Origin of the sequence: Nonomuraea solani, from assembly GCF_900108335.1 — a bacterium.
GTDB classification, from domain to species: Bacteria; Actinomycetota; Actinomycetes; order Streptosporangiales; family Streptosporangiaceae; genus Nonomuraea; species Nonomuraea solani.
Genome location: NZ_FNVT01000030.1, coordinates 55,540 through 111,271 on the forward strand (window position 1 = coordinate 55,540; position 55,732 = coordinate 111,271).

The following is a 55,732-nucleotide window of genomic DNA, read 5'->3' on the forward strand; positions in this document are numbered from 1 at the left end:
CGCTACCCTGACCGTGACCTCGCAGAAAGGCACCGCATGCCCGGCCCTCGCCTCATCCTGCTCTGCGGCCTGCCCGGCTCGGGCAAGACCACCCTGGCCCGCCGCCTGGCTACCGACCTTCCGGCCGTCCGGCTCTGCCCCGACGAGTGGCTGACGAACCTGGGCATCCACCTGTACGACGAGAAGGCGAGAGACCTGCTGGAGCGGCAGCTCTGGCGGCACGCCCAGGACCTGCTGCGGCTGGGGCAGACGGTGATCCTGGAGTATGGCTTCTGGGCACGGTCGGAGCGGGACGAACTGCGCCTGGCGGCCCGCGCACTGGGGGCGGCCGTCGAGCTGCGTTACCTGGAGGCGCCGGTGGAGGAGCTGTGGCGCCGCCTGCGAGACCGCAACGGAACCCCGGGCACCGCCCCGATCAGCCGGGACTCACTGGAACGCTGGGTGCCGCTCTTCGAGGCTCCCGACGAGGCCGAACTGGCCCTCTATGATCCTGCGTGAAAAGGGGTGGAGCTATGGGGATTCGAACCCCAGACCTCCTCCATGCCATGGAGGCGCGCTACCAACTGCGCCATAGCCCCTTGCGATCACCAAGTGTATCGGAGTCCGGGAGGAGTCGTGTCACACCGAGACGCCGTGATACGTCTTATCGAATATGCCCGCCTTTGAGGATTATCGAAGCCTGCTGATCGGCGTCGCCTACCGGATTCTCGGTAGTGTCGCCGACGCCGAGGACGTCGTCCAGGAGGCCTGGCTGCGCTGGTCGGGGGTGGACGAGACGACCGTCGCCGACACCAAGGCCTACCTGATCAGGGTGACCTCGCGGCTGGCCATCGACCGGCTGCGGTGGGCCAGGTCGCGGCGGGAGTCCTACGTGGGGCCGTGGCTGCCGGAGCCGATCGGCACCGAGCCCGACGTGGCCGAGCATGCCGAGCTGGCCGATTCGGTGGAGCTGGCGCTGCTCGTGGTGCTGGAGACGCTGTCGCCGCTCGAGCGGGCCGTGTTCGTGCTGCGAGAGGCTTTCGACCTGCCGTTCGCCGAGATCGGGGAGATCATCGGGCGGGCCGAGCCGGCCACTCGCCAACTGGCGCGGCGGGCTCGCGACCATGTGCGGGACAAGCGGCCCCGGTTCGAGGTGGACAGGGACGAGCGGCGGCGGGTCACCGAGCGGTTCATGAACGCGTCCGCCGGTGGTGACCTCGACGGGCTGATCTCGTTGTTCGCCGACCAGGTGACGATGGTCAGCGACGGCGGCGGCAAGGCCAGGGCGGCGCTGCGGGTCATCACGGGCTCCGAGAACGTGGGCCGCTACCTGCTGTCCATCAACACGCCGGTGAACATCGCCCGTTTCATGGCCTCGATCGGGATGGCGGACATCCCGGACCTGGCGTTCGAGATGACGGTGATGAACAACGCTCCGGCCATCGTCGTCTCGGCCGGTGGGCGGGTGATCACCGTCATCTCGCTGCTGGTGGCCGACGGGAAGATCGAGACGATCTATCTCCTCGCCAATCCGGAGAAGATCGGCCACCTTCGGCCGGGGTCCGCCGCCTGAGGTGCCGTCACGCGGGAATGCGGGCCTCTCGGACCAGTTGCCGCAGGTCGACGCCGGAGTCGTACAAAATTCTGGCGGCGCCGTTGGCGTGGTCGGCGAGCAGGCCCCACAGCAGGCGCTCACCCGTGACGGGCCCTGGGCGCCACTGGGCGACCTCGATCACCTTTCTGGTGTGCATGGCCAGCGGGATCTGCCCCAGCGGCCCGTAGAGGGTGACGCGCAGCGGGCGCACGCGGGAGCGGCGCAGGGTCCACAGGGCGGGTTCGTCGGCGCCGGCGCGGGTGCGGCGGTGCACTTCGTCGAGGTCGATGCCCAGCGTGGCGAGCAGCGGGCGGGGGTCGGGCGCGGCCACGCGCTCGCGCACGTCGTCGGCGGAGGCGGTGAACGACGCCAGCGCGAACGGCCGGACCTCCGCCAGCGCCAGCAGCATCAGATCCGGGTCCAGCGTGGGCCGGCCCGCGTCGAGCGCGTGGATCCCCGCCTTGACCACCGCCCGGCGGGCGTCCTCCGTGAACCTGGCGAACATCACCTGCTACCTCCCCGTCCTGCGAGCGTGCTTGCGATGGGCCGACTGACGCCTGACCCCCAGCGCGTCGGCCACCTGCTCCCACGACCAGCCCTGGGCGCGGGCGTTGGAGACGTGCATCGCCTCCAGCTCCTCCAGCAGGGCCCTGAGCGCGGCCACCGCCGCCAGCCCCACTCCCGGATCGCGGTCGGCGGCCGCCTCGGCCAGCTCCGTGACTTCCATGGTGTCAGCATGTGCTGACAAGCATCCGCTTGTCAACATCTGCTGACACTCAAGCGCATGGTGAGGGTGGCGTGGTCCTGGGAGAGCGTGACCTCAACCCGCCCCAGCTCACCCGTACGACTCACGTGGGTGCCGCCGCACGGGATCGAGGACTCGCCCTCGGGCAGCGAGCAGTGCCATGTGCGGCGGGCCGTCAGCCCGGGTCCCGGTACGTCCAGGCGGACCGGCGCGTCGGCGGCCACCCACGCCTCCAGCCGGTCGTTCACCTGCCGCGCCACCTTCGCCAGGTCCAGGTCCTCGGCAGAGAAGCCCTTCTTGCGCAGCGACTTGCCCAGCCGGTAGACGTCCACGCTCCCGTCCGGGACGATCCGGGACGAGGCGATCGCCGCCTGGTCGAAGTCCGGATGCCCGAGCGCGTCGAGCCGGGTCTCCTTGCGCCACCGGTCGGCCAGGGCGGCGTTGAGGGCGAGCGCGGCCAGGTGGCAGGCGGTGTGACCGGCCGAGAGCGCCGCGCGGAAGGCCGGGTCCACCTCCAGGTCCACCTCGGTCCCCACCGGCAGCGGCGTCTCGGTGACGTGCACCACCAGCCACGACCAGTCCTCGGACCCACGCCTGACCGGAATGTCCGCGCCGATGAAGACCTCACCGGCGTTCGACTGGGCCCCTGTAACGCAGTCGACGACCGGCAGGCCCCCGATCGTGCCCCGGTCGGCGGGCTGGTCGGGCCAGGTGTGGTCGAGGGGATGGAACGGCGTCTCGGCGACGACGAGACCGTGCCGGTCCCCCACCGGCACGGTCCCGGCGATCGTGGAGCGGCCGCTCGTCCGGCCGCCGGGGAAGGTGACGAGGGTGGAGTTCATCCGGTCATCCTCCCAGGCGCTCATCCTCCACATAGCGGTTGCGGCCGGCGTACAGGCCGGTGACGAGCTGCGCGACGAGGACCACGAAGATCAGCGCGTACGGCAGCGCCCACCCCCCGGTCGCCTGGTGCAGCACGCCCACGAGCAGCGGACCGGCCCCGGCGATGAGGTAGCCGGCGCTCTGCCCGAAGGCCGACAGCGCGGCCGTGGTCTCCGGCGTGCGGGTGCGCAGCGCCAGCATCGTCAGCGCCAGCGGGAACGACCCCATCCCGACGGCCACGAGCACCACCCACACCATCGCCGTCGAGGCCGGAGCGAGCCACAGCCCGAGGAACCCGGCCGCGTAGAACGAGACGAGCCCGACCACCATCGGACGCTGGTCCCGGAAGCGGGAGGCGAGGACCGGCACGATGATCGAGACGGGGATGCTCAGCGCGGTGAACACGCCGAGCATCAGCCCGGCCTGCGAGGTGGTGTAACCGCTGTCGGTGAGGATCGTGGCGAGCCAGCCGAACATGATGTACGCGATCATCGACTGCGTGCCGAAGTAGATCGCGATCATCCAGGCCAACCGGCTGCGCACCATCTGCCGGATGCCCGCGTCCCGGCCGCCCGTGTACCGCTCCGGCTCACTGCGCAACAGCGCAAGCCACGGAATGACGGCGACGGCGGCCAGGGCCGCCCACACACCGAGCGCGATGTGCCAGTCCCCCGACGCACGCTCGATCGGCACGGTCGCGGCGGCGGCCAGCATGGTGCCCGCCGCCAGGGCCGTGGTGTAGACGGTGGTCATGAGCCCGGTACGAGCCGGGAAGTGACGCTTGATCAGCGTCGGGATGAGCACGTTGCCGACGGCGCCGCCGGACAGCGCGACCGCGCTGCTCAGCAGGAACACCGGGGCTGAGTCGACCAGCGACCTGACCAGCAGCCCCACGCCCAGCGTGACGAGGGCGAGCAGCAGCAGGCGGTGCTCGCCGAGCCGCCTGGCCAGGGTCGGCGTGACCGCGCCTACACTGGCGAAGGCCAGCACGGGCAGCGTGGTGAGCAGCCCCGTGCCCACGCTCGTCATGCCGAGCGCGCCGGAAAGCTGGTCGAGCAGCGGGCCCACGCTGGTGACGGCGGTGCGCAGGTTGAGTGCGGCGAGGACGATCCCCAGCACGAGGAGCCAGGCGAGGGGGGCGGTTCTGCCTCTGGACTCTTGGACGAGCACGCTCATGGCGGGGGAGGTCCTCCACTCATCAAATCATGGGACGAATCACCACCTTAACAGGACCGAAATGTCCATTTATTCCCACCCATGACAAGACCCCCGGAACTAGGCTCCGGGGGTCTTCCGTGAGGTCACAGGACCGGACGAGGCCCCTCAGGGGGCTCGTTGCGCGGCGGGACAGGACCGGGAGGCGGGAGCGTTCCACCGGGCGGAAAGACGTCGCCGCCCACGGTGCCGGGCGGGACGCGGTCGTCGGCGTCGCCGAGCAGCGAACCGCTCTCGTGCTCGCGCTGATGCTTGCCGGGCACGTCGCCGCGCCAGCCGCCGGTCTCGCCGCCGCGCGCCTCGATGAACTGCTTGAAGTGCTTGAGGTCACTGATCACGCGCATGCGGACGAGCTGCAGCCAGTCTCCGGCGGTCTCGAGGAAGCCCTCGGGGTCGTACTCCATCTGGAGCGTGACCCGCGTGGTGTCGTCGTCGATCCGGTGGAAGGTCACCACGCCGGCGTGGTGCGGCCGGTCGGTGGAGCGCCAGGCGACCCGCTCGTCCGGGTGCTGCTCGGTGATCTCGGCGTCGAACTCCCGCTTCACGCCGGCGATCTCCGCCACCCACTGCGTACGCGTGTCGCCGATCTGCTTGACCGATTCGACGCCTTCCATGAACTCGGGAAAGCTCTCGAACTGCGTCCATTGGTTGTAGGCGACCCTGACAGGGACGTTGACGTCTTCTGAGTGTTCGATCGTGCTCATGGGGTCAGTCCCTGCCCCCGCACGGCGCGGGTTAACGCCTGCGCCACAGCCAGTAGAGGCCCACGAGGGGCAGCACGAGCGGAATGAACAGGTAGCCCCTGCCGTACGCCGACCACACCGTCTCGTCGGGGAAGGCGGCCGGGTCGAGCAGGCTCGCCGTGCCGATGACCAGCACTCCGGCCAGCTCGATGCCCAGCGCGACCAGCGCGAGCCCGCGCGCGCCGCGCCAGAGCGCGACGGTGAGCAGGATGTAGACCAGCGCCGCGAACGCCGACAGCGAGTAGGCCACCGGCGCCTCGCCGAACCTGGTGGCGATCTGCACGCCCGCCCGCGCCCCGGCGGCCAGGGCGAAGAGCCCGTAGAGCGCGATCAGGGCGCGCCCGGGCCCCGCGCTGAGTGAGGTGGTCACGCCACGCCCTGCCAGATCTGCAGCAGCCTGGCGTTCATCACCGCGATCGCGAACCCGGCCACGACCAGGATCGCCGGGCCCCACCTGCTCCGTTCGGCCAGCGCCAGGAACACCCCGGCGGGCGGGATCAGCGCCTCGCCTATGACGTAGCCGAACAGCGTGACCTTGTCCTCGGGCCCCGCGCCGCCCGCCACCGCCGCGATCACGAAGCCGGCCTGCACCAGCACGGCCGCTTCGAGCAGCGCGAAGCCGACCAGCAGCACCATGCCCATCGGCCGGTCGCGGATCGCGACGACGAGGCTCATCAGCATGAGCAGCAGCGCGCCGGAGATGACGATCGCAGAAACGACGGTGTTCATCAGGGGGCAAGGTTATCGCCCGGCGGGGCCGCCCCCGTCGCCGGGCAGGCCGCCCGCGATGCCGTCCAGCACCCAGGTGAGGCCGCGCTCGAAGTTGTCGTCGGCCCCCTGGAGACCCTGCTCGATCATCGGCGCCAGCCGGGGGAACTCGCCGCCGTCGATCAGCTCCCTGATGTACGGCTCCGCCACCGCCGTCCGCTCGGCCTCGTTGATCCCCCGCTCGCGCGGCGCCCCCCGCTCCATCGCCTCCCTGATCACGAACCCGGTCATGTAGTCGTTGAACGTGGCCAGGAACCGCCAGGCCGTCAGCGCGTCGACCCCGAGCCCGTCGAACGCGGCCAGCTTCTGCTCCACGTGCCGCAGCCCGTTCGGCCCCACGGCCACCCGCTGCGAGATCAGCTCGACCCGCCACGGATGCCGGCGCACGACCTCGCGCTCGCGCCCGGCCAGCAGCAGCAGCGCCGCGCGCCAGTCGGCCGGCAGCGGCTCCTCGACCAGCACCTCGGCGGAGATCTCGTCGAGCATCAGCGCCAGCAGGTCCTCCTTGCGCTCGATGTAGGAGTACAGCGTCATCGCCCGCGCGCCCAGCTCGGCGGCCACGCGCCGGATGGAGACCGCGGCCAGCCCTTCGGCGTCGGCCAGCGCGACGGCGGCGGTCACGATCGCCTCCCTGGTCAGCACGGGGCGGCGGGGCGGCGAGGGTCTCGACCAAAGGGAGCTCACCGGGACAGCGTACGGAAGTGCTACGGTGTACGATATGCGATACAGCGTACGAAATCCACTCTGGACCACAGGCCTGGTCGTTCTCCTGGGCGTCGTCATGACGATGCTCGACACCACGATCGTCAACGTCGCGCTCGGCACCCTGGCCCGCGACTTCCACACGACGCCCGCCACCGCGCAGGGGGCGGTCACCGGTTACCTGCTGGCCCTGTCGATGACCGTCCCGGTCACCGGCTGGGCGGTGGGCAGGTTCGGCGCCAGGAACGTCTGGCTCGTCGCACTCGTGCTGTTCGCCGCGGGCTCCGCGCTCAGCGCCGCCGCCTGGTCGGTGGGGAGCCTGGTCGCCTTCCGCGCCGTGCAGGGACTGGGCGGGGGTCTGCTCCTGCCGGTCGGCCAGATGATGCTGGCGCAGGTGGCGGGCAAGGAGCGCATGGGCCGGGCGATGGCGCTGATCTCGGTTCCCGCGATGCTGGTGCCCGTGCTCGGGCCGCCGCTCGGCGGGGTGATCGTGGAGGGTCCGGGCTGGCGGTGGCTGTTCCTGGTCAACGTGCCGGTCTGCGTGGTGGCGCTGGTGGCCGCGTACGTGCTGCTGCCCCGCGAGGCGGGCGCCGGCCCGCGGCGGCTCGACCTGGTCGGGCTGGCGCTGCTCTCCCCCGGGCTGGCCGCCGTGGTCTACGGGCTGTCGGAGGCGGGCGACGGGACGCCGCATCCGGTGCTGTGGGCCGGGGTCGTGCTGGTGGCGGCGTTCGTGGTGCGGGCGTTGCGGACCCCGGATGCGCTGCTGGACCTGCGGCTGTTCGGCGACCGCACGTTCGCCGCGGCGGTGGCCGCGCTGGTGTGCTACTCGGCCGCGATGTTCGGCTTCACCGTGCTCGTGCCCCTCTACAGCCAGTTGGCCGAGGGCGGGAGCGCGCTGGACGCCGGGCTGCTGCTGGCCCCGATGGGGATCGGCGCGGCGATCACGATGCCGATCGCGGGCAGGCTCACCGACAGCCGGGGGCCGCGCGGGGTGGGCGCGGCGGGCGTGCTGCTCGCCGTGGCCGGGATGGCGGCGTTCGTGCTGTTCCACGGAGGTCTGGTGCCGATGTTCGTGCTCGGGCTCGGCCACGGGCTGGTGTCGGCGTCGGTGATGGCGGCCGCGTTCAGGACGCTGGAGCGGGCCGTGATCCCGGCGGCGACCACGCTGAGCACGATCGCGGTCCGGCTGGCCGCGCCGTTCGGCGTCGCGCTGCTGGCGGTGCTGCTGCAGGCGCTCACCACGGCGGGCGTGCAGCGGCCGTTCACGTACGCGTTCTGGGCCGCGGCCGCGCTGACCGCGGTCTCGCTGGTGCCGATCGCGCTCATAGGATCGAAGACGTGGAGAAGATCCTCGTCAGCGCCTGCCTGATGGGCCGCAAGGTGCGCTACGACGGCGGCGCGAAGACCAGCTCCGACACCCTGCTCGCCGGCTGGCGGGAGGAGGGGCGGCTGGTGACGTTCTGCCCCGAGGTGGCGGGCGGGCTGCCGGTCCCCCGCCCCGCCGCCGAGATCGAGGGCGGCGCGGGCGGGGCCGCCGTGCTGTCCGGCGCGGCCCGCGTGCTGGCCACGGACGGGTCCGACGTGACGGCCGAGTTCCTGGCGGGCGCGCGGGCGGCGCTCGACGCGGCGCGCGCGCACGGCGTCCGGCTGGCCGTGCTCAAGGAGGGCAGCCCCTCGTGCGGCGTGCTGGCCGTCTACGACGGCAGCTTCGCGGGCCACCGCACGCCTGGTCAGGGGGTCACGACGGCGCTGCTGGAGCGCCACGGGATCCGGGTTTTCAGCGAGGACCAGGTCACGGAGGCCGCCGGCTACCTGCGGACCCTGGAGACGTAGAAGGCGCCGCCCAGCCCGGCGGCGAGCGCGGTCGCCATGACGGCGTGATACCAGGTGAGCAGCACGTTGGGCTCGGAAGGGGCGAACGTCAGCGCCAGGATCCCGAGCAGCACCCCGCCCAGCGCGGCGGCGTGGCTGTAGATCAGCCCGTCCCAGGCCCAGTCACGTCCGGCGAGCGCGCCGTACGCGCCGGAGGCCATGACCACCACGCACAACGTCTCCACGATCGCGGCCGGGACGATCACGGGCTGGCTCACCGGCCCGACCGTGATCCCGGCGTGCAGCAGCGCGAACACGAAGAAGATCAGCGCGTAGAGCAGCGAGAGCCGGCCCAGGGCCCTGCGGAGTGCGTCCATGCCCTCACGGTCCCATCGCGCGGCGGCCACGGAATCGTCCCTAGGGAGACGGCCGGGCTACACCGTCCGCAGTAGGCAGCAGCAACCTCACCAGCCGGATCACCTCGTCGATCGTCGCCTTGGCGTCCTGGCCGGACTCGCAGGCGGCCACCTCGCGGCCCGCCTCGCCCATCATCGTGGTGAGCAGCACCACCAGCACGTGGCTCTCCCGCGTGTCCGCCAGGCCGAGCAGGCGCTTGTTGCCGCCGATCCAGTCCCATCCGCGCTGCCTGCGCAGCGTGGTGAACTCGGCGGGCCCGTCGTTCTCCAGGAACAGCCTGGCCACCTCGCGCTGCTCCCACGAGCCCTCAAGATAGGCGCGGGCGCCGGCCAGGAACCGTTCGCCGGTGCCCTCGGTGGCCTTGGCCGCCCTGGAGGTGCGCTCCTCCTGGCCGCGCATGAACTGCTCCCACAGCGCCAGGAACAGGCCCGGCTTGCCGCCGAAGTGGTGGTAAAGGCTGCCGACGCTGATCCCGGACGTCTCCACGATGTCGGCGACCGTGGCCTCGCCGTACCCCCTGGCGAGGAAGACGTCGCGGGCCGCGCGCAGCAGCGTGTCCCGCGTGCCGCTCGAACGGCTCCAGCGCCGGCTCTTCATCAGTACTCCCAGGTGTCGGTGCGCCGCTCGTGGCTGATGCAGAACACCCCTGTGCCGTGCTCACCCTTGGCCAGGTCCACCCGGATCCATCCCTCGGCGCGGGCGACCTTGGCGGTGTAGCCGCTGACCGGGCTGGCCGACACCAGGCGGCAGCCTTCGGCGCCGAGCGTGAACACCACCTCGCCGCCTTTGACCGTGACGACCTTCAGCGGTTTCGCGGGCTTTGGGGAAGCGACAGGCTTTTTCGTCGTACGGCGAGGGGTCGCCGACGATTCGGCTCGCGCGGGAATCGTCCGCGCGAGAAACGGCTCGACGTTCACATCGTCCACGAACTCGTTACGCAGCACGCCACGCACGCCGAACCACGAGACCGACACGGCGACCACGGTGGCCCCGCACCAGATCGCGGTATATCTCACGGCTCGGCGCATGACAGGCATTATGTACGGCCCCGGTACGGTTGGTGCGCATGGCGATGGTTCTCGTAGTCGAAGACGACGAATTCGTCAGATCGGCGATCATTCACGAGCTCGGCCGGCGGTCTTCGGGCTGAGCAACCCCGCCCCGGCCCCCACGCCCACCGGCACGCCGTCCGCGACCCCGAAGCCCACGCCCACACAGGAGCCTGGTGGCGCCGTCCTCGTCAACGCCGGCGTCGGGGTGTCCCCGGTCAGCGCCCGGCTGGGCGCGCAGGTGAAGGTGACGGCGATGTGCGGCGGCTCGCGGGTGCGCGACATCGCCTCCAGCGCGTTCACGCCGACGCGGAACCGGCCCGGCACGCCCGCGGCCACGTGGTCGCCGAGCCTGAAGACGGCCAGGGCCGGGACGTTCCCCGTGACGGTGCGCTGCGAGAACGGCGGCACCGCGCGGACCGCGCTCACCGTCGGCTGATCGGGAAATCCAGTTTGCCCGTTTCCGGGAAACCATCCGGCGCTCTTCGGAGTCGTACAGATGGGGCGCGTCGCAACATGGGGGATTCGTGGTGAGCGATTTCGCCAAGACGCGTAAGGGGGCCCGATTTCCATCGGAAACGGGGAAGGATTCATCCACATGCCGGTCGATCTGAACAACGCACAACCCTTGGCCTGGGATTCGGCCACGCTCGACGCGGACACCAAGGCGATGCTCGACAATCTTCAGCCGAACATTCTGCGCGCTCACGTACGTGAGCACCTGTCCGTGCTGTTCGTCCGGTTCAACGACGCGCTGGAGGGGCGGGCCTACCTCCGGCACATCGCGACCACCACGATGAAGTCGGCCAGAAAGCACCTGGAGGAGGTGCGCGACTTCGCGACCGGCCGCCGCCGCGGCACGCCGTACGTGGGCATCGGCATCAGCAAGGCGGGTTACCGCGACCTAGGCCACTCGGTCGAGGACGTGCGCAAGTTCGGCGACCCGGTCTTCCGCGACGGCATGAAGCGGCGGATCGAGCAGGTCGCCGACCCCAAGGTGGAGGAGTGGGAGCGCGTCTACCAGCGCGAGATCCACGCCGTCATCCTGATCGGGGACGCCGACCCCGGCCCGGTCGGACGACTGCGCGCGGAGATCCTCGGCGCGCTGCCCGAGAGCGCCAGGCTGCTCGGCGAGGAGAGCGGGCAGGGCATGCGCAACCCGGCGGGCGACGGCATCGAGCACTTCGGCTACGTGGACGGCCGCAGCCAGCCGCTGTTCCTGAAGGACGAAGTGGACAAGGAGCCGAAGAAGCACTGGGACCCGGCGTTCCCGCTGGGCAACGTCCTGGTGCCCGACCCGTTCGCGCCGAACCCCGTCCGCCATCACGGGAGCTACCTGGTGTTCAGGAAGCTGGAGCAGAACGTACGGGCGTTCAAGGAGATCGAGCGCGACCTGGCCGACGACCTCGGACTGGCCGGCGCCGACCGCGAGCGGGCGGGCGCCATGCTCGTCGGCCGCTTCAAGGACGGCACCCCGGTGACGAGCAGGCGCAAGGCGAGCGGCGGGCCGGTGTCCAACGACTTCACCTTCGACGGGGACGACGGGTCCAAGTGCCCGTTCAGCGGGCACGTCAGGAAGACGAACCCGCGCTCGTTCGGGCGCAACGTGCTGATGGCCAGGCGCGGGCAGACCTACGGCGAGCGCACCGATGAGCCGTGGGACGACTCGCCGCCGGAGGACCGGCCGAGCGGGGAGGTCGGGCTGCTGTTCATGGCGTTCAACGGCAGCCTGCTCGACCAGTTCGAGTTCACGCAGCAGAGCTGGGCGAACAACGCCGACTTCGAGAACCCGGCGACCGGGCACGACCCGGTCATCGGGCAGGGTGCGCGCGACATCAAGGTGACGTTCCCGAAGGCGTGGGGCAAGCCTGAGATGTCCGTCCCGCAGGGGCAGGTGGCCCAGACGGTCACGATGAAGGGCGGCGAATACTTCTTCGCCCCGTCCCTGGCCTACCTGCGCAACCTCTGAGCGCCTGTCCCGGGGCCGGCGCGCCCGGCCCCGGGGCTTCTCCCTCAGCAGAAGGATGTACATCGGGTTCAGCCCGCCGGAGGAGGTGGGCACCCGCTCACGCCCGACATCATCGGTACATGACCATCGGACTGCTGCTCACCCTCGCCGCCCTGGCGATCGTCGACAGCACCAGCTTCGGCACCCTCGGCATCCCCGTCTACCTGCTGCTGTCCTCGGACCGGTCGCGGACGTCGCGGTTGCTGATCTACCTGGCCACCGTGGCGGGCTTCTACTTCCTGGTGGGCGTGGCGCTCATGCTGGGGCTGTCGACGGTGATGGAGCAGTTCGGTGACGCGCTGCGCAGCCGGCCCGCCTACATGGTGCAACTGGCCCTGGGCGTGGGGCTGTTCCTGCTGAGCTGGCGGTTCGATCCGAAGTGGCGGGCCAAGCGGGGCCTGCCGGAGCGCCGGTTCGAGCCGCGCGTGGGCGGGCCCCGGGTGATGGTGCTGCTCGGGCTGACCGCCGGGGCGCTGGAAGTGGCGACGATGGTGCCCTATCTGGCCGCGATCGGCATCATGACCACCTCCGGGCTGGCCATCGGGCGGTGGCTGCCGCTGCTGGCGGCGTACGTGCTGGTCATGATCCTGCCGCCGCTCGCCCTCATGGCGCTGCGCGGCGTGGCGGGTGACTGGCTGGAGCCCAAGCTGGAGCGGTTCCGTGCCTGGCTGGCCAAGCATTCGGCGTCGGCGGTGAGCTGGGCGATCGCGATCGTCGGGTTCCTGATCGCCCGCGACGCGGCCGTCTATCTGTTCTTCACCTGACCGCGACGCAGGGTGATCAGACGAGGGCTCTAAGATCGGATCTCCGGGGGGAGATCTTCGATGTTGCGGGCGTTCCTGAGGACCGAGGCCGGCAGCACCACCGTGCTGCTCGGGGCCACCGTGCTGGCCCTGCTGTGGGCGAATTCGCCGTGGGCCGGCACCTACGAGGCGTTCTGGCACACGCCGATGGGGCTGTCGTTCGGGGACGCCGCGTTCTCGCTGGACCTGCGCCACTGGGTCAACGACGGGCTCATGACCGTCTTCTTCTTCCTCATCGGGCTCGAAGTCTCCTACGAGGTCCGGCTCGGCCAGCTCAGGGACCGGCGGCTGATCGCCGTGCCGGCCGTCGCGGCGCTCGGCGGGATGCTCATACCGGCCGGGCTCTACCTGCTGCTCAACTTCGGCGGCCCGGGGGCGGTCGGGTGGGGCGTGCCGATCGCCACCGACACCGCCTTCGTGCTGGGCGTGCTGGCCGTGGTGGGGGCCCGCTGCCCCGATCCGCTGCGGGCGTTCCTGCTGACGCTGGCCATCGTGGACGACGTGCTGGCCATCATGATCATCGCGATCTTCTACACCGCCAGCATCTCGGTGCCCGCGCTCGTCACCGCCGCCGCGCTGCTGGCCGCCATCGTGCTGCTGCGGTGGCTGAAGATCTGGCGGGCGCCCGCGTACATCCTGCTGGGGTTCGGGCTCTGGGTGGCCACGCTGGAGAGCGGCATCCATCCGACGCTCGTCGGCATCGCGCTCGGGATCCTCGTCTTCGTGTACGCGCCCACCGACCAGAAACTGCTGCTGGCCGGGGAGGCGGTGCAGGAGTTCACCAGCGAGCCCAGCGCCCAGGCCGCCAGGGAGGCCACGCGGCGCGTGCAGCGGGCCGTCTCCGTCAACGAGCGGCTGCAGCTCCGGCTGCACCCGTGGAGCAGCTACGTGATCGTGCCGATCTTCGCGCTGGCCAACGCCGGGGTGCGGCTCGACGGCGAGACCCTGCGGGCCGCCGCCACCTCTCCCGTCGCGTGGGGCGTGGCGCTGGGCCTGGTGCTGGGCAAGTTCGTCGGCATCTCGCTGGGCACGTGGCTGCCGCTGCGGTTCGGCTGGGGGATCCTGCCGGGCAACCTGGTGTGGGGCCAGTTGCTGGGCGGGGCCGCCGTGTCGGGGATCGGGTTCACGGTGGCGCTGTTCATCGTGGAGCTGGCCTTCGAGGACCCCGGCCTGCACGATTCCGCGAAGATCGGCATCCTGGCAGGGTCGCTGCTGTCGGCGTTGCTGGGCTGGATCATCTTCCGGATGGCCTGGGACCGGGGCGGGGTGTGCGCGCCGCCCGACGCCGAGCCGTCCGAAGACCTGCCCACGCTCCTCACCTCGCCGGTCGGGCCGGATGACCACGTGCGGGGTCCCGCGGACGCCCGGGTGACCATCGTCGAATACGGCGACTTCGAGTGCCCCTACTGCGGGCGGCTGCACCCGATCCTGGAGGAACTGCGCAGGAAGAACCCCGACGTGCGGCACGTGTTCCGGCACATGCCGCTGCGCACCCTGCACCCGCGGGCCGTGGCCGCCGCGATCGTCTCCGAGGCCGCCGCCGATCAGGGGCGGTTCTGGGAGATGCACGACATCCTCTACGACAACCAGCGCTTCCTCACCGACGCCGACCTGGAGCACTACGCCGCCGAGCTGGACGTCCGGTCCTGGTCGGAGGTGCCGCGCCACGTCGCCAGAATCGGGCGCGACGAGGAGTCCGGCCAGGCGAGCGGCGTGCGCGGCACCCCCACCCTCTTCCTGAACGGCGTGCGCTACGAGGGCGGCCTGGATCTCGATTCGATCAGCAGGGCGGTGGCAGAACTCCGCCAGTCGTCATAGCGTCATCAAGTCTCGCTCCCTAATTCCTGGAGTTGTCTCCTCTATGGCTTTTTCCGTCCTCATCAACGTCGTGGTCATGATCGTGCTGGGCGGCCTGCTCGCGGTCGGCGCCGGCCTGATGTTCATGCGCCGGCAGGAGCACGGCCGCGGGGCCGTACTGGGCGCGACCGGCTGTGTCGTGCTCCTGCTGGGCGTGATCATCAGCGGGGTGTTCAGCATCGCCCTGCCGTCACTGGTCTCGTCGTTCGGCGACGGGTACACCGTCCTCATCGTCGCGTACAACCTGATCAGCCTGCTCTTCCAGGTCGTCGGTACGGGCTTGCTGATCTTCGGCGTGATCGCCCGGCGCAACCCGCCGCAGGAGGCCCAGCAGGCCCAGGGTGCCTGGAACCAGCCCCAGCAGCCCGGCTGGAACCAGCCCCAGGGCGACTGGAACCAGCCGCAGCCGCCGCAGCAGCCTCCCGCTCAGCAGCCTGGCTGGCAGCAGCCGGGGCAGCCGCCGTTCAACCAGGGCTAACGCCCGCTGAGATGGTCGGCCCAGGTGATCGCGCCCGCGGGCCTGGCCTTGGTGGTGAGATGGCCGGCTCGGAAGGCGCGGCCGAGCGCGCCGGGCACCCGCAGGCGTAGGAGGGGCCTGCGCAGCCCGCGCGCCCGTAGCCAGCTTTCGGCGAGCTCGGCCATCGTCAGCACCTGCGGCCCCCCGAACTCCTCGACGCCGTCGTCAGGACCGCTCTCGCCGAGTGTCCCGCCGCTCGGGCCGCGTTCCGTCAGTGCCACCAGGTGGGCGGCCAGGTCGCGCACGTCCACGGGCTGCGCCGGGATCCCCGGGTCGGCGATCAGCACACCGAACCGGGCCATACTCCCGAGCGTCTGGTCGACGAACTCGTGGAACTGGGTGGCCCGCACGATCGTCCACGGCACGCCACCCTCCCGGACGAGGCGCTCGGCGTGGACCTTGGTCCGGAAATATCCCCATGCCACCCGGTCCACGCCCACGATCGAGACGTAGACGAAGTGCCGAACCACTGCCTCGCGAGCCGCCGCCAGCAGCGCCGACGTCCCGTCCAGCTCGACCGCGCGCGTGTAACGCCCCTTGTAGGGAGCCGTGGCCAGGTGCACGACCACCTCGGCCCCACGCACGGCCTCGGCCGGCCCCTGCCCGGTGGTGAGGTCGGCCACCAGCCATCGCACGCCATCGCCGGAAGCGCGCGCCGTACGGCTGGTGGCCCGCACGTCGTGGCCCGCCTCGGCCAGTTGTTCCAGCAGCACGCGGCCCAGCCGCCCGCTGCCGCCTGTCACAAGTACCGATGTCATAGGAGCTGGACGGCTGGGCAGGGGGAAGTGTGACAATGTTGACGTATATCGAAACTCCGCAGCATGCCTGAGGGGATCATGAATCGCGACCAGCCGGAACCGGACCCCAACCAGACGATCAGGCATCGCTACCCGCACTCCCAGCCGATGCCCTCGCAGGGCCCGCCGGAGTCGCCGTACACGCAGCGGCTCCCGTACACGCCGGACATGCTGCCCGACGTGCCCCTCTACGAGGCGAAGCCGGCGCGGTCCGGCTGGTGGTGGGTGATCGTGGCCGGTGGGCTGGTGCTGCTCATCGCGGCCATCGCCGTGGTGGCCATCCTGTTCGTACGCGGCGGCGGCGCCGCCACCGGGTCGCGGGCGCTGCAGGCGGAGACCGTCACACTCGGGTGAAGTCCATCGTCCAGTTCGTCTCCCAGGTCCGCCCGTCGTCGTCGGAGAACGCCTGCTCCCAGCGGCAGGCGTTCTCGTCGATGACCGTCCAGACGAACCGGCAGCGCACCGGCCCGCCCTCGTGGCTCTCCTCGCCGTAGAACTCGCCCCGGTCGCCCTCGAACGAGCCCACCATCGGGCGGGTGTCGAGCTCGCCCGTCCGGCTGCTGGCCCAGTAGATGGACCACTGCCGGGTCTCCGGGTTGAACACGCGCACGGTGAGGCCGTGGGATCCCTTGGTCGGGAACTCGATCTCGTCAAAACTGGCCGCGCCGCCGAAGTGCCGGGTGGCGATCGAGTGGCCGGGGAACTCGTCCCATTCGTCGCTGCCGGCGAGGGGCTTGACGAGGCGGCGGTTGCGGACGTTCCAGTGGCCGGCGAAGAAGTCGAAGTCGTTCATGGGGAGGACGGTAGGCCCGGGCCACTGACAGGTAGTGTCAGTGTTCATGCGCGCTTCCCGGCTCGTCTCGATCCTGCTGCTGCTGCAGACGCGCGGCCGGATGACCGCGCAGGAGCTGGCCGACCGGCTGGAGGTCTCGGTACGCACCATCTACCGCGACGTCGAGTCCCTCCACTCCGCCGGCATCCCGCTCTACGGCGACGCGGGGCCGAAGGGCGGCTACCAGTTGCTCGACGGCTATCGCACCCGGCTGACCGGGCTGACCGCCGACGAGGCCGAGTCCCTGTTCCTGGCGGGGCTGCCCGGTCCGGCGGCCGAGCTGGGCCTGGGCGCGGTGGTGACGGCGGCGCAGCTCAAGCTGATGGCCGCGCTGCCGGTCGAGTTGCGCGACCGCGCGGGGCGGATCCAGGAGCGGTTCCATCTCGACGCGCCCACCTGGTATCGGGATCAGGAGCCGGTGACGTATCTGCCGGCCGTGGCGGACGCGGTCTGGAACGAGCGGCGGATCCAGGTCCGCTATCGCCGGTGGAAGGCGCCGCAGGAGGTGGAGCGGCGGCTGGAGCCGTACGGGCTGGTGGTCAAGGCCGGTCGGTGGTATCTGGTGGCGCGGTCGGAGGGGGACGTGCGGACCTACCGGGTGTCGCAGATCCTCGACCTGCATCCGCTGCCCGAGCGGTTCACCCGGGCGGAGGGGTTCGATCTGACCGCCTACTGGGCGGGCTATCTGGCCGAGTTCGAGGCCAGGCTGCGGTGGGGCGAGGCGGTGGCGCGGGTGTCGCCGGAGGGGCTGCGGCGGCTGACCGATCTCATGACGCCCGGGGCGGTGAAGGCGGCCCACGAGAGCGCGCAGCCGCCGGACGAGGAGGGGTGGATCCAGGTCACGGTGCCGATCGAGTCGATCGGGCACGCGCTCGGTGAGTTCCTGCGGCTGGGCACGGAGGCCGAGGTGCTCTCCCCGGCCGAGCTGCGGGATCAGGTGGGGGCCGCCGCGCGGGAGATCGCCGCTCGGTACCGCTGAAGACCGCTCTTTGTGGGGATATTTCGTGTTAGGACATCCCCTGCCTTCAGAGAGCGCGCGCCATGGATCTCCACGAGCGCCTGCTGGTTCAGGTCAGCGCCAGGGACGTCTACGACGCGGTGGCGCTGGCCGGGCATCCCGGCTCCGGGCTGGTCTTCACCGGCCAGGCCGCGCACGACGCGGTCCGGATGGTGCGGCGGCACGGCTACGACGGGCCCGTGCTGGCCGATCGGCGGCGGTACGCGGGGTCGGCGCGGGTCCGGGGGACGGCGCGGCTGTCGGCCGACTGGATCGCCGACCAGGTGGAGTCGGGGGTGACGGCCCCACTCACCGATTCCGGATATATCGGCAAAGGGGATGAGGAATCCCTGCACGCCATCCTCGAACAGGCCGCGCGGTGGGAGGGCGTGATCGCGGTGCTGCCCCTGCACGCGCGATGGCTGACCCAGGACCGGGCGACGCTGACCAGGACGGTCGTGGACTACGGGGTGCCGGTGGCGCTGGTCGTCGAGGACGGGGCGCCGTACCTGCCGATGGCGTTGCCGCTGCTCGCGGCGGGGGTCGAGGCGCCGGCGGCGCTGGCGTACGGGGCGGAGTGGGCCGCCGTCGGCGTGCGTGAGGTGTTGCGGCACCTTTATCCGGACACGCACGAGCCGCGCGGTGGCTGGCGGCGGGGCGGGGCGCGCAGCGCGTTCGTGACGGAGCGGCTGGCGTTCGTGCCGGTCGAGCGGCTCGGGCCGGGTACGTGCGGCTGCTCCACCTGCCACGGCCGCCCGCTGCGCCACCTGGTGGCGGCCGACGAGCTCGTGGTGAACACGCACAACGCCAAGTGCCTGCACCGCCTGCACAACCGCCTGCTCCGCGCCACCGACCGGCGACGCTGGTGGCGCGAGCTGACGGCGGCGGCACTCACGGCGTGACGGCCTGCCAGCAGTGGGTCCAGTGGCGGTCGTCCAGTTCCGTACGTGCCGGGGCTCCAGCAGCAACCGCGTGTACGGGTGCCGCGCCTCCACCGTCCGCTCCGTGCGCTCGTCGCGGGACATGCGCGGCGCGTGGATCCGCAGCACGTCGTCGATCTGGGCGCCGGCCGTAGGTCGAGGTCGCCCGCGTGGGCGCCGATCGCCAGGACGTGCGTCATGCCTGGCGCCTCATCACATGGAAGCGCCGGGTGACCTCGTAGCCGGCCTTCGTGTAGAGCCGCCCGGCCGGGCTGGTCTCGCCGGTCCACAGGAACCAGGACGAGTGCAGTCCTTCGGCGCGCATCCTGGTCATGGTGAGGTGGAGCAGGATGTTGCCCAGGCCGGTGCCACGCAGGCCGGGGCCGACGCCGAAGGGGCCGAAGCGTTCGGGGATGCCGCGGTAGGCCGCGTACAGGGCAAAGGCCACTATGTGGTCTTTTTTCGCGATGATGATGCGTTCGGGGTCGCGGTGCCGTCTGATCGCCTCGCCCCAGTCGGGGTTGAAGACGTCGGCCGCGAACCGGATCAGCTCGGGCAGCTCGCCTGTGGTGGGGCTGCGGAAGGTGTATCCCTCGGCTTCCCGCTCGGCCCGCAGCGTGTGCGCCTCGGGCGGGGCCTGGTAGCCGACGAGGGTCCTGTCCATGGCCACCGGCGAGTACAGGGTCCGGAAGCCGAGCCCTTGGAGCAGCCGATAGCCGTCCGGGTAGAGCTCGGCGTCGGCCCCCGGGAGCACGTAGTTCGGCGTATAAGACGAAAAATCGACTTTTGTACGGCTGTGGCCCTCCAGGAACGCCAGCGCCCCCTCCACCAGCCGCCGCCCGAGCCCGCCCGCGCGGTGCTCGGGGACGACGAAGAAGAACGGGATCCAGCCGGTGTCCGGCTCCAGATCGGTGCCGGGGGCCAAAGGGACGCGGCGGCGGACGGCGTACGCGCAGCCCACCACCCGATCTCGGGCCACGGCCACGCGCAGGCCGTGGGGGTCGAAGTTGGGATCGAGCAGCACGCAATCGCGGAACCAGCCGGACGTGGCGGGGTCGGCCGGCATGCTGCGACTCCAGGCGTCCACCAAGGGGTTCTCGTCGCCGGACGCGAAGGCGCGGACAGTGACCATGGGGGTGGTCCTTTCACCTGCGGCTCTCCTGCCACAGCTTTCCCAGTGTCAACCGCCCAGGTCAAGACGATTCGAAAAGAAATTTTCTCCTTCTCGGATCTATTGGAAATTACTTTCGCCTGCGGTATCTGTGGAACGTTGAGGATCATTTGCCGGGTTGATCATTAGCCGGACACGCATACCCCTTCGGACTATTTTGGGAGCGCTCCCGAACGAGCTTCCAACAGACCGAAAGGGCATACCTTGTCCGCTTTACCCACCCGGGTGGCCGCGACCTTATCCGGCGTCGCCCTCGTGCTGGCCACCGCCACCGCACCCGGCGCGCATGCCGCGACCGCCGCCACCGCACCCGGCGCGAATGCCACGACCGCCGCACCCGCGGGAACGGCTCCGGCCCCCGTGACCCTCACCCTCGTCACGGGCGACGTCATCGACTACACGCCCTCACGGAACAGCGGCGCGCCCTCCGTCGCCATCAGACGGCAGGCGGCCAGGCCGGACGGCGCGGAGGTCACCTTCGCCACGCTGCCGAGCAGGGACGGCGGCTACCTCGTCCTCCCCTCGGACGCCGCCGCCATGGTCGCCTCGGGCGCGCTCGACGAGGAGTTGTTCGACGTCGAGACCCTGGCGCGGGAGCAGCGCGACAGCACGATCGGCCTCCTGGTCACCTACAAGGGCGACCCGGCCCCGTCCGCGCTGGCCAAGTCGGCCGCCGCCCTGCCCGCGGCCGCGAACGTCCGCGTGCTCGACAGCGTCAACGGCGCCGCGATGACCGTGCCCACCGGGGAGACGGCCGCCTTCTGGACCGGACTCCGTACCACCAAGAAGGCCACCGGCGAGATCGCCAAGATCTGGCTGGACCGTAAGACGCACGTGTCCCTCGACAAGAGCGTGCCGCTGATCGGCGCGCCCAAGGGCTGGGAGAAGGGGTACGACGGCAAGGGGGTCAAGGTCGCCGTCCTCGACACCGGCATCGACGTGAACCACCCCGACTTCGCCGGCCGCATCCTCGCCACCGAGAACTTCTCCGGCGCCGCCGGCATCGCCGACAGGAAGGGCCACGGCACCCACGTCGCCTCGACGATCGCGGGCGCGGGCGCGACCTACAAGGGCGTGGCGCCCGCCGCGTCACTGCTGGTCGGCAAGGTGCTCGACGACAACGGCGACGGCTCGTGGTCGTGGGCCATCGCCGGCATGGAGTGGGCCGCCGCGCAGGGCGCCGACGTGGTGAACATGAGCCTCGGCAGTTGCTGCGGCAACGGCACCGACCCGATGAGCCTGTCGCTGAACGAGCTGACGAAGCGGCACGGGACGCTGTTCGTGGCGGCCGCGGGCAACAAGTACGACCCGCTGACCATCAGCGTCCCCGCGGCTGCCGACGAGGCGCTCGCCGTGGGCGCGGTGGACAAGACGACGGGCACGACGCTGGCCGACTTCTCCAGCAAGGGCCCGCGCCTGGACGACGCGGCGGTCAAGCCGAACATCGTGGCCCCCGGCGTGGACATCGTCGCCGCCCGCTCGGCCGACTCCACGCTGCCCGGGCTCCCTGGGCTTCCTGACGGCGACAAATATACGACGTTCAGCGGCACCTCCATGGCGACTCCGCACGTGGCCGGGGCGGCGGCGATCCTGGCGCAGCAGCACCCCGCCTGGCGGGCGGGCGAGCTGCGGGACGCGCTGACCTCGACCGCCGAGCGCAACGACGGGCACAACTGGTTCGAGCAGGGCAGCGGGCTGGTGAACGTGGCGCGCGCGGTGACCCAGACGGTGTTCGCGACGTCGGCGGTGGACTTCCGCCTGGTCGGCGGGGCCGCCACGCGGCAGGTCACGTACCGCAACATCGGCGCGGCGGCGGTCACGCTGTCCGTGTCGCTGGTGACGCGCGGCTGGAGCGGCAAGCCCGCTCCCGGCGGGGCGATCCGGCTCGGCACCGAAACCGTCACCGTGCCCGCGAACGGCACCGCCACGGTGGACCTCACCGTGGACCCGGCGGCCGGCCCGGTGGGCGCGTACGGCGGCTGGGTGACGGCGAGCGGCGGGGACACGCGGCTGGTGACGCCGTTCAGCTACTACACGGGTCCGGCCACGCACCGGCTCGGGGTGTCGCTGGTCAACTCGTACGGCACCAAGGAGTTCTTCCCCGGCTACCAGGCCGAGCCCCTCGTGTACGCGATCCCGCTGAAGCGGCCCAACAGCCCCGAGGACCCGTTCAACCCGTACGGGTACTACTACCTGCGCACCGACTTCGCGGGCACCGGCGAGTTCCATCTCCCGGCCGGTGACTACGAGGTGATCGGCGTCCTGCCCGAGAACCGGATCGCCAACCGCAGTAGCTGGGTGATCGAGACCATCACCCTCGACGGCGACCAGACGGTCACCCTGGACGCCCGCAAGACGGTACGCATCAGGCCGGACCTCCCGAACCCCGCCGACGGCGCCGGCCACGCCTACTACGTGCGCACGTTCGACGACCGCACCCTGCCGATCTCCGTGTACGGGGGCGCGGCAGGCGGCGGCCACGACCTGTACGTGTCGCCGGTCTCCTCGGTCAAGGCGGGCAAGGTGCGTCTGTCCCACCAGTGGGACCTGGAGCCACCGGTGCTCACCTCCGCCAAGGCCGGGCAGATCACCCTCGATCCGGCCTACGACATGGACACCATGCGCAACCTCTCCACCATCACGACTTATCCCATCGTGTCGGTGGGTCAGGGACGGCCCGAGGACTTCGCGGGCGTGGACGTGACCGGCAAGGTCGTCCTGGCCGGGGTCCCGCTCGCGGGCGGGGACCGGCCGTACGTCACCGCGGGCGCGCTGATGGACGAAGCCGGGACGAACGCCGCACGGCGCGGGGCGGCGGGCATCCTCGCCTTCCTGGACGCGGACGGCGGGCAGGCGCGGGTACCCAGCGGGGGCTCGTTCCAGCGGCTGGGCCTGACCGCGGCCGAGGGACGGGCCGTGCGCTCCGCGCTGGCCAAGGGGCCGCTGTCGTTGCGGCTGGAGCCGTATGCGGGGCCTGAGGTGGTCTATCACATGCGGTTCGACTCGCGGGGCAAGGTGCCCGCCCAGCCGCCGAAGGTGGAGATGGTGCATCTGGTACGGGTCGACGCCGCGTACCATGCCGACAAACCAGACACCAGCGGCTGGGAGTACGGCGAGTCGTCGACCGGCGAGGAGCCGGGACGCCTGGTGTACGGCGGGTCGCTGCGCATGCCCGTCGCCCGCACCGAGTATTTCGGCCCGATGTCCAACGACGTCGTGTGGTCGCGCACGATCACGAACGCGGGCCTGGACCTGCGCTCGGATGACCGGTTCACACGACAGGAACGGCAGCGCGCGGAACGCTGGTTCAAGGCGCCACTGGTGCCCGGGGCCGCGAACGTACCCGCTGATTACCCGGTCGAGCTGCCCTGCGCGCTGTGCCGCGACGGGGACAGGTTCATCCCCGCTGAGCAGTGGCGCGACTCGGACCCACGTCATTACAGCGGCCTGGGCCCGATGACCTCGTCGCCCCGGCTGTTCATCGGAAACCGGGAGATCCCGGTACAGGGCCGGCGACCACGCTCGTTCACGGTGCCCGGCCAAGCGGGACAGTACCGGCTGGAAACCATCGACACCACCGACCGCACCCTGTCCAGAAAGGTCACCACGACCTCCCGCTTCACCTCGACCCCGCCGTCCCCGGGCGCTCCCGACGGCTACACCTGCACGTTCGGCACGGCGTGCGCGTTCCAGCCCGTGCCGCAGATCACCTACGACCTGCCCCTCGACCTCCTGAACCGCGCCGCGGCCGGGCAACGCTACGCCTTCGAACTGCGCGCGCCGACTGTGGCCAAGGTGGAGTACTCGGTGAACGACGGAACAAGCTGGCAGGAGGCCGCCGGGGTCACCCCGGTGTCCGACGGACGCTATTTCATAACCCTGACCCATCCACCACTGGCCCAGACCAGCGGTTACGTGTCCCTGCGCGTCACCGCCTCCGACCGGGCGGGCGGCTCGACCACCCAGACGATCGACCGAGCGTACGGCCTACGCTGACCCTCTAAAACAGGACGGCCAGGGACATTCCCTGGCCGTCTTTTCCTTTCCCGCAACACTCCCCCGAAGAAGTCCCCCACAGCCCTCCCACAGAAGCTCCTCACAGCGCTCTCCCACAGAAGTCCCCACCGCCCTCTCTCACAGGGTTCCCCGCAGCGCTCTCCCACAGGCGTTCCCCACAGCACCCTCCCGCAGAAGTCCTCTTCAGAGTTCCCCACGCAGGAGAGTCCTCACAGAGGTCTCTTGCGGAACCTTTTCCACAGGGCTCACCGGCCACCGCACCGGTCATCCACAGAACCGTATTCGGCCGTCTTCGACAGCAGCCCCTCCCGGCATCCTCATACCCACGCCGCACATCTCACACCGCACACCGCACATCGCAGCCCCCACCACTCCTCCCCAGAAAGGATCACAGGATGCCCGGAGGCCCGCCCATGCTGGGATTCAGCCTGATCATCTACGCCACAGTCGGACTGATCTCCCTCATAGCCCTCAAGCTGAAGGGACGACGCAGATGAGCACGACAGGTTCCCCATCCCTCACCGTCATCGTCCCCGCCCACAACGAGGAACAGGGCCTGCCCGCCACCCTGACCTCCCTCAAGGCCCAGTCGATCCCCCCAGACGAGATCATCGTCATCGACGACGGCTCCACGGACCGCACAGGCGAGGTGGCCGCCTCCTACGGCGTGACGGTCCTGCGCCCACCCCAAAATCTGGGCAGCAAGGCCAAGGCCCAGAACCACGCACTCCCTCACTGCACCACGGACCTCGTCCTGGCCGTCGACGCCGACACCGTGCTCGCCCCCGACTACATTGAACGCATCAAACCGGTCTTCGACGACCCGAACGTCCACGTGGCCGCGGGCAACGTCCAAACCCGCTTCACCCGCACCCCGTGGGAGCGCGGCAGATCCACCGAATACCTCTTCGGCTTCCACTGGCACCGCCCGATCCAGCAGTTGGCCAACAGCCCCATGGTCTGCTCAGGCTGCTGCTCGGTCTTCAGACGCACGACACTGGCCGAAAACGGCGGCTTCCCCGAACGCACGATCGTCGAGGACATGGACTACACCTGGAGCCGGCAACTCGACGGCCACCGAGCCGTCTACGTGTCCGACGCCGTGGCCTGGGCCGCCGACCCGGAAACCCTCACCTACCTCCGCAAGCAGGTGTGGCGCTGGATGGCGGGCTTCATGCAGAACGTCCGCCTCCATCTCCCTCGCCTGCTCACCCGCAAGCCCATGCTGGCCACCTGGATCATCGTGGCCCTCCTGGAGATCCTCCTGGCCCCACTTTGGTGGGCGACCCCGCTCATCCTGACCCTCGGCCTCAACGAACCGGTGACCACGACTCTGGCCTGGTGGAGCGGCGGCGAACTCCTCCTGACCGTCCCCGCCCTCCTCTACGCCGCCAGACGCCGCCGCCTCCCGGTGGCCCGCGTCCTGCTCAACCTGCCCTTCGTCTACCTCAACAAGGCCGTCAACCTCTATTACGCCTGGAAGGCCCTACTGGTCGAGCTCATCATGGTCCCCCTACACCTGTCACGCGGCCTCCTGATCTACGAAAAAGGCCGATGACAACACCCCGATGATCGGCCACACGGGTCGCCACCGCCAAGAACTTCGGCGACCCACCCACTTCCCAGAGGACGACCCATCCACAGACCTTCGGCATCCCCGATACAGAGATCGTGATCCACGGCCCTGGCCGCCCGACCCACTTCAGCGGCCACAGGCTGATGACCGAGGGCCTCACCCTGACAGCCATCGCCATCCAGACCATCGAGAAGCCACCGCAGAACCTAGGCGAAGCCCGGAAAGGACGGACAACAAAAAGCTGGACGGGTCAAACCCCGCCCAGCCGTGTGTTACCAGAGGTGGAGCTATGGGGATTCGAACCCCAGACCTCCTCCATGCCATGGAGGCGCGCTACCAACTGCGCCATAGCCCCTGGTCACCGCTTCGAGTCCACCCGTTGCGGCGCTCCGAGAGCATATAGCCATCTGCCCGCATTCACCTAATCGCACCGCCCCCACTCCCTGGCCACCGCAGCCACGCCCACACCTTGGTTCTCAGAGCTGCCTACCCAAACCACCAGAGCCACCGCGCCCTACCTCAACTAGCTAGAACCACCATGCCGCGCCCTGCCCACGGGAGCCACCGCGCCAGCGCCCACAACCGCCCTCACCGCCCAACCACCGGAGCCGTCCTTCCACGCCCTGACCACCGAAGCCACCGCGCCAGCGCCCTAACCCCATTCCGCCCCCTGCCGCCCCAGCGACCACAACCGCCCTCACCGCCCAACCACCGGAGCCGTCCTTCCACGCCCTGACCACCGAAGCCGCCGTACCACACCCTGATCGCCAACGCCGCCCCCTGTCGCCTCGAAGCGACCACAGCCACCCGCCCCCCCAACCACCACAAAGCCCCCTCCTGCACCCTGGCCACCAGAGCCGCCACGGCATATCCGGACCACCAACCGGGGCTGGGCGGCATGGGCACGGGGCCGGCCGTCTACACCGCCGCGGATCTCGCCCTCGTTGCTGCCGAACTCAACAACCGCCCCCGCAAGACTCTCGGCTGGCAAGCACCCGCCGAGCTGTTCGCCAAGCTCGTTGCAACAGTCGGATGGTCACGTGTTGCGAAGATCGCTGGAATCCACCCGAGCTGTCAGCGCCAAGCCCAAGACGCCGACAAGTTCCTCGTCCCCCAGAAGAGATCCCACATCTGGCGGCGCCACCAGATCATGCGCCCGCTGCCGTACATATCAGGAAAAAGCCTGATCAAACGCATGACCGAGCGCGCCGCCACCGCCATCTGCCTCAAGGACCACACAGCCACCCTCAAGGACTACGCAATGCCCTCAGATCGTCCTCCACCGGCTCCGGCCCTTCCACGACCCGGGACCGCTGCACGCCGAGCAGGTCCACGCTGATCGTGACCGTGTCGCCTGGCGCCAGAGGCGCGTGCGCCTCGAACCCCAGCCGCCCCCACAGCTCGGCCAGGCACCCGCCCCCGCATGTCCCGGAACCGAGCACGTCCCCGGCCCGCACCTCGGTCCCTCGGGACGCGTACGCGATAATCTGCGGATAGGAGAACGCCATGTTGCTCCACCGGTCCCCGCCCACGGTCAGCCCGTTGACCGCCGCGGTCATGGACAGGTCGAAGGCGTTACCCGCCCGATAAGGCGCCAGCTCGTCGGGCGTGACCAGCACCGGTCCGAGCGTCGTGGCCGTGTCCTTGCCCTTGACGGGCCCCAGCCGCACCTCCATCTCGGCGAGCTGGATGTCGCGGGCCGACCAGTCGTTCATCAACGTATATCCGGCGATATGCGCCTCCGCTTCCTCGACGCCCAGATCCCGCCCGCCGCGCCCGATCACCGCGGCGACCTCCAGCTCGAAGTCGAACACCCCGCACCCCGGCGGCACCGGCACGTCGTCGTGCGGCCCGATCACGGCATAGGGGTTGGTGAAGTAGAAGGACGGAGCCGCGTACCACTGCTCGGGCACCGCCGCCCCCATCAGCTTGGCCACGCCCTCGACGTGCTGCTCGAAGGTCATGAAGTCCCGTACGGTCGGAGGGTCGGGGATGGGGGCGCGCAGGCGTACCGACTCCAGGGGCACGACCTCGGCGGGATCGCGCAGGGCGGCCTCGCCGGCGGCCGGCAGGTCGCCGAGCAGGTCGACCAGCCGCACCCCTGGCGGCAGGGCGTACACCTCCTCGGCGACGAGCACTCCGGCCCGATCGCCCGCGGAGCTGGCGTAGGTGACGAACCTCATCGGTACCTCCTCACACCGACGTCGGAAAAGGGCCGCGGTTCCAGGTGACCGCATCCGTGAAGGCGGCGGCCAGATCCACTTCGGTGCCGGCCGCGTCCGCGTACACGCGGTGCAGGTTGAGAACGAGGCGCTCCGCGTCAGCCCAGCCGTCGAAGTCCCGCAGGTCGGCGCGCCGGGCCGCGTCGAGCGGGCTCAGCCCTTGCTCGATCCCGGCCCGCCCGGTGTCCAGGACGAAGCGGTAGTAGCGCTCATGGTCGGCCAAAATGCCCGGCAGGTCGGCTGCAGAGGCCAACGGCCCGTGGCCGGGCACGATGTGGTCGGCGCCGAAGCCCGCCAGCCAGTCCAGCGACCGCAGCGCGCCCTCGGCCGAGCCCATCAGGATGAGCGGCGTGAGGCCATGGAAGAGCAGGTCACCGGTGAACAGCACGCGCTCCGCCGGCAGCCAGGCCACCACGTCGCCCGTCGTGTGCGCGGTGTGGCCGGGATGGAGCAGGTCGATCCGCCGCCCGCCGCTGTAGAGCGTCAGCTCCGTACGGAACACGAGCGACGGCGGCCGCCGCGTCACCGCGCCCCAGTCGGGCACCGGCGACCAGAACGGCGGGCACCCGTCGATGACGAAGTCCGCGAGCACGCCGGCGCGCACGCTCTCATGGCCGACGATCACCGCCTGTTCGGGAAGCAGGCTGTTGCCGTAGGTGTGGTCGCCGTGCTGGTGCGTGTTGACCGCCGCCCGGATGGGAGCGTCGCCGGTGGCCGCGGCGAGGGCCCCCAAGAACCGGCGGGTACGCTCCTCCGTGGCGCAGGTGTCGATGACGACCGTGCCGTCGGCCCCCGTCACCGCCCCCGCGTTGTTGACCCACCAGGTGCCGTCGGGTTGCACCCACGCGTGCACCCCGGGCACGATCTCGTACAACGCCGCTGGTTGATTTTCCATGCGTACGACGACACCACGAACCGCACGCGGGGATCATCAACGGGAACGGTTACGATCCCCCAGCAGCCGCGCCGCCCGCCGGAACGCCAGCACCCCCGGCCTCCCGTCGGCCACCCGAGTCGCCACAGCCACAGCCCCAACCGCAGGCACAGGCACAGGCACAGCCCCGGATTCAGCCGCAGGCGCAGCCCCAACCCCAGCCACAGCCACAGCCCCGGACCCAATCGCAGCCCCGGCCCCGGCCCAGGCGACAGCCGCCGAACACCCGGCCGACCGTCCCCCAGGCTCCGCCAAGAGCCGCTCCATATCGGCATATGTCGGCTGCACCGGCACCACGGCCGCCCCGGACGCCATCCGGTCGAACACGAGCCCGTCCACCGGCCCCGCGTACTGCACCACCCCCACGTCCACCCGCCCGGCCCGCACGGCCTCGTACTGGGAGGTGAGATCGAGCTCCCGGTGTTCGAGCACCAGCTCCGGCACCTGCCGCGCCACGATGCCCACGAGCACGGGCCAGGCCTGCGCCACCCCGGACCCGAGCACCCCCACCCGGAGAGGCGGCGGCGCGTCCGCCCGGGCCAGCTCCGCCAGCCCGTCGACCACCGCCAGCACCTTGCGCGCCTCGGCGACCAGCCGCTCCCCGGCGGGGGTCAGCGTGACCCGGCGGCTCGTACGCTCGAACAGCCGCCGCCCCACCTCACGTTCCAGGCGCTGGATGTGCCGCCCGAACGGCTGGGCCGCGATGAAATGCCGCTGCGCGGCGCGGCCGAAGTGCAACTCCTCCGCGAGCGTGACCGCATAGCGTAAAGACCGGATCTCCATCGGCGAACCTCCCCCGAGGCCGGCGACCTGCCGTCCCAGGCCACCGTCGGTGTCTGTCGCCGACCTATTCGTCCGAGATCCGCCGCCGTATGCCGATCACACGAACCGCCATATGCCAATCAAGCGAGCCGCCGTACATCGTTCACACGAACCACCGTACGTCGATCACACGGCAGACGTACGGCCCCCGAGCCGCACGACCTGTCCTAAACCTCGGCATCGGGCCGATCGTCGCTGTTCACCGGCTCCGGCAGGGTGCCGGCGTTGTGCTCCAGCAACCGCCACCCCCGTCGCCCCTCCTGCAACACCGACCACGAGCAGTTGCCGAGCCCCCCGATCGCGGGCCACAACTCCTCGGGCAACCCGAGCAGCTCGCAGATCCCGAGCCGCAGCGCGGCACCGTGCGAGGCGACGACCAGCAACCCGTCGTCGTCGATCCGGGACGCCCAGCGGCGCATGGCACCCGCGACCCTGGCGGCCACGTCGGGGACGGGCTCTCCGTCCGGCGCCTCCCAGGCGGCGTACTCCTCGGGCCACTGCGCGGCGATCTCGTCGCGCGTGAGCCCTTCCCACTGCCCGCCGCCACGCTCGCGGAAGTCCTTGTCGACCGCCACGTCGAGCCCGACGATGCGCCCAAGGGCGAGCGCGGTGTCGTTGGCCCGCTGCAGATCGGAGGAGACGATCAGCGTCGGCCGCAGCGAGGCCAGCAGCGACGCGGCCCTGGCGGCCTGCGCGACGCCGGTCTCGTCAAGGGGGATGTCGGAATGCCCTTGGAAGCGCTGCTCGACGTTCCAAAGCGTCTGCCCGTGCCGCAGACAAACGATGCGCTTACTCAAGTGCGCGCCCGCTGCAGGTTGGCCTGCATGACGCTCTCCGGCAGCGCGATGGCCGGGCAGTCCTTCCACAGGCGCTCGAGCGCGTAGAACGTACGGTCTTCCTCGTGCTGCACGTGCACGACGATGTCGAGGTAGTCGAGCAGCACCCAGCGGCCCTCGCGCTCGCCCTCACGGCGCACGGGCTTGGCGTCGGCCTCGATCCGCAGCCGATCTTCGATCTCGTCGACGATGGCACGGACCTGGCGGTCGTTGGTGGCGGAGCAGAGCAGGAAGGCGTCGGTGATGACGAGCTGTTCGCTCACGTCGTAGGCGAGGATGTCATCGGCCAGCTTGTCGGCCGCGGCCTCCGCGGCGATGCGCACGAGCTGGACGGCTCTGTCAGATGCGGTCACGATGCGGGTCTGTCCTCCTGTGTCGGCAGCATGCCTATATGTTGAGGGTACCCTTCCAGGCCGAAACCCCTCACCTACGGCACGAGTACCTTAGTCGGCGACCTGATAGAGCCCCCGCTTGTTGATGTACTGCACGATGCCGTCGGGCACCAAATACCAAATCGGCTCCCCCTCCGCCACCCGCTGACGGCACTCCGACGACGAGATGGCGAGTGCGGGAATTTCCAGCAATGTCACCTTTCCGGCCGGCAGCCCGGGATCGTGCAACGTGTGCCCAGGGCGCGTACAACCGACGAAATGGGCCAGCTCGAACAGCTCGTCGGCGTCCTGCCAGCCCAGAATGGCGCCCAGCGCGTCCGCGCCGGTGATGAAGTACAGGTCGGTCCCGGGACCGTAGATATCGGCCACGTCCCGCAATGTGTCGATGGTGAACGTCGGCCCCGGCCGATCCACGTCCACCCTGCTCACGGAGAAGCGGGGATTGGACGCGGTCGCGATGACCGTCATCAGATAGCGGTCCTCGGGCGCCGACACCAGGCGCTCCGACTTCTGGTACGGCCGTCCGGTCGGTACGAAGACGACCTCGTCCAGCTGGAAGTGGTGGGCCACTTCGCTGGCCGCGACAAGGTGACCGTGGTGAATGGGGTCGAACGTCCCACCCATCACACCTACTCGCCGCATCCCCTGCACACCAGGCGCGTTCATCATGAAACGGACCTTACGCGGACGCTTCGCCTCAACATGATGGCACCCCCCTTGGTGATGTCCGCGCATCACTTCCGTTGCGGACGTAGCATGCCGGGCATGACGACCACCCCGGACCGCAACCGCGTCCAACTGCCCGGCATCTCGTCCCGAGCCTACGAACACCCCGCAGACCGGTCCGCCCTGGTCGCTCTGCGTAAGTTGAGTGGGTTCGACACGGTTCTCAAGCAGATGTCTGGTCTCGTCAGCGAGCGCCGCCTCCGCCTCATGTACCTGGCCTCGGCAGTACGCGTCAGCGAGACCCAGTTCCGCTCCCTGTACGACATGGGGCGAGACGCCGCCTACATCCTCGACCTGCACCGGATCCCCGAGATCTACGTCCAGCAGGACCCGCGGGTCCAGGCCAAGGCCATCGGCTTCGACGACCCGTTCATCGTCGTGACCACCGGCCTGCTCAACCTCATGGACGAGGAGGAGCAGCGCTTCGTCATCGGCCACGAGACCTCGCACATCCTGTCGGGGCACGCGGTCTACCGGACGATGCTCGACATCCTCACCACCCTCGCCGCCCGCGTCGCGTGGATCCCGCTGGGCTACATCGGCCTGCGCGCGATCGTCGCGGGCCTGGAGGAGTGGTACCGCAAGTCCGAACTGTCCTCCGACCGAGGCGGCCTGCTCACCGGGCAGAACCCCGACTCGGCCAAGCGCGCGCTCATGAAGCTCGCCGGCGGCGACTACACCCACGAGATGAACATCGAGGCGTTCCTGGAGCAGTACCAGGAATACGACACCGCGGGCGACCTGCGCGACGGCTTCCTCAAGGTGCTCAACCTGCTCGGCACCACCCACCCGTTCGCGGTGGTGCGCGTGGCGGAGCTCGACAAGTGGCAGCGCAGCGGCGAGTACGACCGCATCCTGGGCGGCGACTACCCCCGCAGGGAGGACGACCCCAACGCGAGAGTGACCGACGAGATCAAGGCGGCGGCCGAGTCCTACCGCGCGTCCTGGTCGCAGTCGCAGGACCCGTTCATCGGGGTGCTGCGCGACGTGGCCGAGGGCGCGGTCAACGCGGGCGAGCGCATCTTCAACCGCTTCTCTCGCCGCGACGGCGGCCAGAGCTGATCGAAGCGCCATCCGCGGCCGATCCGCACGATCAGCCGCAGTGGCCCCGCCGCCGGCTGAGCGGCCGGGGCCGCAAGGGCTCCTCCGCCATCCGAAGTGCGGCCGATCCGCTTGATCAGCCGCAGTGGCCCGCCGTCCGGACAGCGGCGGGTCAGAGCAGGAGGGCAATGGCGCGCACGGCGGCCGCGCACAGGGCGACGAATCCGCCCAGCACGGCCAGTGCGCGCAGCCCTTCCCTCCGCAGGTCGGGCAGCCGATGCCCGATCCGCTCGATCTCACGCCCGGTGATGCCACCGCACAGCATCCCGAACACCACGCCCGCCACCGTCACAGGCGCGGGCTGCATCCACCAGTCGGTCGCGATCTGACCGCCGCCGGTAGCCCAGAGCGCACCGCCCGACGCCACCGCGACGGGCACGCCCGGCCACACGACGGCGGTCGCCGCGGCTCCGGTCAGCGCGAGCGGGAACGACAGCACGCGCAGCGCCACCCGTGTGCGCCGTGAGCTGCGCTTCCTGACCATCCAGTGGCCCATCCACAACGTCCTGGTCAGCACCACGAACGCGGTGGTGATCGCGATCGAGGCGATCGGCCAGATCACCGAGGCGACCACGCACGGCACCGCCAGCACCGCGAGCAGCAGCAGCGCGCCGTTGCCCGCGGGCAGCGTGGTGGCCGACTCGCCGCGCAGCCCGGCCCTGCGCCGGTCCTGCGACCTGGCCACCGTGGTCCTGCTCCGGACGGCCGCCGCCGCCCGCTGCCGCGGCGCCGTGACCTTTCCTTCTCCGGTACGGCTCCGCGGCGCCGGCACCTTGCCCTCCGCGCGACTACGCGCCGGCGCCCCTTCAGAAGCACGACCCCGCGCGGGTGTGCTTTCCGAGGCGCGGCCCCTCGCGGGTGTCCCTTCGGAAGCACGACCACGGGCCGCCGCGCCATCCGCACTCGCACGGCCGCGCGCACCGGTCCCGTCCGCCCCGGCCCGGCCCCGCGTGGTCTTCCCGTCGGAAGCGGCCCGGCTCCCGGTACGCCCGCGCGGCGCCGGCACCTTCCCCTCCGCCGGCACGGCGTTGGGCCTGCTGCGCGCGGACTTGGCCTCCCCGCGAGCCGCCTCCTCAGTCGTCCTGCTCCGCACGGCGGTCGTGCCCTTGCCGGCCTCCTCGGCCGCGCCGTCACCACCCGGCGTCTCCGGTTCGGTGGCGTTCGTGGCCTTGGCCAGCCGGGACAGCCGATCGGCCAGCAACGCCGCCGTGGGCCGCTTGCCGGGCTCCCTGTTGAGCGCCGCGCGGACGAGGGGCAGAAGTTCGACGGGCACGCCCTTGAGGTCGGCCTGCCCGTTGAGCACGGCGTACATCTGCGCCTCGGCCGTCCCGCGCCCGAACGTCGGCCGTCCCGTCGCCGCGAAAGCCACCGTCGCCGCCCATGCGTGCACGTCGGCGGGTGAGTCGACGTTCTCGTCGGCGAAGATCTCCGGCGCCGTGTAGCCGGGCGTGCCGAGGAACGTGCCGGTCATGGTGAGCCGCGTCGCGTCGAGCACCTGGGCGATGCCGAAGTCGATCAGCACCGGGCCTTCGGTGCCCATGATGATGTTGCCCGGCTTCAGGTCGCGGTGCACGACCCCCGCCGCGTGGATGATCGCGAGGGCGGCGGCGATGCCCTGGGCCATGTCCACGAGCTGGGACACGTCGAGCGGGCCGTCCTGGCGGACGCGGTCGAGCAGCGTGGCACCCTCGATGTGCTCCATCACCAGGTAGGGGCGGGCGCAGTTGAGGTCGGCGTCGAGCACCTTGGCGACGTAGGGGCTCTCGACCCTGCGCAGCGCGCGAACCTCGCGCTCCAGCCGGACCCGCATCATCTCGTCTTCGGCGAGGTCGTGCAGGACCTTGAGCGCGACATGCTCGCTGCGACGGGTGGTGGCGAGGTAGACCTCTCCCATGCCGCCCCGGCCGAGCCGCTCGACCAGGGTGTACGGCCCGACCTTGCCGAGCTTGCTCACCGTCCCTCCCCGCCCGGCGCGCCCATAAGGGACACAAATCTAGCGCCGGGAAGCGGATCGCCGCTTGAGGCACGCCGAAGGTTTATCGGCGTGTGTGATCGGACAGCATGGCGTCGAGCCCTGCCGTGGGCTCGTCGGACAGCTGTCTGCGGCCTTTCCTGCGCCAGTTGACGTGGCCCCGGCTCTCCAGCCAGAGCAGCAGCCGATCGGCACCGAACAGCACCGCGGCCGAGAAGACGAGGGCGACGACGATTTCCATGTCTCCCAGTCAAACCACGGCCCGCGGTGCGGGTCAGGCCGACACGCCGATTAACCGGCCACCACCGTACCCTCTGACGTGCGCAAATGCCCTTCACCCGTATAGATCCACTTGGTCGAGGTCAGTTCGGGCAGCCCCATCGGACCGCGCGAGTGCAACTTCTGCGTGGAGATGCCGATCTCCGCGCCGAACCCGAACTCCCCTCCGTCGGTGAACCTGGTCGAAGCATTGACGGCCACGGCCGCCGAGTCGACGAGCGCGACGAACCGGCGGGCGGCCCGCTGCGAACGGGTGACGATGGCGTCGGTGTGACCCGACCCGTAGCGCCTGATGTGCGCCACCGCGTCCTCCAGCGAGCCGACGACGGCGGCGGCGATGTCGAGCGAGAGGTATTCGGCGTAGAAGTCGTCCTCGGTGACGGGCACGACCTCACCGTATCCGGCGATCCGGGCGTCGCCGTGCACGGTCACGCCCGCCTCCGCCAGCGCCGTCAGCGCGCGCGGCACGAAAGCGTCGGCGATGCCCTCGTGCACGAGGAACGTCTCGGCGGCGTTGCACACCGACGGCCGCTGCGCCTTGGCGTTGACCAGGATCTGCACGGCCAGCTCGACGTCGGCCTCGGCGTCGACGTAGACGTGGCAGTTGCCGACGCCCGTCTCGATCACCGGCACCGTGGACTCCTCGACCACCGAGTTGATCAGCGACGCGCCACCGCGCGGGATCAGCACGTCGACCAGCCCGCGGGCCCGCATGAGCTCCTTGACCGAGTCACGGGTCTGCCCGGGCACGAGCTGGACGGCCCCGGCGGGCACCTCGGTGCCCGCCAGCGCCTCCTGCATGATCCGTACGAGGGCGGTGTTGGAGGAGTAGGCACTGGACGAGCCCCGCAGCAGCACGGCGTTGCCGCTCTTGAGACAGAGCGCCGCGGCGTCGACGGTGACGTTGGGCCGGCCTTCGTAGATGATCCCGATCACGCCCAGCGGCACCCTGAGCTGGCGCAGCTCAAGCCCGTTGGGCAACGTGGAGCCGCGTACGACCTCGCCGACCGGGTCGGGCAGGTCGGCCACCTGCCGCACGGCCTCGGCGATGGCCGCGATCCTGGCCTCGTCGAGCCGCAGCCGGTCGATCATCGCCTCGGCCGTGCCCTGCGCCCTGGCCTGCTCGACGTCCTTGGCGTTGGCCTCGACGATCTCCGCGGCGTGCGCGACCAGGGCGTCGGCGACCGTGCGCAACGCCCGGTCCTTAGGCGCCCGCGGCAGCGGGGCCAGCTCGGCGGCGGCCTCTCGTGCCGCACGGGCGACCTTCAGGAACTCTTCGGACATCGCGCGCTCCCTCTTCGGGCTTCAGCTGTGGGCTTCCAGTATGACCATGTCGTCGCGATGGATCAGCTCGCGTTCATATTCCGGACCGAGCGTGCTCGCCAGCTCCTTCGTGGAGCGCCCGAGCAGGCCGGGAATCTCGGTGGCGTCGAAGTTCACCAGCCCGCGGGCCACCACGAGGCCCTGCGGCCCGCACAGGTCGACGGGGTCACCGGCCGCGAACTCGCCCTCCACGGACGTCACCCCGGCCGGCAGCAGCGACTTGCGCCGCCCCACGATGGCCTCCACCGCGCCCTGGTCGAGGTGGAGGCGGCCGCGCCCGGTGGTGGCGTGCGCGAGCCACAGCAGCCGCGTGCCGGGATGCCGGCCGCCGGGATGGAAGTAGGTGCCCACATCGGCCCCGCTCAGCGCCTGGGCGGCGTGAGCGGCCGCGGTGAGCACCACGGGCACCCCTGCGCCGGTCGCGATCCTGGCGGCCTGCACCTTGGTCACCATGCCGCCGGTGCCGACCGACGCGCCGTTCTTGCCCAGCTCGACGCCGGCCAGGTCTTCTGGCCCGCGGATCTCGGCCAGCCGCCGCGAGCCGGTGCGGCTCGGCGGGCCGTCGTAGAGCGCGTCCACGTCCGACAGCAGCACCAGGGCGTCGGCGTGGATGAGGTGCGACACCAGCGCCGCCAGCCGGTCGTTGTCGCCGAAGCGGATCTCGTCGGTGGCCACGGTGTCGTTCTCGTTGACGATGGGCATGATGCCCAGCTCCAGCAGCCGCGCCAGCGTGCGCTGGGCGTTGGCGTGGTGGGCGCGGCGCATCATGTCGTCGGCGGTCAGCAGCACCTGGCCGACGCGCAGCGAGTAGCGGGCGAAGGAGGAGGTGTAGCGGGCGACCAGCACGCCCTGCCCGACGGACGCCGCCGCCTGCTGGGTGGCCAGGTCACGTGGTCGCGCGCTCAGCCCGAGCGGCCCGAGGCCCGCCGCGATGGCTCCGGAGGAGACCAGGACGATCTGCGTCCCCGTACGCCGCCGTGCCGCCAGCACGTCCACCAGGGCGTCCACGCGATCGACGTCGATCATGCCCTGGGGGGTGGTGAGCGAGGAGGAGCCGACCTTGACGACGACCTTCGACGCTGAGCTGATCTGTTCCCGCACGCCTGGCAGCCTATCGGCTCACCACCCCGCAATATCGCTACATTGACTGCATCAGTGCATTCGATGTAGTTATTTGCTCATGGATATCCGTACCTACGTCGTCACGGGCGCCGCTTCCGGCATCGGCGCGGCCACCGCCGAGCACCTGGCCAAGGCGGGTGCTCGCGTGATCCGCTGCGACGTCCGCGACGCCGACGTCCTGACCGACCTGACCACCCCAGCAGGGCGGGAAAGCCTGGTCTCCCAGGTCACGGCGCTCACCAGCGGCAAGATCGACGCCGTGGTCGCCGTCGCCGGCCTGGCCCTCCCATCCGACCTCACCGTCCGGCTCAACTTCTTCGGCACGATCGCCACCTTGGAGGGCCTCTACCCTCTCCTGCTGGGCTCAGGCCGGCCCAGAGCGGTCGCGGTCTCGTCCCTGAGCGCGATCGTGGCCGCCGACGACGGCGTCGTGGACGCCTGCCTGTCCATGGACGAGGAGCGGGCCGCCACCGCCGCTCGCATGGCCGCCGGACGGGGGCACGGCCGCGCCATCTACCCGTCGACCAAGCTGGCGCTCGACCGCTGGCTCCGCCGCGCCGCCGTCACCCCCGGCTGGGCCGGGGCCGGCATCCCCCTCAACGCGGTGGCGCCGGGCATCGTGGACACGGAAACCGCCAGAAACACGTTCCTGAACGACGAGAACACCCGCCGGCTGGTGTCGGCCATCATGCCCCAGCCGCTGGCCTTCCCCGGGCCAGTGGACGCGATCGCGGCGCTGCTGGCGTGGCTCGCGGGCCCGGAGAACACGTTCACGACCGGCCAGATCATCTACGCCGACGGCGGCGCCGAAGCCACCCTGCGCCCCTGACGCGCCCCTCCCGCCCCTGACTGCAACCCTGACGTACCCTTCCCGCCCCTGACGGCGACGCTGACGTACCCTTCCCTCCCCTGACGGCGACGCTGACGCGGCCCTGCAGCCCTGACGCGCCCCTGCAGCCCTGACGCGCTCCCGCGGCCCTGACGCGGATCCTGCAGCCCTGATGCGACCCCTGACACGACCCTTGACGCGACAAAGCGGCACCACCCGGGCTGAAAGCACCCGAGTGGCACCGCGCGTCGTGCCCGATCCTCACCCGAGGCGGGTGTCGGACCCCCGAGGCCCCTGCCGGATCGACTCGGCGTTCAGCGTGGGCTGCCAGTCGAAGATGTAGCCACTCTCCATCGACCCGATGACGACCTCGGCTCCCGCCTTGGCCCCGGCCTTGGCCAGCTCCGCCTCGACCCCCAGCCGTTCGAGCCGGTCGGCGAGATAGCCCACCGCCTCGTCGTTGGTGAAGTCCGTCTGCCTGATCCACCGCTCCGGCTTCTCACCGGTGATCTGGAACAGGTTCTCGTTGACCCGCCGCACCTTGAACCCGGTGTCCCCGAGCTGCTTGGGCCGGATGACCAGCCGCGTGGGCTCCTCGATCGGCTTGTTGGCCCGGGCCGCCGCCACCCACTCGCCCATCGCGAACGTCAGCTCCCGCAACCCGTCGTGCGTGGCCGCCGAGATCGTGAACACCTTCAGCCCCCGCGCCTCGAACTCGGGCGCGACCATCTCGGCCAGCTCCCGGGCGTCGGGAACGTCGGCCTTGTTCAGCACGACCAGCCGGGGCCGGTCCTCGAGCTTCCCGTACGCCCGCAGCTCTCCCTCGATCACCTCGTAGTCGGTGATCGGGTCACGCCCGGGCTCCATGGTGGCGCAGTCGATGACGTGCACGAGCATGTCGCACCGCTCGACGTGCCGCAGGAACTCGTGCCCGAGCCCCTTGCCCTGCGAGGCACCGGGAATCAGCCCCGGCACGTCGGCGACGGTGAACACGTTGTCCCCCGCCGTCACCACGCCCAGGTTGGGGATCAGGGTCGTGAACGGGTAGTCCGCGATCTTCGGCTTGGCCGCGCTCAGCGCCGCGATCAGCGACGACTTCCCGGCGCTCGGGAACCCGACCAGCGCCACGTCCGCGACGCTCTTGAGCTCCAGCATGACGTCGAGCCCGTCACCCGGCTCACCGAGCAGCGCGAACCCGGGCGCCTTGCGCTTGGTGGTGGCCAGCGCGGCATTGCCGAGCCCGCCGTGCCCGCCCTGGGCGATCACGTAGCGGGTGCCGGCCCCGACCAGGTCCACCAGCACCTCACCCGTGCCGGCGTCCTTGACCACGGTCCCGTTGGGCACAGGCAGGATCACGTCGTCCCCGTTGGCGCCGTCCCGGTTGGACCCGTGGCCCTGCTTGCCGTTCTCCGCCTTGCGGTGCGGCCGGCGGTGGTAGTCGAGCAGCGTCGCGGTGTTGGGATCGACCTCCAGGACGACATCGCCGCCCCGTCCGCCGTTCCCGCCGTCGGGCCCGCCGAGCGGCTTGAACTTCTCCCGGTGGATGGAGGCACACCCATTTCCCCCGTCACCGGCCCTGATATGAAGGACCACCTGGTCCACAAAGTCCGGCATCCCGTATTCCTCCATCGCCCCACCAGGGGCATCTCATGTGTCACAAGCCAAACCTCTACGGCGACCCCGTCCCCCGGCCGAACCACCAGAAGTCCGCTTCTGGCACACCCGCAGAAACGCCAAAGGGCGGATCGACACGCGATCGATCCACCCTTTGAACAACGCGAAGAAAGAAGGAAGAACCTTACTCCGCGACAGGAACGATGCTGACGGCCCTGCGGCCGCGCTTGAGGCCGAACTGCACGTGGCCGGCGGCCAGCGCGAACAGCGTGTCGTCGCCACCGCGGCCCACGTTGTCGCCAGGGTGGAAGTGGGTGCCACGCTGACGGACGATGATCTCGCCCGCGTTGACCAGCTGGCCACCAAAGCGCTTGACGCCCAGGCGCTGGGCGTTGGAGTCACGACCGTTCCGGGTGGACGATGCGCCCTTCTTGTGTGCCATCTCTCAAACTCCCCGTTCAGGCCTGGTCGATGCCGGTGATCTTCACCTGGGTGTACCGCTGACGGTGACCCTGGCGCTTCTTGTAACCGGTCTTGTTCTTGTACTTGAGAATGCGGATTTTCGGGCCCTTGGTCTCACCGAGGATCTCGGCGCTGACCATGAACTTGCCCGCCTCGGTGGTCACATCGCCGTCGTTGACGACGAGCACCGTCGGCAGCGAAACCGAAGAGCCGACCTCGCCGGCGACCTTGTCCACCTCGAGGACGTCACCGACGGAGACCTTCTGCTGCCTGCCGCCGCAACGAACGATCGCGTACACCGCGGAACCCTTCTACTGACTCACTGTTGCTTGACGATTCCCGACTGCCTCACGAAGAGGCGGTCGCCGAATGCTGCGCCTATCATTCGGCCTGTCTCAAACCGACGAACCGAGTAAGCGCGCCAACAGGGCACGTCACCTGACGCACCGATTCACCAGGGTACCGGATTAACGGGCCCCTAGGCGAACCGGACGGAACGTCGGAAGCCAGCCGAGACTAATCGGCCGACTTGGCTCGGCGAGAGCGTCGCCGCCCTCTACCGGAAGTCTGGTTTGCCTGGTCGTCCTCAGCAGGGACGTCCTCAAGCGCACCGGTCACGGTATCACGGCCTGAGGAGTCCTTGGCCGCGGAAACCTTGTCGGAGACCGCCTTCTCGACCGCCATCTTGCCCTGCGTACCACGTGCTTCCGACTTGGTCTCGACCGGCTCCGTGGAGATGAGCAGACCGCGACCGTTGCAGCAGTCACATGGCGTCGAGAACGCCTCCAGGAGCCCCTGACCGACCCGCTTACGGGTCATCTGGACCAGGCCCAGCGAGGTCACCTCGGCCACCTGGTGCTTGGTCCTGTCGCGGGCCAGGCACTCCAGCAGCCGCCGCAGCACCAGGTCGCGGTTCGACTCCAGCACCATGTCGATGAAGTCGATCACGATGATGCCGCCGATGTCACGCAGCCGGAGCTGGCGCACGATCTCCTCGGCCGCCTCCAGGTTGTTCCTGGTGACGGTCTCCTCCAGGTTGCCGCCCTGGCCGGTGAACTTGCCGGTGTTGACGTCGACGACGGTCATCGCCTCGGTACGGTCGATCACCAGCGAGCCGCCGCTCGGCAGCCACACCTTGCGGTCGAGCGCCTTGCCGAGCTGCTCGTCGATCCGGTACGACTCGAACACGTCGCCCTGGGAGCCGTCCCACTGGGACAGTCGCTCGCCCAGATGCGGCGCGACGTACTTGACGTAGTCGTCGACCGTGTCCCAAGCCTCGTCGCCCTGCACGACCAGCGAGGTGAAGTCCTCGTTGAACACGTCGCGCACGACCCGGATGGTCAGGTCGGGCTCGGCCGAGAGCAGCTCGGGCGGGCTGGCCGACTTGGCCTTCTTCTGGATGCTCTCCCACTGCGCGGACAGCCGGGCCACGTCACGGGCCAGCTCGTCCTCGGAGGCGCCCTCGGCCGCGGTGCGCACGATCACGCCGGCGTTCTCCGGCATGACCTTCTTCAGGATGCTCTTGAGCCGGGTGCGCTCCTTGTCGGGCAGCTTGCGGCTGATCCCGGTCATCGACCCGTCGGGGACGTAGACCAGGTAACGGCCGGGCAGGCTGATCTGCGACGTGAGCCGCGCGCCCTTGTGCCCGATCGGGTCCTTCGTGACCTGTACGAGCACCGACTGGCCCGACTTCAGCGCCGCCTCGATGCGTTTGGGCTGACCCTCCAGCCCGGCGGTGTCGAAGTTCACCTCACCGGCGTAAAGGACCGCGTTCCTGCCCTTGCCGATGTCCACGAACGCCGCCTCCATCGACGGCAGCACGTTCTGCACCTTGCCGAGGTAGACGTTTCCGACGTAGGACTGGCTGGCCTCACGGTTGACGTAGTGCTCGACGAGCACGCCGTCCTCCAGGACCGCGATCTGCGTACGGTCGCCCTGGCGGCGCACCACCATCATGCGGTCGACCGACTCGCGGCGGGCCAGGAACTCCGACTCCGTGATGATCGGCGGACGCCTGCGGCCGAGCTCGCGCCCCTCGCGGCGGCGCTGCTTCTTGGCCTCGAGCCTGGTGGAGCCGCGCACGCTCTGCACACCGTCGGTGGCGATGTCGTGCGAGGCCGCCCGCCCCGAGCGCGGCGCGCGGATGCGCACCACCGTGTTCGGCGGGTCGTCGCTGGCCGGCTCCGAGCCCTCGTCGCCACCACGGCGACGGCGGCGGCGCCGGCGGCGCGAGCTGGAGGCCTCCTCGTCCTGGGAGTCCTCGCCCTGCTCCTCGTCGGAGTCGTCGTCGGACTCCTCGCCGTCCTCGCTCTCGTCACGCTCGCGGGCCTTGCCACGGCCCCTGCCGCCACGCCGGCGGCGACGGCGCCGGCCTCCGCCCTCCTCTTCCTGGTCGTCGGAGGTGTCGAGTTCGGTCTCGTCCTCGACCTCGTCCTCGGCGACCGGCTCTTCGACGGGCTCCTCGAACTTCTCGTCCTTCTCGGGCTTCTTGGGCTCGGCGACGGGCTGCGGCGGCTCGGCTCGCTTGGTGGCGGCGGGCTTGCCCTTGCTGGGGTCCGGCGCCTGGAACAGCGGCGCGAAGATCGCGGCGGGCCGCTGGTAGGAGGCGCCCGGCTGGTCCTGCCTGCGCGCGGTCAGCCCGAACGGGTCGGAGAGCAGACTGGGCCGCTCCGTCTCCTCGTCCAGGTCCTCACCGGCCGGCTCGTCATCGAGCGGCTCGTCCTCGGGCAGGATCTCCAGGATGTCGTCGTCCGCCTCTTCGACGCCCTCGGCAGCCGCCACATCGGCACCTGCGCCACGCCCGTTCGCCTCAGCGGTCTCAGAGCCGGCGGCCCGTCCGCTGTCCACAGACGCCCCCTCAGCCCCTTGTACGGCCGCGGCGTCCTCAGCGCGCGCCTTGGCGCCCCTGGTGCGCGTCGTCCTGGCACGCCCGGCGCGCGTGGTCCCACCAGCGGCGGCAGCCGTCTCACTCTCGGACGCGCCCGCGGCGGCCCCGGCCTCACCGACCGTGCCACCAACGGCACCCACCGCCTCGTCCGTGTCCGCTCCGGCGCCGGTCCCGCGGCCGCTCACGGCCCCGGCGACGTCCGCGCCGCGACCGCCCTCAAGCCCGCCGGCAAGCGCCGCCGAGCCCTCCACGGCCTCGGCGGCCACGGTCTCTTCCGGCTCGGCCTTCTTGCGCGTCCTGCGCCGCTTCACCGGCTCCTCGGCGACCTCGGCAGCGGTCTCGGCGGGCGTCTCACCCTCCGGGAGCGCTCCCGCCGCGTCCGCCTGCTCCTCAGCGGCCTTCTTCGTCGTACGCCGCCGCGTGGTCGTGGCGGTCGATCTCGTCCTGGTGGCCCTCTTGGGCTTCTCAGCCTCGGCGACGGCCTCAGCGACCGCGGCCTCGACCACACTCTCCCCTTCCGGCACCGGCCCAGCGGCCGTGCCGGAACCAGCCGTACCGGTGCCAGTGGCACCCGTACCGGTGGCGGAACCACCGGCGACGGCGGGCGCCCCAGCGCCGGCCTCAGCCGACGCGGTGGCGGCCGCGAGCATCTCAGCCCCAGGCTCCCCCGCCGCGCGCTGCGCGGCGTTACGCTGCACCGCCTGTACGTCCGCCACCGACGGCGCGGACTGCGCCGCCGCGACGGTCACCGGTGCGGAGGCCGGCTCCTCAGGCAGCTCCGGCGGAGGACCCGCCGGGCGGCTGGAGCGGCGACGCCGGGTCACCTCAGGCTGTTCAATTGTCTCCCCGTCAGGGCCAGTGGCCCCGGCGTTGGGCTCGTTGTCGAGCATGCGGGCGCTCTCCCGTCAGCTCCCGGGCGCGTCGCCGCGCCGCGCAGGAGCCCTCGTGTCTCGTTGTCCGCCGGCACCTCCAAAACGGAGGCGCCGACGCCAAGTCCTGTCAGCGGTCGTGCCCGGCTCACGCAGGGCACCTCCTTAACCGGCGACGTGCTCACCTGTCGGCCCCGCCTCGCCGCCGCGCGTGGTGTCGCGGTCCAGGTCGAGCGGGTCGGCAAGCGCACCGGTGCTTGCGTCCAGCGGCCCCTGCGCCAGCCTGGTCACCTCGGGGGGAACCGGCGGCGCGAAGTCGGCCACAAGGCGCAGCCCTGTGAGCACATCGTCGGGTCGTACGGCAGGCGTAATGTGCCGAACAACCATGCGCAGTATGACACACGGCTCTCCAAGCACTTGAGCTGCGGTTCTGTCTGTTCCCTCGGACACCACGAGCACCAGGACGGCCTGCCGCGCGTCGAAGCGGCGGGGACCCTTCTTGGTGAGGCGCTCGACTTCCACCGTGCCTGCCGCGAGGAACTTCTCCACCGCCACCACGGCGAGTTCGCGATCGGCACCGGGCAGCCGCACCTCCCACTCGGAGACCTCCAAGCGGTCGGCCAACCCCCCCGGACCTGCCTCCACAACGTCGAGTACGTCGAGTCCAGGCGGCAACGACCCATCGAGGTCCTGTTTGACCTGGTCGGGGTCGCACGGCGTGGTAACACCGATCTCGAGGTATTCGGCTTCGCTGGCGACACCGGTCGGCGCCGCGCCCGCGTAGGAGATCTTGGGGTGGGGCGAGAAACCCGCGCTGTAGGCCACCGGAATGCCGGCACGGCGGACCGCCCTCTCAACGGCCCGCGAGATGTCGCGGTGGCTGGTGAAGCGCAGGCGGCCGCGCTTGGCGTAACGCACACGCAGGCGTTGCACCGTGGGCGCGGGCGGAGGCCCTTCGGGAACAGGTTTCAGAGCAGGTCGTCCTTCCCTTGTAAGAGTTCCTTCGTCTCAGGATAAGCCGCTCAGGCGTATGTACGTGTACGCCGTGACACGGCTCGCCCACTGAGCGCTCTAGACCACCGTCAGAGGAAGGAGTTTTCGCCCCGTGGGGCCGATCTGGATTTCGGTGCCCATGGTGGGGCAGACGCCGCAGTCGTAGCACGGAGTCCAGCGGCAGTCCTCGACCTCGGAGCCGTTGACGGCCTCCTGCCAGTCCTGCCAGAGCCATTCGCGGTCGAGCCCGGCGTCGAGGTGGTCCCACGGCAGGACCTCGTTCTCTTCCCGCTCGCGCGTGGTGTACCAGTCGACGTCGACGCCCGCCTTCTCGGCGGAGGCACGCCAGCGCTCGTAGGAGAAGTGCTCGCTCCACCCGTCGAACCGGCCGCCGTCCTCCCAGACGGCCCTGATCACGGCCCCGACCCTGCGGTCGCCCCGCGAGAGCAGGCCCTCCACGATGGAGGGTTTGCCGTCGTGGTAGCGGAAGCCGATGGCGCGGCCGTATTGCTTGTCGCCCCTGACCGAGTCGCGCAGCGCCTTGAGGCGCCGGTCGACGGTCTCGTGGTCGGCCTGGCCCGCCCACTGGAACGGCGTGTGCGGCTTGGGCACGAAGCCGCCGATGGACACCGTGCAGCGGATGTCGCGGCTGCCGGTGGCCTCCCGGCCCGCCTGGATGACCTTCTTGGCCAGGTCGGCGATGCCGAGCACGTCTTCGTCCTGCTCGGTGGGCAGCCCGCACATGAAGTAGAGCTTGACCTGCCGCCACCCCTGTGTGTAGGCCGTGGTGACGGTACGGATCAGGTCTTCCTCGGTGACCATCTTGTTGATCACCTTGCGCATGCGCTCCGAGCCGCCCTCGGGCGCGAACGTCAGGCCCGAGCGCCTGCCGTTCCTGGAGAACTCGTTGGCCAGGTCGATGTTGAACGCGTCGACCCGGGTCGAGGGCAGCGACAGCGAGGTGTTGGTGCCTTCGTAGCGATCGGCCAGGCCCTTGGCCACGTCGGCGATCTCGGAGTGGTCGGCGGACGACAGCGACAGCAGGCCGACCTCGTTGAAGCCGGACTCCTTGATGCCGTTTTCGACCATCGCCCCGATCGTGGTGATGGAGCGCTCGCGCACCGGGCGCGTGATCATGCCCGCCTGGCAGAACCGGCAGCCGCGCGTGCAGCCGCGGAAGATCTCCACGCTGAACCGCTCGTGCACCGTCTCGGCCAGCGGCACCAGCGGTTTCTTCGGGTACGGCCACTCGTCCAGGTCCATGACGGTGTGCTTGTGCACCCGCCACGGCACGTCGGCCCGGTTGGGCGCGACCCGCTTGATGCGGCCGTCGGGGTGGTAGTCGACGTCGTAGAACTTCGGCACGTAGACCCCGCCGGACTCGGCGAGCCGCATCAGCAGCTCGTCGCGCCCGCCGGGCCGGCCCTCGGCCTTCCACTCGCGGATGACCTCGCTGATGGCGATGGAGATCTGCTCTCCGTCGCCGAGCACGGCCGCGTCGAGGAAGTCGGCGATGGGCTCGGGGTTGAACGCCGCGTGACCGCCCGCGAGCACGATCGGGTCGTCCTCGCCGCGCTCCTCGGCCAGCAGCGGAATGCCCGCCAGGTCGAGCGCGGTCAGCATGTTGGTGTAGCCGAGCTCGGTCGAGAACGACAGGCCGAGCACGTCGAAGGCGCGCACCGGCCGGTGCGCGTCGACGGTGAACTGCGGGACGCCCTCGGCCCGCATGAGCGCCTCCAGGTCGGGCCAGACCGCGTAGGTGCGCTCGGCCAGCGTCCCGGGGAGCTCGTTGAGGATCTCGTAGAGGATCGCCACGCCCTGGTTGGGCAGCCCGACCTCGTAGGCGTCCGGATACATCAGCGCCCACCGCACATCGGCGGAGTCCCAGTCCTTGATGGTCGAGTTGAGCTCACCCCCGACGTACTGGATGGGCTTCTGCACCTTGGGCAGCAGCGCTTCCAGGCGGGGGAATATCGACTCGACAGACATAGAGTCCAGGGTAGCGGCGGTCAGACGGTGGCAGGTCCCTGGACGTCGATGTCCTTTCCGCTGAGCACCAGAATCCGATGCCCTTCGTAGCAGGTCAGTTCGACGGCGATGACGCCGCTTTCGAGGTTGTGCACACTGGTGACGTGGTTCGCGGGCAGCAGAAAGCGCTCCTCGCACGCGTCGCAATAGGCCAAGAACATACTTCTAATTAAACGACTGTCTTCGCACTTTGATGGCCTGCAGAAGCCCAATCGCAATGAGATTGGCGAAAGTGGCGGTGCCGCCATACGACACGAAGGGCAGCGGCAGCCCGGTGATCGGCATGATCCCGATCGTCATGCCCACATTGATGAACGCCTGGAACGAGAACCAGCACACGATCGTCCCCGCGACCAGGCTCCCGAACCTGTCTTCGCACTGCCGGGCGATCTTCAGCCCGCGCAGCAGCACGACGCCGAGCAGCAGCACCACCGTGACCGACCCGAGAAACCCGAACTCCTCCCCCGCCACGGTGAAGATGAAGTCCGTGTGCTGCTCGGGCACGAACCGCCCGGTCGTCTGCCCCCCGCCCAGCAGCCCTTTCCCCAGCAGTTGCCCGGACCCGATCGCGATCAGCGACTGCGTGCTGTTGTAGCCGGCCCCTCGCGGATCGACGCTCGGGTCGATGAAGGCCGTGAACCGCATCAGCTGGTACGGCTCCAGCAGTTCGAAGGCGAACACCGCCGCCACCCCGGCCGCCCCCACCAGGGTCAGCAGCCCGATCCACCGTTTCCGCACGCCCGAGATGATCAGCCCGGCCGCCACGATCACCGCCAGCACCAGCGCCGTACCGAGGTCGGGCTGAAGCATCACCAGCCCGATCGTCACCCCCGCGGCGACCAGCACCAGCGCCACATCGAGCCCCCGCGGCCGATCGCTGCCCTCGGCCGGCTGTGCCAGCAACATCGCGATCATGAGCAGCAGCCCGACCTTGGCGAACTCGGACGGCTGCACCGCGAACCCGCCGCCGAGCAGGATCCACGAGTGCGACCCGTTGATCGTCGCCCCCAACGGTGTGATCACCAGCCCCAGCCCCGCCAGCGACACCAGGAACACCAGCGGTGCGTAGGCCCGCATCGCCCGATGGTCCACCGTGGCCACGATCCCGCACATCACCACCCCGATGATCTCGTTGAGCAGGTGCTTCTTTACCAGCCCTGTCGCCCCCGGCGCCCAGGTCCTGGTCGAGGACCAGACGAGCAGGGTGCCGATCACGCTGAGCCCGACCACCGCGACCAGCATCAGCCCATCGAGCCGCCGCACCGTGGAGTTCTCGCGCGCCATCCGCCGCAGCAGCGAGGGCTGCCGGATGGCCACCGCCCGCGCGCTCACCCGCCGGCCACCATTCCGTCGGGCGAGAACCGGGGCAGGCGCGTCGTCAGCCGCCCGCCGGGCACGGCCGGCTTGCGTTTGATGCCGTAGATCCCCTCATAGATCTCTCGTACGGCCGGCGCCGCCGTCTGCGCTCCCATCCCACCCTGCGAGACCATGACGACCACCACGTACTGCGGGTTCTTGGTGGGCGCGAACGACGCGAACCAGGAGGTGTCCTTCTTGCCCCACACCTCGGCCGTACCGGTCTTGCCGCCCACCCGCACCTTGTTCATCGGAAATCCGGCGAAGGCCCCGGCCGCGGTGCCATCGGCGGCCACCTGGCTCAGCGCGTTCTTGATGTAGAGCCGCTCCTTCTCGCTGAGCGGCAGCTTCCCCACCACCGGCACGTCAATGGTCCTGACCACCTTGCCGTCCGGCCGCACCTGCGCCCACCCGATGCGCGGGCTGCGCACCTTGCCATCGCTCACCAGCGCCATGTACGCCCTGGCCAGTTGCATCGGCGTGACCAGCACGTCGCCCTGCCCGATGGAGAAGTTGGCGGAGTCACCGGGCCGCAGCAGGAACCCTTCGGTGCAGTTCTCCAGCGCCAGCCGCTTCAGGAACTCCGCCCGCGCCCGGTCCTTCTCCTCCGGGTAGCCCTTGCGGGACCGCTCACAGTTGATCGCGCTGGTCCGGTTCCACAGGTCCTTCTTCCAGGCCCGGTCGGGAATCCGGCCGGACGACTCGCCGGGCAGGTCGACGCCGGTCGGGCTGCCGAACCCGAACGCCCTGGCCATGTTGGCGAACACCTCCTTCGGTGTCCGCTTCGGATGCCGCCCGCCGTCCTTGAGGTATTGCTCGTAGGCGGCCCGATAGAAGATCGTGTCGCACGACTTCACCAGCGCCGTGTGCAACGTCAGCGAGCCCAGCGCGATGCCACGGAAGTTGTTGAAGGCCCGGCCGCCCACCGCATAGGAGCCGGGACAGTTGTAGTGGGCGTTGAGCGGATATCCGGCCCGCAGCATCGCCGACACCGACGAGACCTTGAACGTCGAACCGGGCGCGAACTGCCCGTTGATCGCCCGCGACATGAGCGGTTTGCCGGACTTGGTGGACAGCAGCCACTGGTAGCCCCGCGCCGAGATCCCGCCGCCCCAGATCTCCGGGTCGTAACCGGGCGCGCTGGACAGCGCCACCACCCGCCCCGAACGCGCGTCGAGCACCACCCCGGCCCCGCCGTCGGCCCCCGGCGCGCCCTTCACCGCCTTCGTGAGCGCCTTCTCCACCACGGTCTGCACCCGCGCGTCGATGCTGGTCACCAGGTGGTCGCCGGGGACGGGAGTGATCTGCTCCTCCACCCCGAGCGCCTTGCCCATCCGGTCGACCTGCACCCGGCGCAGCCCGGCCTTGCCCCGCAGTGCGTCGTCGTAGACGTATTCGATCCCGTCGCGCCCGGCCAGGTCGACCCCGGAGAAGCTCGCCTTCAGCCCTTCACGCTTCTCCAGCTCGGCCTCGGTGACCGGCTGCAGATAGCCGAACATCTGGGCCCCGGCCCGGCCGCCCGGATATTGCCGGACAGAGTGAATCTCCGCGGTGATGCCGGGAAACTCCTCCTGCCGCTCCAGAATCTGCAGCGCCTCCCGGGTGTCCACCTTCTCGTCCAGCGGAACCGGCTGGTACGGCGACCCGGTCCAGCACGGCTTGCCCACCCCGGGCCCGCACGGTGTGATGCGCTGCTGCAGATCGGTGACCGGCTTGCCGAGCACCTCCGACAGCTTGCGCAGCACCTTGACGCCGCCGTCCTTCATCCTGGTCAGCCGGGTCCTGTCCACCGAGACGACGAGCGCGGTCTTGTTGCGCACCAGCGGCCGCCCGGACGAGTCGAGGATCTGCCCGCGCACCGCCGGTACGATCACCGCCCGCGTCCTGGTCTCCGTCGCCCGCGTCACGAACTCCTGCCCGCGCACCACCTGCACCTGCCACAGGCGCACGGCCAGCACGACGAGCAGGGTCAGCACGAGGACGTGCAGCAGGAACAGCCGGGCGCGCATCCTGGTCATGCCGGGAACCTCGGCTGTCTGTCCCGCGTGGTCAGCCAGATCACGACCGGCGACGCCAGCAGCGTGTAGACGACGCTGACGGGCACCTGCTCGGTCAGCGTCGACATCGTCACCCGGGGATCGGAGATCAGGCCGCCCATGCCCGCCGCCAGCACCGGCGCCATCAGCACGCACAACACCACGGTCGTCGCGGGCCCGCCCGCGCCACGCCCGGCGACATAGCCGACGAGCGCCAGCACGAACGCGTACTGGCCCATCAGATGCGCGGTCGGCGGCATGACGTCCACCAGCAGCCCGGTGAAGAACCCGAGCATCGCCCCGGACGCGGGCCCCCGGGCCAGCGACGCACCGACCACGGCGAGCAGCACCAGATCAGGCGCACCCCCGGCGGGCAGCGGCACCCGGTTGACGAGCATGACCTGCGTCAGCAACGCCAGCAGAACGGACAGCCCCCCGATCACCGCACCCTCCCAGAACAGCCCTCAGCCACCGCACCCCACCCAAAAGCCCACGCCCCGACACCCGCACCCGACCCGAAAGGCCACGCACTGGCCACCGCACCCGACTCGAAAGACCACGCGTCAGTCACCGCAGTCCACCTCAAAAGCCGCGCCCCGGCCACCGCACCCCACCTCACATGCCGCGTCCCGGTCACCGCGATCCCTCCTTGGCGGGCAGCACCGCGTCTCGTGGATCGCGCTTGGGCGCCTCCACCACCACGCCCACCACATCGAGCGCCGTCAGATCCGCGTAGGGCCGGGCATAGGCGATGCGTGTCAGCTCCCCAGGCGTCGACTCCACCCGCTCGATCACCCCGATCGGCACCCCGGGCACGTAGGGGCTCCCGTGCTGCGACCCGAAGCTCACGATCCGCCCGCCCCGGGTCAGCGGCGCCGTCGAGTCGAGGAGCCGGAACTGCACGAGCCGCCCGTGCTCCCCCACCCCGTGTACGACACCGATCTCCTTGCCACCCTCCAGCCGCGCCCCGGCCGCCGAGGCTGGATCACTGAGCAGCACCACCGTGGAGGAGCGCACAGAGGCGTGCAGCACCCGCCCGATCAGCCCGTCACCGTTGAGCACGGTCATCTCCGGACGCACGCCGTCACCGGTGCCTACATCGATCTGCACGGCGTCCTCGAACCCCGGCTGCCCTCGCCGGGCGACGACGTTGGCCGTGACCACCTTGTATCCCCCGGCCCCGGACAGCCCGAGCATCTGCTTGAGCTGTTTGGCGCGATCGAGGTCGAGCTTGCCGGCCAGCAGACCGGCGCGCAGCTTGGCGTTCTCCGCCTTGAGCGCCTCGATGCGCTCCTTGGCGGCCGGCGCGCTCAGGATCGCGTGCACGAACCCGCCGACGGGGCGCACCAACCCGCCGCCGAACTGCTCCGCCGTGCCGAACAGGTAGGACCCGGCCGCGCGCAGCGGGCGCAGCGGCGAGTTGTCGCCGGTGCGGTGGTCGATGGTCAGGATGATCAGGGCCGCCGTCAGCAGCACTCCCAGGATCAGCCGGGCGCGGCGCGAGTCGTTCATCAGTGCCGCGACTCCGGCACCAGCACCTGCTGCAATGCTTCGAACTCCTCGGCGCACTTGCCGGAACCGATCGCCACCGAGTCGAGGGCGTTGTCGACGAGGTGCACGGGCATGCCCGTCTCGGCCTTGACCCGCTCGTCGAGCCCCTTGAGCAGGGCGCCTCCGCCGGTGAGGGCGATGCCCCGGTCCATGATGTCGCCGGACAGCTCAGGCGGGCACTTGTCGAGCGTGGTCCTGACCGCGTCGACGATCGTGTTGACCGGCTCCTCGATGGCCTTCCTGATCTCCTCACCGGACACGATGATGGTCTTCGGCAGCCCGCTGACCAGGTCGCGGCCGCGGATCTCCGCGTGCGACTCCTCGCTTTGGGGGCAGGCCGAGCCGATCGCCATCTTGATCTCTTCGGCGGTGCGCTCGCCCAGCATCAGCGAGAACTCCTTCTTGGCGAACGCGATCACCGCCTGGTCGAGCTCGTCGCCGCCGACCCTGATCGACTGGCTCGTGACCATGCCGCCCATCGAGATGATCGCCACCTCGGTGGTGCCGCCGCCGATGTCGACGACCATGTTGCCGGTGGGCTCGTGCACCGGGAGCCCGGCCCCGATGGCGGCGGCCATGGGCTCCTCGACGATGTAGACCTTCCTGGCGCCCGCCTGGTAGCCGGCCTCTTTCACCGCGCGCTGCTCCACGCTGGTGATGCCGCTCGGCACGGCGATGATGACGCGCGGTTTGGCGAAATGCCGCCGCCTGTGCACCCGCTGGATGAAATATCGCAACATCCGCTCGGTGACGTCGAAGTCTGCGATCACGCCGTCCTTGAGCGGGCGGACCGCGATGATGTTGCCTGGTGTACGGCCGATCATCCGCTTGGCTTCGATGCCGACCGCCACGATCTTGCCGGTGGCGGTGTTGATCGCTACGACTGACGGCTCGTTGAGCACGATGCCACGGCCACGCACGTAGACGAGCGTGTTGGCGGTGCCCAGGTCGACCGCCATGTCACGGCCGAGGAACGCGAGCTTGCTGCCCATGGGGAACGGAGCCCTCCGTAACGTCGTTTGGCGAATGACTACGGATTGAATTCGAATCGTAACGTGACGTACCCACCGATGAGCGCAATGAGCCATCGCGCCACTTCAAAATCTCCAGCCCCTACCTCAACCGCAATTTTGCCCGGATTGCACCACAACATCCGATGGCAACCTGGAACGGTCCAACATCCAATCCACGGCAACCCTACGGTAAGCCCCCGACAAAATCCTGGCCTCCATCGTCAAAAGACCAACGGATGTCCCGCCGGCAAAACCATACGGAGAAGTCCCGACAAAAAAGCGCGCCCGCGCGGCCGAAGCCGCGCGGGCGCGCCGGTAAAGCCAATGCACTCAGAAACGGTCCGGGAAGAAGATCTTGATCTCCCTGGCGGCCGACTCGGGCGAGTCGGAGCCGTGGACGACGTTCTCGGCGATCTCGAGGGCGTGGTCACCACGGATGGTGCCGGGGGCCGACTTGACCGGGTCGGTGAGGCCGGCCAGCGCGCGGAACGCCTCGACGGCGCGCGGGCCCTCCAGCACCAGGGCGACGAGCGGGCCCGAGGTGATGAAGTCGACGAGCTCGCCGAAGAACGGCCGCTCGGAGTGCTCGGCGTAGTGCGTCTTGGCGGTGTCGGCGTCGAGGGTGCGCAGGTCCATCGCCACGACCTTGAGGCCCTTGCGCTCCACGCGGGCGATCACGTCACCGATGAGGCCGCGCTTAACCCCGTCGGGCTTGATCAGGACAAGAGTGCGCTCGGACACTTGGTGTTCTCCTTCGAACAGATGGGGTCGCGACTTCGGGCACCGGCCCGGCCGCGAGAACGCTCCGCGGGGCAGGAACCCACGCGTCGCCGTGGCAGGGCCTCAGTTTACCGTCCTCCGCCCCTGCCCTCGTTTCGGTAGGCAAAGAGTACGCGGAAGCGCCCGTACGGAAAGACTACGCAGAAGCGGTGTCCTCGGGCGAATGCCCCTGGACCGGCACGGCCGGTGACTCCTCATCAGAGTCGGCGTCGAAGGCCCCCTTGGCCGCCACGGGCAGCGCGACCCGGGGAATCGCCCCGGTGGGCCGGTCCTCGTCGCCCTCGCCCCCCGCCGGCACGAGACCCGCCGCCGGCACCGCGTCCGACGCCGGTACAAGGCCCGACGCCGGCACGAGGCCCGCCGTCGGCACGACGTCAGACGTCGGCACCGCGTCCGACGTCGGCGCAAGGCCCGACGCTGGCGCAAGGCTCGCCGTCGGCACGACGTCCGACGCTGGCACAAGGCCCGACGCCGGCAAGACGCCCGCCGTCGGTACCGCGTCCGGCACCGCTACAAGGCCCGACGCCGGTAGGACACCCGCCGTCGGTACGAGGTCCGCCGCCGGCACGAGCAGCACGTCCGTACCCGCACAAGGCACCTCAGAACGGCCGGGAGGCACCTTGGCGGAACGCCGCGCCATCACCGACGCGAGGACGATGATCGCGACCACCAGGAACCCGCCGATCAGCGACCACCAGTGCAGCGCGCCCACGAACCCGTCGACCAGCTCCTGAGCCGACCGCACACCGTCCAGCATCGCCATCTGCACCCCGGCCCCCAGCAGGAACCCGCTCAACACCCCCGCGAAGCAGAGCGACAACCCGAACCCCGCCGCCCCCACGCTGACCTCCTGCAACGCCGCTGTGAGCGCCACCGCCGCCCCTACCGCGAGCAGGCTGAACGGCACCGCCAGCACCATCCCGTCGGCCGACGGCACCACCAGCCGCACCGAGCAGAGCCCCACGACCATGGCCAGCAGCCCCAGAGGCGCCAGCCACCGCCCGGCGGCCCGCGCGAACAGCCGCACCGCCACGGACGCGGCGATCGCGAGCACCCCGGCCACCCCGTAGGGCACCCAGAGGCCACGCAGCCCCGGCCCGCCGAGCCCGCCCATCTCCACCAGCGTGACCTGCGCGGCACTGGGCAGCAGCACGACGCCGACCGCGACCATGGTGTACGCCAGCGTGCGGCTCCCGGCCATCCCGATGGAGGCCAGCGCCAGCAGCGCCACGATCGCCAGCACCGCCAGGACGATCACCAGCAGCGGGCCCCAGCCCTCGGTCGCCGTGCTGATCGCCACGACGGCGATGCCCGCCGCGGGCACGGCGGCCAGCAGCAGCCGGCCGCGCTCACGATCATCGGGCCCCGGCGCGGCGGGCCGGCCGAGCACCATCCAGGCGACCAGGTGCACGGCGGCCAGGCCGAGCGCGATGCCCGTCACCATTGGATAGGGCTGCAACGTGACCCGCCAGCTACTGACGTCGTCGAGCGGCCACAACGCCAGCGCCTGTGCCGTGAGCAGGCTCAGGCTGAACATGCCCACCCACAGAGCCCGCAGCACCGGCGCCCGATCCCAGACGGCCGCCAGCGTGGCGGGCAGGATCAGCCCGGCACCGACGCCACGCAGCACGCGCACCACGCCGACGAGGAGCTCCGAGCCCGCGAACCCACCCGCCGCGTCGGACAGGGCCACCAGGACCAGCCCGCCGACCAGCAGGTGCGCCACCGGCACCCGCCGCAGCGCCGCGGCCGCGAGCGGAACGGTGAGCATGAGTGCGGGCAGGGCGAGCCCGTGCGTACGCATGAGCCCGGCCTGCCCCAGGTCGCTCGGCAGCAGCGCGGCGACGACGGACAGCGTGTTGGGGATGGCGACGATCGCCAGCGGCAGCGAAGCCACGACGACCAGCCCGAGCAGTACGTCGAGCAGCCACGGAAGTCTAGGACCAGCCTGTCGAGGCGACCGCTGGATCGGGGGGACGGCCATGTAGGCCGACTTTAGCGGGTAGTAGCGCCCTCGACACGGCGAGCGACGATAATCGCAGTGATCCACAGCGCGGCAAAGATCGCCCCGAGGAAGTACATGGTGCCGACGAGGAGGCCGGAGAAGATCGCCAGCCCCTGTACGAGACTGCCGAGCACGTAGCCGAAAGGCCTCTTGAGCAGGCCCGCGGCCACCACGCACAG

55 protein-coding genes, 2 tRNA genes and 1 pseudogene (1 of these 58 cut by a window edge) are annotated in these 55,732 nt (G+C 70.3%); 16 read left to right on the plus strand and 42 right to left on the minus strand.

The window, feature by feature from the left end; genetic code table 11:
- Positions 1-36: 36 nt before the first annotated feature.
- Positions 37-498, plus strand: coding sequence for an AAA family ATPase (locus C4V41_RS53910; RefSeq protein WP_103963852.1), 462 nt, complete (start codon positions 37-39; stop codon positions 496-498).
- Positions 499-505: 7 nt separating this feature from the next.
- On the opposite strand, the gene C4V41_RS53915 is transcribed toward C4V41_RS53910, so the two are convergent.
- Positions 506-578: transfer RNA gene (locus C4V41_RS53915), tRNA-Ala, on the minus strand.
- 74 nt (positions 579-652) lie between these two features.
- On the opposite strand from C4V41_RS53915, the gene sigJ reads away from it, so the two are divergent.
- Positions 653-1,552, plus strand: coding sequence for an RNA polymerase sigma factor SigJ (sigJ, locus tag C4V41_RS53920; RefSeq protein ID WP_103963853.1), 900 nt, complete (start codon positions 653-655; stop codon positions 1,550-1,552).
- A gap of 7 nt (positions 1,553-1,559) precedes the next feature.
- Here the strand turns inward: sigJ and C4V41_RS53925 are convergent, their stop codons facing one another.
- From C4V41_RS53925 to C4V41_RS53960, 8 genes are all read right to left on the minus strand, one after another.
- Entirely contained in the window at positions 1,560-2,078 is a 519-nt protein-coding gene (locus C4V41_RS53925) for a Clp protease N-terminal domain-containing protein (RefSeq protein ID WP_103963854.1), read from the minus strand.
- 6 nt (positions 2,079-2,084) lie between these two features.
- Positions 2,085-2,300 carry a helix-turn-helix domain-containing protein gene (locus C4V41_RS53930; protein ID WP_103963855.1) on the minus strand — a complete coding sequence of 72 codons (216 nt, stop codon included), beginning with the start codon at positions 2,298-2,300 and terminating at the stop codon, positions 2,085-2,087.
- 32 nt (positions 2,301-2,332) lie between these two features.
- Positions 2,333-3,160: an alanyl-tRNA editing protein gene (locus C4V41_RS53935; RefSeq protein WP_103963856.1), complete on the minus strand. Its 828-nt coding sequence runs from the start codon at positions 3,158-3,160 to the stop codon at positions 2,333-2,335.
- Positions 3,161-3,164: 4 nt separating this feature from the next.
- Positions 3,165-4,376: a CynX/NimT family MFS transporter gene (locus C4V41_RS53940; protein ID WP_103963857.1), complete on the minus strand. Its 1,212-nt coding sequence runs from the start codon at positions 4,374-4,376 to the stop codon at positions 3,165-3,167.
- Between the two features lie 125 nt (positions 4,377-4,501).
- A complete protein-coding gene (locus C4V41_RS53945) occupies positions 4,502-5,119 on the minus strand; it encodes an SRPBCC family protein (protein WP_103963858.1) in 618 nt (205 codons plus the stop codon).
- A gap of 31 nt (positions 5,120-5,150) precedes the next feature.
- Positions 5,151-5,528 (minus strand): hypothetical protein, encoded by a 378-nt coding sequence (locus tag C4V41_RS53950; RefSeq protein WP_103963859.1) that lies wholly within the window; start codon positions 5,526-5,528, stop codon positions 5,151-5,153.
- Positions 5,525-5,887, minus strand: a complete 363-nt coding sequence (locus C4V41_RS53955) for a hypothetical protein (RefSeq protein WP_103963860.1) — start codon at positions 5,885-5,887, stop codon at positions 5,525-5,527. Before C4V41_RS53955 ends, C4V41_RS53950 begins: the two co-directional genes overlap by 4 nt.
- Positions 5,888-5,899: 12 nt before the next feature.
- The gene (locus C4V41_RS53960; RefSeq protein WP_200824888.1) at positions 5,900-6,610 is read right to left on the minus strand and encodes a TetR/AcrR family transcriptional regulator; all 711 of its coding nucleotides are present in this window, start codon (positions 6,608-6,610) and stop codon (positions 5,900-5,902) included.
- Positions 6,611-6,644: 34 nt separating this feature from the next.
- Between C4V41_RS53960 and C4V41_RS53965 the strand changes: the two genes are divergently transcribed.
- Positions 6,645-7,997, plus strand: a complete 1,353-nt coding sequence (locus tag C4V41_RS53965) for a DHA2 family efflux MFS transporter permease subunit (RefSeq protein WP_200824889.1) — start codon at positions 6,645-6,647, stop codon at positions 7,995-7,997.
- Positions 7,967-8,461 (plus strand): DUF523 domain-containing protein, encoded by a 495-nt coding sequence (locus C4V41_RS53970; RefSeq protein ID WP_103963862.1) that lies wholly within the window; start codon positions 7,967-7,969, stop codon positions 8,459-8,461. The genes C4V41_RS53965 and C4V41_RS53970 overlap by 31 nt, the downstream gene beginning before the upstream one ends.
- On the opposite strand, the gene C4V41_RS53975 is transcribed toward C4V41_RS53970, so the two are convergent.
- The 4 genes from C4V41_RS53975 to C4V41_RS53990 all read right to left on the minus strand — a co-directional run bounded on the left by C4V41_RS53975 (position 8,437) and on the right by C4V41_RS53990 (position 10,335).
- A complete protein-coding gene (locus C4V41_RS53975; RefSeq protein WP_146104171.1) occupies positions 8,437-8,817 on the minus strand; it encodes a hypothetical protein in 381 nt (126 codons plus the stop codon). The two genes, C4V41_RS53970 and C4V41_RS53975, sit on opposite strands and share 25 nt — an antisense overlap.
- A 40-nt stretch (positions 8,818-8,857) precedes the next feature.
- Positions 8,858-9,454, minus strand: coding sequence for a TetR/AcrR family transcriptional regulator (locus C4V41_RS53980; protein WP_103963864.1), 597 nt, complete (start codon positions 9,452-9,454; stop codon positions 8,858-8,860).
- Positions 9,454-9,885: a hypothetical protein gene (locus tag C4V41_RS53985; RefSeq protein ID WP_146104172.1), complete on the minus strand. Its 432-nt coding sequence runs from the start codon at positions 9,883-9,885 to the stop codon at positions 9,454-9,456. The genes C4V41_RS53980 and C4V41_RS53985 overlap by 1 nt, the downstream gene beginning before the upstream one ends.
- Positions 9,886-9,972: 87 nt before the next feature.
- Positions 9,973-10,335 (minus strand): hypothetical protein, encoded by a 363-nt coding sequence (locus tag C4V41_RS53990; RefSeq protein ID WP_103963866.1) that lies wholly within the window; start codon positions 10,333-10,335, stop codon positions 9,973-9,975.
- A 169-nt stretch (positions 10,336-10,504) separates the two neighbouring features.
- Between C4V41_RS53990 and C4V41_RS53995 the strand changes: the two genes are divergently transcribed.
- The 4 genes from C4V41_RS53995 to C4V41_RS54010 all read left to right on the plus strand — a co-directional run bounded on the left by C4V41_RS53995 (position 10,505) and on the right by C4V41_RS54010 (position 15,052).
- Complete coding sequence (locus C4V41_RS53995; protein ID WP_103963867.1) at positions 10,505-11,875, plus strand: Dyp-type peroxidase; 1,371 nt, start codon at positions 10,505-10,507, stop codon at positions 11,873-11,875.
- Between the two features lie 119 nt (positions 11,876-11,994).
- Entirely contained in the window at positions 11,995-12,678 is a 684-nt protein-coding gene (locus C4V41_RS54000; RefSeq protein WP_103963868.1) for a GAP family protein, read from the plus strand.
- Positions 12,679-12,738: 60 nt separating this feature from the next.
- A complete protein-coding gene (gene nhaA, locus C4V41_RS54005; RefSeq protein WP_103963869.1) occupies positions 12,739-14,535 on the plus strand; it encodes a Na+/H+ antiporter NhaA in 1,797 nt (598 codons plus the stop codon).
- Positions 14,536-14,578: 43 nt separating this feature from the next.
- Entirely contained in the window at positions 14,579-15,052 is a 474-nt protein-coding gene (locus C4V41_RS54010) for a hypothetical protein (protein WP_103963870.1), read from the plus strand.
- On the opposite strand, the gene C4V41_RS54015 is transcribed toward C4V41_RS54010, so the two are convergent.
- Positions 15,049-15,849: an SDR family oxidoreductase gene (locus C4V41_RS54015; protein WP_103963871.1), complete on the minus strand. Its 801-nt coding sequence runs from the start codon at positions 15,847-15,849 to the stop codon at positions 15,049-15,051. The genes C4V41_RS54010 and C4V41_RS54015 overlap by 4 nt on opposite strands.
- 63 nt (positions 15,850-15,912) lie before the next feature.
- On the opposite strand from C4V41_RS54015, the gene C4V41_RS54020 reads away from it, so the two are divergent.
- Entirely contained in the window at positions 15,913-16,242 is a 330-nt protein-coding gene (locus tag C4V41_RS54020) for a hypothetical protein (RefSeq protein ID WP_146104173.1), read from the plus strand.
- Here the strand turns inward: C4V41_RS54020 and C4V41_RS54025 are convergent.
- Positions 16,229-16,681 carry a hypothetical protein gene (locus tag C4V41_RS54025; protein WP_103963873.1) on the minus strand — a complete coding sequence of 151 codons (453 nt, stop codon included), beginning with the start codon at positions 16,679-16,681 and terminating at the stop codon, positions 16,229-16,231. The two genes, C4V41_RS54020 and C4V41_RS54025, sit on opposite strands and share 14 nt — an antisense overlap.
- Before the next feature lie 46 nt (positions 16,682-16,727).
- Between C4V41_RS54025 and C4V41_RS54030 the strand changes: the two genes are divergently transcribed.
- Positions 16,728-17,699, plus strand: a complete 972-nt coding sequence (locus tag C4V41_RS54030) for a helix-turn-helix transcriptional regulator (RefSeq protein ID WP_103963911.1) — start codon at positions 16,728-16,730, stop codon at positions 17,697-17,699.
- Between the two features lie 62 nt (positions 17,700-17,761).
- Positions 17,762-18,619: a hypothetical protein gene (locus C4V41_RS54035; RefSeq protein WP_103963874.1), complete on the plus strand. Its 858-nt coding sequence runs from the start codon at positions 17,762-17,764 to the stop codon at positions 18,617-18,619.
- A 214-nt stretch (positions 18,620-18,833) separates the two neighbouring features.
- Here the strand turns inward: C4V41_RS54035 and C4V41_RS54040 are convergent, their stop codons facing one another.
- Positions 18,834-19,769 carry a GNAT family N-acetyltransferase gene (locus C4V41_RS54040; RefSeq protein WP_103963875.1) on the minus strand — a complete coding sequence of 312 codons (936 nt, stop codon included), beginning with the start codon at positions 19,767-19,769 and terminating at the stop codon, positions 18,834-18,836.
- A 243-nt stretch (positions 19,770-20,012) separates the two neighbouring features.
- On the opposite strand from C4V41_RS54040, the gene C4V41_RS54045 reads away from it, so the two are divergent.
- Together C4V41_RS54045 and C4V41_RS54050 are read left to right on the plus strand one after the other, a co-directional pair.
- Positions 20,013-23,804, plus strand: a complete 3,792-nt coding sequence (locus C4V41_RS54045) for a S8 family peptidase (RefSeq protein ID WP_146104174.1) — start codon at positions 20,013-20,015, stop codon at positions 23,802-23,804.
- A 514-nt stretch (positions 23,805-24,318) separates the two neighbouring features.
- The gene (locus C4V41_RS54050) at positions 24,319-25,383 is read left to right on the plus strand and encodes a glycosyltransferase (RefSeq protein WP_103963877.1); all 1,065 of its coding nucleotides are present in this window, start codon (positions 24,319-24,321) and stop codon (positions 25,381-25,383) included.
- 300 nt (positions 25,384-25,683) lie between these two features.
- Here C4V41_RS54050 and C4V41_RS54055 read toward each other — a convergent pair.
- A tRNA-Ala gene (locus C4V41_RS54055) sits at positions 25,684-25,756 on the minus strand.
- A gap of 546 nt (positions 25,757-26,302) precedes the next feature.
- Here C4V41_RS54055 and C4V41_RS66470 point away from each other — a divergent pair.
- Positions 26,303-26,431: pseudogene (locus C4V41_RS66470) on the plus strand (IS30 family transposase); the annotation flags it as partial.
- A gap of 217 nt (positions 26,432-26,648) precedes the next feature.
- Here C4V41_RS66470 and C4V41_RS54065 read toward each other — a convergent pair.
- The 6 genes from C4V41_RS54065 to nadD all read right to left on the minus strand — a co-directional run bounded on the left by C4V41_RS54065 (position 26,649) and on the right by nadD (position 31,276).
- On the minus strand, positions 26,649-27,584 hold the full coding sequence (locus C4V41_RS54065; RefSeq protein ID WP_103963878.1) for a fumarylacetoacetate hydrolase family protein: 936 nt from the start codon (positions 27,582-27,584) through the stop codon (positions 26,649-26,651).
- A 10-nt stretch (positions 27,585-27,594) separates the two neighbouring features.
- Complete coding sequence (locus tag C4V41_RS54070) at positions 27,595-28,518, minus strand: MBL fold metallo-hydrolase (RefSeq protein ID WP_103963879.1); 924 nt, start codon at positions 28,516-28,518, stop codon at positions 27,595-27,597.
- Between the two features lie 36 nt (positions 28,519-28,554).
- Positions 28,555-29,340, minus strand: coding sequence for a LysR family transcriptional regulator (locus C4V41_RS54075; protein ID WP_103963880.1), 786 nt, complete (start codon positions 29,338-29,340; stop codon positions 28,555-28,557).
- Positions 29,341-29,546: 206 nt separating this feature from the next.
- Positions 29,547-30,176: a histidine phosphatase family protein gene (locus tag C4V41_RS54080; RefSeq protein ID WP_103963881.1), complete on the minus strand. Its 630-nt coding sequence runs from the start codon at positions 30,174-30,176 to the stop codon at positions 29,547-29,549.
- On the minus strand, positions 30,173-30,568 hold the full coding sequence (rsfS, locus tag C4V41_RS54085; RefSeq protein WP_103963882.1) for a ribosome silencing factor: 396 nt from the start codon (positions 30,566-30,568) through the stop codon (positions 30,173-30,175). The genes C4V41_RS54080 and rsfS overlap by 4 nt, the downstream gene beginning before the upstream one ends.
- Before the next feature lie 90 nt (positions 30,569-30,658).
- Positions 30,659-31,276, minus strand: coding sequence for a nicotinate-nucleotide adenylyltransferase (gene nadD / locus C4V41_RS54090; protein ID WP_103963883.1), 618 nt, complete (start codon positions 31,274-31,276; stop codon positions 30,659-30,661).
- Positions 31,277-31,363: 87 nt separating this feature from the next.
- On the opposite strand from nadD, the gene C4V41_RS54095 reads away from it, so the two are divergent.
- Positions 31,364-32,395, plus strand: coding sequence for a M48 family metallopeptidase (locus tag C4V41_RS54095; RefSeq protein ID WP_200824891.1), 1,032 nt, complete (start codon positions 31,364-31,366; stop codon positions 32,393-32,395).
- A gap of 151 nt (positions 32,396-32,546) precedes the next feature.
- Here the strand turns inward: C4V41_RS54095 and C4V41_RS54100 are convergent, their stop codons facing one another.
- The 4 genes from C4V41_RS54100 to proB form a co-directional block, all read right to left on the minus strand.
- Positions 32,547-34,388, minus strand: a complete 1,842-nt coding sequence (locus tag C4V41_RS54100; protein WP_103963884.1) for a serine/threonine protein kinase — start codon at positions 34,386-34,388, stop codon at positions 32,547-32,549.
- 82 nt (positions 34,389-34,470) lie between these two features.
- A complete protein-coding gene (locus tag C4V41_RS63630) occupies positions 34,471-34,647 on the minus strand; it encodes a hypothetical protein (protein WP_200824892.1) in 177 nt (58 codons plus the stop codon).
- 50 nt (positions 34,648-34,697) lie between these two features.
- Positions 34,698-35,969 (minus strand): glutamate-5-semialdehyde dehydrogenase, encoded by a 1,272-nt coding sequence (locus C4V41_RS54105; RefSeq protein ID WP_103963885.1) that lies wholly within the window; start codon positions 35,967-35,969, stop codon positions 34,698-34,700.
- Between the two features lie 21 nt (positions 35,970-35,990).
- Complete coding sequence (gene proB / locus C4V41_RS54110) at positions 35,991-37,109, minus strand: glutamate 5-kinase (RefSeq protein WP_407670169.1); 1,119 nt, start codon at positions 37,107-37,109, stop codon at positions 35,991-35,993.
- Between the two features lie 79 nt (positions 37,110-37,188).
- Between proB and C4V41_RS54115 the strand changes: the two genes are divergently transcribed.
- On the plus strand, positions 37,189-37,959 hold the full coding sequence (locus tag C4V41_RS54115) for an SDR family oxidoreductase (RefSeq protein WP_103963886.1): 771 nt from the start codon (positions 37,189-37,191) through the stop codon (positions 37,957-37,959).
- Positions 37,960-38,220: 261 nt separating this feature from the next.
- Here C4V41_RS54115 and obgE read toward each other — a convergent pair whose 3' ends face one another.
- The 15 genes from obgE to C4V41_RS54190 all read right to left on the minus strand — a co-directional run.
- Complete coding sequence (gene obgE / locus C4V41_RS54120) at positions 38,221-39,573, minus strand: GTPase ObgE (protein WP_103963914.1); 1,353 nt, start codon at positions 39,571-39,573, stop codon at positions 38,221-38,223.
- A 184-nt stretch (positions 39,574-39,757) separates the two neighbouring features.
- Positions 39,758-40,015 carry a 50S ribosomal protein L27 gene (rpmA, locus tag C4V41_RS54125; RefSeq protein ID WP_090773491.1) on the minus strand — a complete coding sequence of 86 codons (258 nt, stop codon included), beginning with the start codon at positions 40,013-40,015 and terminating at the stop codon, positions 39,758-39,760.
- A 16-nt stretch (positions 40,016-40,031) separates the two neighbouring features.
- Positions 40,032-40,334 (minus strand): 50S ribosomal protein L21, encoded by a 303-nt coding sequence (gene rplU, locus C4V41_RS54130; protein WP_103963887.1) that lies wholly within the window; start codon positions 40,332-40,334, stop codon positions 40,032-40,034.
- A 217-nt stretch (positions 40,335-40,551) separates the two neighbouring features.
- Positions 40,552-43,812: an Rne/Rng family ribonuclease gene (locus C4V41_RS54135; RefSeq protein ID WP_235030967.1), complete on the minus strand. Its 3,261-nt coding sequence runs from the start codon at positions 43,810-43,812 to the stop codon at positions 40,552-40,554.
- A gap of 144 nt (positions 43,813-43,956) precedes the next feature.
- Entirely contained in the window at positions 43,957-44,724 is a 768-nt protein-coding gene (locus C4V41_RS54140; RefSeq protein ID WP_103963888.1) for a TIGR03936 family radical SAM-associated protein, read from the minus strand.
- Between the two features lie 138 nt (positions 44,725-44,862).
- Positions 44,863-46,773 carry a TIGR03960 family B12-binding radical SAM protein gene (locus tag C4V41_RS54145; protein ID WP_103963889.1) on the minus strand — a complete coding sequence of 637 codons (1,911 nt, stop codon included), beginning with the start codon at positions 46,771-46,773 and terminating at the stop codon, positions 44,863-44,865.
- Positions 46,774-46,793: 20 nt separating this feature from the next.
- Positions 46,794-46,973, minus strand: a complete 180-nt coding sequence (locus C4V41_RS54150) for a hypothetical protein (protein ID WP_103963890.1) — start codon at positions 46,971-46,973, stop codon at positions 46,794-46,796.
- A gap of 4 nt (positions 46,974-46,977) precedes the next feature.
- Positions 46,978-48,144 (minus strand): rod shape-determining protein RodA, encoded by a 1,167-nt coding sequence (gene rodA / locus C4V41_RS54155; protein WP_103963891.1) that lies wholly within the window; start codon positions 48,142-48,144, stop codon positions 46,978-46,980.
- The gene (mrdA, locus tag C4V41_RS54160) at positions 48,141-50,186 is read right to left on the minus strand and encodes a penicillin-binding protein 2 (RefSeq protein WP_103963892.1); all 2,046 of its coding nucleotides are present in this window, start codon (positions 50,184-50,186) and stop codon (positions 48,141-48,143) included. Before mrdA ends, rodA begins: the two co-directional genes overlap by 4 nt.
- On the minus strand, positions 50,183-50,647 hold the full coding sequence (mreD, locus tag C4V41_RS54165) for a rod shape-determining protein MreD (protein ID WP_103963893.1): 465 nt from the start codon (positions 50,645-50,647) through the stop codon (positions 50,183-50,185). Before mreD ends, mrdA begins: the two co-directional genes overlap by 4 nt.
- Before the next feature lie 190 nt (positions 50,648-50,837).
- Positions 50,838-51,716, minus strand: coding sequence for a rod shape-determining protein MreC (mreC, locus tag C4V41_RS54170; protein WP_103963894.1), 879 nt, complete (start codon positions 51,714-51,716; stop codon positions 50,838-50,840).
- Entirely contained in the window at positions 51,716-52,747 is a 1,032-nt protein-coding gene (mreB, locus tag C4V41_RS54175; RefSeq protein ID WP_103963895.1) for a rod shape-determining protein, read from the minus strand. The genes mreC and mreB overlap by 1 nt, the downstream gene beginning before the upstream one ends.
- Positions 52,748-53,098: 351 nt before the next feature.
- Positions 53,099-53,509: a nucleoside-diphosphate kinase gene (ndk, locus tag C4V41_RS54180; protein ID WP_103963896.1), complete on the minus strand. Its 411-nt coding sequence runs from the start codon at positions 53,507-53,509 to the stop codon at positions 53,099-53,101.
- A gap of 175 nt (positions 53,510-53,684) precedes the next feature.
- Complete coding sequence (locus C4V41_RS61340; protein WP_146104175.1) at positions 53,685-55,532, minus strand: hypothetical protein; 1,848 nt, start codon at positions 55,530-55,532, stop codon at positions 53,685-53,687.
- An 11-nt stretch (positions 55,533-55,543) separates the two neighbouring features.
- Positions 55,544-55,732: the 3' portion of a DUF4233 domain-containing protein gene (locus tag C4V41_RS54190; RefSeq protein WP_103963897.1), read on the minus strand. 153 nt of this gene lie beyond the right edge of the window; only the last 189 of its 342 coding nucleotides appear in the window; the start codon falls outside the window, past its right edge — the gene reads right to left on this strand; the stop codon is at positions 55,544-55,546.

Excerpts from the sequence above, each read along its gene's own strand:
- C4V41_RS53910 (WP_103963852.1), top strand. The coding sequence starts at position 37 with ATGCCCGGCCCTCGCCTCATCCTGCTCTGCGGCCTGCCCGGCTCGGGC.
- sigJ (WP_103963853.1), top strand. The coding sequence starts at position 653 with ATGCCCGCCTTTGAGGATTATCGAAGCCTGCTGATCGGCGTCGCCTAC.
- C4V41_RS53925 (WP_103963854.1), bottom strand. The coding sequence starts at position 2,078 with ATGTTCGCCAGGTTCACGGAGGACGCCCGCCGGGCGGTGGTCAAGGCG.
- C4V41_RS53930 (WP_103963855.1), bottom strand. The coding sequence starts at position 2,300 with ATGGAAGTCACGGAGCTGGCCGAGGCGGCCGCCGACCGCGATCCGGGA.
- C4V41_RS53935 (WP_103963856.1), bottom strand. The coding sequence starts at position 3,160 with ATGAACTCCACCCTCGTCACCTTCCCCGGCGGCCGGACGAGCGGCCGC.
- C4V41_RS53940 (WP_103963857.1), bottom strand. The coding sequence starts at position 4,376 with ATGAGCGTGCTCGTCCAAGAGTCCAGAGGCAGAACCGCCCCCCTCGCC.
- C4V41_RS53945 (WP_103963858.1), bottom strand. The coding sequence starts at position 5,119 with ATGAGCACGATCGAACACTCAGAAGACGTCAACGTCCCTGTCAGGGTC.
- C4V41_RS53955 (WP_103963860.1), bottom strand. The coding sequence starts at position 5,887 with ATGAACACCGTCGTTTCTGCGATCGTCATCTCCGGCGCGCTGCTGCTC.
- C4V41_RS53965 (WP_200824889.1), top strand. The coding sequence starts at position 6,645 with ATGCGATACAGCGTACGAAATCCACTCTGGACCACAGGCCTGGTCGTT.
- C4V41_RS53975 (WP_146104171.1), bottom strand. The coding sequence starts at position 8,817 with ATGGACGCACTCCGCAGGGCCCTGGGCCGGCTCTCGCTGCTCTACGCG.
- C4V41_RS53980 (WP_103963864.1), bottom strand. The coding sequence starts at position 9,454 with ATGAAGAGCCGGCGCTGGAGCCGTTCGAGCGGCACGCGGGACACGCTG.
- C4V41_RS53985 (WP_146104172.1), bottom strand. The coding sequence starts at position 9,885 with ATGCGCCGAGCCGTGAGATATACCGCGATCTGGTGCGGGGCCACCGTG.
- C4V41_RS53995 (WP_103963867.1), top strand. The coding sequence starts at position 10,505 with ATGCCGGTCGATCTGAACAACGCACAACCCTTGGCCTGGGATTCGGCC.
- C4V41_RS54000 (WP_103963868.1), top strand. The coding sequence starts at position 11,995 with ATGACCATCGGACTGCTGCTCACCCTCGCCGCCCTGGCGATCGTCGAC.
- nhaA (WP_103963869.1), top strand. The coding sequence starts at position 12,739 with ATGTTGCGGGCGTTCCTGAGGACCGAGGCCGGCAGCACCACCGTGCTG.
- C4V41_RS54010 (WP_103963870.1), top strand. The coding sequence starts at position 14,579 with ATGGCTTTTTCCGTCCTCATCAACGTCGTGGTCATGATCGTGCTGGGC.
- C4V41_RS54015 (WP_103963871.1), bottom strand. The coding sequence starts at position 15,849 with ATGACATCGGTACTTGTGACAGGCGGCAGCGGGCGGCTGGGCCGCGTG.
- C4V41_RS54020 (WP_146104173.1), top strand. The coding sequence starts at position 15,913 with ATGCCTGAGGGGATCATGAATCGCGACCAGCCGGAACCGGACCCCAAC.
- C4V41_RS54025 (WP_103963873.1), bottom strand. The coding sequence starts at position 16,681 with ATGAACGACTTCGACTTCTTCGCCGGCCACTGGAACGTCCGCAACCGC.
- C4V41_RS54030 (WP_103963911.1), top strand. The coding sequence starts at position 16,728 with ATGCGCGCTTCCCGGCTCGTCTCGATCCTGCTGCTGCTGCAGACGCGC.
- C4V41_RS54035 (WP_103963874.1), top strand. The coding sequence starts at position 17,762 with ATGGATCTCCACGAGCGCCTGCTGGTTCAGGTCAGCGCCAGGGACGTC.
- C4V41_RS54040 (WP_103963875.1), bottom strand. The coding sequence starts at position 19,769 with ATGGTCACTGTCCGCGCCTTCGCGTCCGGCGACGAGAACCCCTTGGTG.
- C4V41_RS54050 (WP_103963877.1), top strand. The coding sequence starts at position 24,319 with ATGAGCACGACAGGTTCCCCATCCCTCACCGTCATCGTCCCCGCCCAC.
- C4V41_RS54065 (WP_103963878.1), bottom strand. The coding sequence starts at position 27,584 with ATGAGGTTCGTCACCTACGCCAGCTCCGCGGGCGATCGGGCCGGAGTG.
- C4V41_RS54070 (WP_103963879.1), bottom strand. The coding sequence starts at position 28,518 with ATGGAAAATCAACCAGCGGCGTTGTACGAGATCGTGCCCGGGGTGCAC.
- C4V41_RS54075 (WP_103963880.1), bottom strand. The coding sequence starts at position 29,340 with ATGGAGATCCGGTCTTTACGCTATGCGGTCACGCTCGCGGAGGAGTTG.
- nadD (WP_103963883.1), bottom strand. The coding sequence starts at position 31,276 with ATGATGAACGCGCCTGGTGTGCAGGGGATGCGGCGAGTAGGTGTGATG.
- C4V41_RS54095 (WP_200824891.1), top strand. The coding sequence starts at position 31,364 with ATGCCGGGCATGACGACCACCCCGGACCGCAACCGCGTCCAACTGCCC.
- C4V41_RS63630 (WP_200824892.1), bottom strand. The coding sequence starts at position 34,647 with ATGGAAATCGTCGTCGCCCTCGTCTTCTCGGCCGCGGTGCTGTTCGGT.
- C4V41_RS54105 (WP_103963885.1), bottom strand. The coding sequence starts at position 35,969 with ATGTCCGAAGAGTTCCTGAAGGTCGCCCGTGCGGCACGAGAGGCCGCC.
- C4V41_RS54115 (WP_103963886.1), top strand. The coding sequence starts at position 37,189 with ATGGATATCCGTACCTACGTCGTCACGGGCGCCGCTTCCGGCATCGGC.
- obgE (WP_103963914.1), bottom strand. The coding sequence starts at position 39,573 with ATGCCGGACTTTGTGGACCAGGTGGTCCTTCATATCAGGGCCGGTGAC.
- rpmA (WP_090773491.1), bottom strand. The coding sequence starts at position 40,015 with ATGGCACACAAGAAGGGCGCATCGTCCACCCGGAACGGTCGTGACTCC.
- C4V41_RS54135 (WP_235030967.1), bottom strand. The coding sequence starts at position 43,812 with ATGCTCGACAACGAGCCCAACGCCGGGGCCACTGGCCCTGACGGGGAG.
- C4V41_RS54145 (WP_103963889.1), bottom strand. The coding sequence starts at position 46,773 with ATGTCTGTCGAGTCGATATTCCCCCGCCTGGAAGCGCTGCTGCCCAAG.
- C4V41_RS54150 (WP_103963890.1), bottom strand. The coding sequence starts at position 46,973 with ATGTTCTTGGCCTATTGCGACGCGTGCGAGGAGCGCTTTCTGCTGCCC.
- mrdA (WP_103963892.1), bottom strand. The coding sequence starts at position 50,186 with ATGACCAGGATGCGCGCCCGGCTGTTCCTGCTGCACGTCCTCGTGCTG.
- mreC (WP_103963894.1), bottom strand. The coding sequence starts at position 51,716 with ATGAACGACTCGCGCCGCGCCCGGCTGATCCTGGGAGTGCTGCTGACG.
- mreB (WP_103963895.1), bottom strand. The coding sequence starts at position 52,747 with ATGGGCAGCAAGCTCGCGTTCCTCGGCCGTGACATGGCGGTCGACCTG.
- C4V41_RS61340 (WP_146104175.1), bottom strand. The coding sequence starts at position 55,532 with ATGGCCGTCCCCCCGATCCAGCGGTCGCCTCGACAGGCTGGTCCTAGA.